62 protein-coding genes and 1 pseudogene (2 of these 63 running past the window's edge) are annotated in these 57671 nt (G+C 42.0%); 19 read left to right on the forward strand and 44 right to left on the reverse strand.

Features of this window, described 5'->3' with window-relative positions; all coding sequences use genetic code 11:
• The 5 genes from iscX to AC5JP1_RS06820 all read right to left on the reverse strand — a co-directional run.
• Positions 1-29: the 5' portion of a Fe-S cluster assembly protein IscX gene (gene iscX / locus AC5JP1_RS06800; RefSeq protein ID WP_201572234.1), read on the reverse strand. The gene continues 181 nt to the left of window position 1, outside the view; only the first 29 of its 210 coding nucleotides appear in the window; the start codon lies at positions 27-29; the stop codon falls past the left edge of the window.
• 174 nt (positions 30-203) lie between these two features.
• Positions 204-740, reverse strand: coding sequence for an acyl-CoA thioesterase (locus AC5JP1_RS06805; RefSeq protein ID WP_493843607.1), 537 nt, complete (start codon positions 738-740; stop codon positions 204-206).
• A gap of 202 nt (positions 741-942) precedes the next feature.
• Complete coding sequence (locus AC5JP1_RS06810; RefSeq protein WP_443526898.1) at positions 943-2343, reverse strand: NAD(P)(+) transhydrogenase (Re/Si-specific) subunit beta; 1401 nt, start codon at positions 2341-2343, stop codon at positions 943-945.
• Positions 2340-2678, reverse strand: coding sequence for a proton-translocating transhydrogenase family protein (locus AC5JP1_RS06815; protein ID WP_319052069.1), 339 nt, complete (start codon positions 2676-2678; stop codon positions 2340-2342). Before AC5JP1_RS06815 ends, AC5JP1_RS06810 begins: the two co-directional genes overlap by 4 nt.
• 115 nt (positions 2679-2793) lie before the next feature.
• The gene (locus AC5JP1_RS06820) at positions 2794-3948 is read right to left on the reverse strand and encodes a Re/Si-specific NAD(P)(+) transhydrogenase subunit alpha (RefSeq protein ID WP_319052034.1); all 1155 of its coding nucleotides are present in this window, start codon (positions 3946-3948) and stop codon (positions 2794-2796) included.
• 479 nt (positions 3949-4427) lie between these two features.
• On the opposite strand from AC5JP1_RS06820, the gene yaaA reads away from it, so the two are divergent.
• Entirely contained in the window at positions 4428-5249 is an 822-nt protein-coding gene (yaaA, locus tag AC5JP1_RS06825) for a peroxide stress protein YaaA (protein ID WP_493843608.1), read from the forward strand.
• Between the two features lie 115 nt (positions 5250-5364).
• Here the strand turns inward: yaaA and AC5JP1_RS06830 are convergent, their stop codons facing one another.
• Genes AC5JP1_RS06830 through AC5JP1_RS06840 form a run of 3 tightly spaced genes read right to left on the reverse strand, consistent with a single transcriptional unit; the run spans position 5365 to position 8173 of the window.
• A complete protein-coding gene (locus tag AC5JP1_RS06830) occupies positions 5365-6033 on the reverse strand; it encodes a glutathione S-transferase family protein (RefSeq protein ID WP_493843609.1) in 669 nt (222 codons plus the stop codon).
• Positions 6034-6058: 25 nt separating this feature from the next.
• Positions 6059-7237 (reverse strand): amino acid aminotransferase, encoded by a 1179-nt coding sequence (locus tag AC5JP1_RS06835; RefSeq protein ID WP_493843610.1) that lies wholly within the window; start codon positions 7235-7237, stop codon positions 6059-6061.
• 18 nt (positions 7238-7255) lie between these two features.
• On the reverse strand, positions 7256-8173 hold the full coding sequence (locus tag AC5JP1_RS06840; RefSeq protein WP_493843611.1) for a DMT family transporter: 918 nt from the start codon (positions 8171-8173) through the stop codon (positions 7256-7258).
• A gap of 147 nt (positions 8174-8320) precedes the next feature.
• Here AC5JP1_RS06840 and AC5JP1_RS06845 point away from each other — a divergent pair, with 147 nt between their 5' ends.
• Positions 8321-8776 (forward strand): Lrp/AsnC family transcriptional regulator, encoded by a 456-nt coding sequence (locus AC5JP1_RS06845; protein WP_319052040.1) that lies wholly within the window; start codon positions 8321-8323, stop codon positions 8774-8776.
• 286 nt (positions 8777-9062) lie between these two features.
• Here the strand turns inward: AC5JP1_RS06845 and groL are convergent, their stop codons facing one another.
• Entirely contained in the window at positions 9063-10715 is a 1653-nt protein-coding gene (gene groL / locus AC5JP1_RS06850) for a chaperonin GroEL (RefSeq protein ID WP_493843612.1), read from the reverse strand.
• Positions 10716-10822: 107 nt separating this feature from the next.
• On the reverse strand, positions 10823-11113 hold the full coding sequence (gene groES, locus AC5JP1_RS06855; protein WP_058024926.1) for a co-chaperone GroES: 291 nt from the start codon (positions 11111-11113) through the stop codon (positions 10823-10825).
• 481 nt (positions 11114-11594) lie between these two features.
• Between groES and AC5JP1_RS06860 the strand changes: the two genes are divergently transcribed.
• Positions 11595-12350, forward strand: coding sequence for a DUF3108 domain-containing protein (locus AC5JP1_RS06860; protein WP_493844448.1), 756 nt, complete (start codon positions 11595-11597; stop codon positions 12348-12350).
• A gap of 141 nt (positions 12351-12491) precedes the next feature.
• On the opposite strand, the gene AC5JP1_RS06865 is transcribed toward AC5JP1_RS06860, so the two are convergent.
• A complete protein-coding gene (locus AC5JP1_RS06865; RefSeq protein WP_493843613.1) occupies positions 12492-12944 on the reverse strand; it encodes a hypothetical protein in 453 nt (150 codons plus the stop codon).
• A 128-nt stretch (positions 12945-13072) separates the two neighbouring features.
• Positions 13073-13690: an NAD(P)H:quinone oxidoreductase gene (gene wrbA, locus AC5JP1_RS06870; protein WP_493843614.1), complete on the reverse strand. Its 618-nt coding sequence runs from the start codon at positions 13688-13690 to the stop codon at positions 13073-13075.
• 270 nt (positions 13691-13960) lie between these two features.
• Here wrbA and AC5JP1_RS06875 point away from each other — a divergent pair, with 270 nt between their 5' ends.
• The 3 genes from AC5JP1_RS06875 to AC5JP1_RS06885 all read left to right on the forward strand — a co-directional run bounded on the left by AC5JP1_RS06875 (position 13961) and on the right by AC5JP1_RS06885 (position 18699).
• A complete protein-coding gene (locus AC5JP1_RS06875; protein ID WP_493843615.1) occupies positions 13961-15538 on the forward strand; it encodes a YihY/virulence factor BrkB family protein in 1578 nt (525 codons plus the stop codon).
• Positions 15539-15669: 131 nt separating this feature from the next.
• Positions 15670-17289, forward strand: a complete 1620-nt coding sequence (locus AC5JP1_RS06880) for a DUF2254 domain-containing protein (RefSeq protein ID WP_493843616.1) — start codon at positions 15670-15672, stop codon at positions 17287-17289.
• Between the two features lie 135 nt (positions 17290-17424).
• Positions 17425-18699 carry a cation:proton antiporter gene (locus tag AC5JP1_RS06885; protein ID WP_493843617.1) on the forward strand — a complete coding sequence of 425 codons (1275 nt, stop codon included), beginning with the start codon at positions 17425-17427 and terminating at the stop codon, positions 18697-18699.
• A 77-nt stretch (positions 18700-18776) separates the two neighbouring features.
• On the opposite strand, the gene AC5JP1_RS06890 is transcribed toward AC5JP1_RS06885, so the two are convergent.
• From AC5JP1_RS06890 to AC5JP1_RS06900, 3 genes are read right to left on the reverse strand one after another with little or no spacing between them, the layout of a single operon-like run.
• Complete coding sequence (locus tag AC5JP1_RS06890) at positions 18777-19325, reverse strand: DUF2127 domain-containing protein (RefSeq protein WP_493843618.1); 549 nt, start codon at positions 19323-19325, stop codon at positions 18777-18779.
• Positions 19318-20529, reverse strand: coding sequence for a dihydroorotase (locus AC5JP1_RS06895; protein ID WP_493843619.1), 1212 nt, complete (start codon positions 20527-20529; stop codon positions 19318-19320). The genes AC5JP1_RS06890 and AC5JP1_RS06895 overlap by 8 nt, the downstream gene beginning before the upstream one ends.
• A gap of 58 nt (positions 20530-20587) precedes the next feature.
• Positions 20588-21661 carry an aspartate carbamoyltransferase catalytic subunit gene (locus AC5JP1_RS06900; RefSeq protein ID WP_493843620.1) on the reverse strand — a complete coding sequence of 358 codons (1074 nt, stop codon included), beginning with the start codon at positions 21659-21661 and terminating at the stop codon, positions 20588-20590.
• Positions 21662-22025: 364 nt separating this feature from the next.
• Between AC5JP1_RS06900 and AC5JP1_RS06905 the strand changes: the two genes are divergently transcribed.
• The gene (locus AC5JP1_RS06905) at positions 22026-23009 is read left to right on the forward strand and encodes a class 1 fructose-bisphosphatase (protein ID WP_493843621.1); all 984 of its coding nucleotides are present in this window, start codon (positions 22026-22028) and stop codon (positions 23007-23009) included.
• Between the two features lie 105 nt (positions 23010-23114).
• A complete protein-coding gene (locus AC5JP1_RS06910; protein WP_493843622.1) occupies positions 23115-23909 on the forward strand; it encodes a TrmH family RNA methyltransferase in 795 nt (264 codons plus the stop codon).
• A 104-nt stretch (positions 23910-24013) separates the two neighbouring features.
• Here the strand turns inward: AC5JP1_RS06910 and AC5JP1_RS06915 are convergent, their stop codons facing one another.
• The 8 genes from AC5JP1_RS06915 to AC5JP1_RS06950 all read right to left on the reverse strand — a co-directional run bounded on the left by AC5JP1_RS06915 (position 24014) and on the right by AC5JP1_RS06950 (position 31752).
• Positions 24014-24946, reverse strand: coding sequence for an electron transfer flavoprotein subunit alpha/FixB family protein (locus AC5JP1_RS06915; protein WP_493843623.1), 933 nt, complete (start codon positions 24944-24946; stop codon positions 24014-24016).
• A 147-nt stretch (positions 24947-25093) separates the two neighbouring features.
• Positions 25094-25843 carry an electron transfer flavoprotein subunit beta/FixA family protein gene (locus AC5JP1_RS06920; RefSeq protein WP_101204853.1) on the reverse strand — a complete coding sequence of 250 codons (750 nt, stop codon included), beginning with the start codon at positions 25841-25843 and terminating at the stop codon, positions 25094-25096.
• Positions 25844-26288: 445 nt separating this feature from the next.
• Positions 26289-26861, reverse strand: coding sequence for a DUF421 domain-containing protein (locus AC5JP1_RS06925; protein WP_493843624.1), 573 nt, complete (start codon positions 26859-26861; stop codon positions 26289-26291).
• Positions 26862-27113: 252 nt separating this feature from the next.
• Complete coding sequence (locus AC5JP1_RS06930) at positions 27114-27326, reverse strand: cold-shock protein (protein WP_057758834.1); 213 nt, start codon at positions 27324-27326, stop codon at positions 27114-27116.
• Positions 27327-27695: 369 nt separating this feature from the next.
• Positions 27696-28121, reverse strand: coding sequence for a hypothetical protein (locus tag AC5JP1_RS06935; protein WP_319052057.1), 426 nt, complete (start codon positions 28119-28121; stop codon positions 27696-27698).
• A 255-nt stretch (positions 28122-28376) separates the two neighbouring features.
• On the reverse strand, positions 28377-29393 hold the full coding sequence (gene ilvC, locus AC5JP1_RS06940) for a ketol-acid reductoisomerase (RefSeq protein ID WP_238038758.1): 1017 nt from the start codon (positions 29391-29393) through the stop codon (positions 28377-28379).
• Between the two features lie 149 nt (positions 29394-29542).
• A complete protein-coding gene (ilvN, locus tag AC5JP1_RS06945; RefSeq protein ID WP_319052058.1) occupies positions 29543-30040 on the reverse strand; it encodes an acetolactate synthase small subunit in 498 nt (165 codons plus the stop codon).
• Complete coding sequence (locus tag AC5JP1_RS06950) at positions 30040-31752, reverse strand: acetolactate synthase 3 large subunit (protein ID WP_443526909.1); 1713 nt, start codon at positions 31750-31752, stop codon at positions 30040-30042. The genes ilvN and AC5JP1_RS06950 overlap by 1 nt, the downstream gene beginning before the upstream one ends.
• A gap of 970 nt (positions 31753-32722) precedes the next feature.
• On the opposite strand from AC5JP1_RS06950, the gene AC5JP1_RS06955 reads away from it, so the two are divergent.
• Positions 32723-33220, forward strand: a complete 498-nt coding sequence (locus AC5JP1_RS06955) for a DUF4124 domain-containing protein (protein WP_443526875.1) — start codon at positions 32723-32725, stop codon at positions 33218-33220.
• Positions 33221-33235: 15 nt separating this feature from the next.
• Here the strand turns inward: AC5JP1_RS06955 and AC5JP1_RS06960 are convergent, their stop codons facing one another.
• Positions 33236-35059, reverse strand: a complete 1824-nt coding sequence (locus AC5JP1_RS06960; RefSeq protein ID WP_493843625.1) for an NAD(P)H-hydrate dehydratase — start codon at positions 35057-35059, stop codon at positions 33236-33238.
• Positions 35060-35256: 197 nt separating this feature from the next.
• Here AC5JP1_RS06960 and queG point away from each other — a divergent pair, with 197 nt between their 5' ends.
• On the forward strand, positions 35257-36429 hold the full coding sequence (gene queG / locus AC5JP1_RS06965; protein WP_493843626.1) for a tRNA epoxyqueuosine(34) reductase QueG: 1173 nt from the start codon (positions 35257-35259) through the stop codon (positions 36427-36429).
• Positions 36430-36552: 123 nt separating this feature from the next.
• Here queG and lysM read toward each other — a convergent pair whose 3' ends face one another.
• From lysM to fabD, 4 genes are all read right to left on the reverse strand, one after another.
• The gene (lysM, locus tag AC5JP1_RS06970; RefSeq protein WP_071003170.1) at positions 36553-37062 is read right to left on the reverse strand and encodes a peptidoglycan-binding protein LysM; all 510 of its coding nucleotides are present in this window, start codon (positions 37060-37062) and stop codon (positions 36553-36555) included.
• Positions 37063-37368: 306 nt separating this feature from the next.
• On the reverse strand, positions 37369-37605 hold the full coding sequence (acpP, locus tag AC5JP1_RS06975; RefSeq protein WP_057758815.1) for an acyl carrier protein: 237 nt from the start codon (positions 37603-37605) through the stop codon (positions 37369-37371).
• Between the two features lie 260 nt (positions 37606-37865).
• On the reverse strand, positions 37866-38594 hold the full coding sequence (gene fabG, locus AC5JP1_RS06980; protein ID WP_057758813.1) for a 3-oxoacyl-ACP reductase FabG: 729 nt from the start codon (positions 38592-38594) through the stop codon (positions 37866-37868).
• Positions 38591-39559, reverse strand: coding sequence for an ACP S-malonyltransferase (gene fabD / locus AC5JP1_RS06985; protein WP_493843627.1), 969 nt, complete (start codon positions 39557-39559; stop codon positions 38591-38593). Before fabD ends, fabG begins: the two co-directional genes overlap by 4 nt.
• Before the next feature lie 108 nt (positions 39560-39667).
• On the opposite strand from fabD, the gene AC5JP1_RS06990 reads away from it, so the two are divergent.
• Positions 39668-39817 carry a hypothetical protein gene (locus AC5JP1_RS06990; RefSeq protein WP_319052063.1) on the forward strand — a complete coding sequence of 50 codons (150 nt, stop codon included), beginning with the start codon at positions 39668-39670 and terminating at the stop codon, positions 39815-39817.
• Positions 39818-39981: 164 nt separating this feature from the next.
• Here the strand turns inward: AC5JP1_RS06990 and rpmF are convergent, their stop codons facing one another.
• On the reverse strand, positions 39982-40164 hold the full coding sequence (rpmF, locus tag AC5JP1_RS06995) for a 50S ribosomal protein L32 (RefSeq protein ID WP_057758809.1): 183 nt from the start codon (positions 40162-40164) through the stop codon (positions 39982-39984).
• Between the two features lie 318 nt (positions 40165-40482).
• Complete coding sequence (locus tag AC5JP1_RS07000) at positions 40483-41076, reverse strand: YceD family protein (protein WP_493843628.1); 594 nt, start codon at positions 41074-41076, stop codon at positions 40483-40485.
• A 199-nt stretch (positions 41077-41275) separates the two neighbouring features.
• Here AC5JP1_RS07000 and AC5JP1_RS07005 point away from each other — a divergent pair, with 199 nt between their 5' ends.
• Complete coding sequence (locus AC5JP1_RS07005; RefSeq protein WP_493843629.1) at positions 41276-41704, forward strand: elongation factor P hydroxylase; 429 nt, start codon at positions 41276-41278, stop codon at positions 41702-41704.
• Between the two features lie 751 nt (positions 41705-42455).
• Here the strand turns inward: AC5JP1_RS07005 and AC5JP1_RS07010 are convergent.
• From AC5JP1_RS07010 to AC5JP1_RS07020, 3 genes are all read right to left on the reverse strand, one after another.
• Positions 42456-42704: an antitoxin VbhA family protein gene (locus tag AC5JP1_RS07010; protein ID WP_057758803.1), complete on the reverse strand. Its 249-nt coding sequence runs from the start codon at positions 42702-42704 to the stop codon at positions 42456-42458.
• Positions 42705-42832: 128 nt separating this feature from the next.
• Positions 42833-43678 (reverse strand): hypothetical protein, encoded by an 846-nt coding sequence (locus AC5JP1_RS07015; protein ID WP_493843630.1) that lies wholly within the window; start codon positions 43676-43678, stop codon positions 42833-42835.
• A gap of 75 nt (positions 43679-43753) precedes the next feature.
• Positions 43754-44919 (reverse strand): IS3 family transposase gene (locus tag AC5JP1_RS07020; protein WP_493842780.1). Its coding sequence is split into 2 segments (ribosomal slippage): positions 43754-44661 and positions 44661-44919, totalling 1167 coding nucleotides; the frame shifts between segments, so codons are not numbered across the junction.
• A 262-nt stretch (positions 44920-45181) separates the two neighbouring features.
• Between AC5JP1_RS07020 and AC5JP1_RS07025 the strand changes: the two genes are divergently transcribed.
• Positions 45182-46144 carry a hypothetical protein gene (locus AC5JP1_RS07025; protein ID WP_493843631.1) on the forward strand — a complete coding sequence of 321 codons (963 nt, stop codon included), beginning with the start codon at positions 45182-45184 and terminating at the stop codon, positions 46142-46144.
• On the forward strand, positions 46141-47304 hold the full coding sequence (locus AC5JP1_RS07030; protein WP_493843632.1) for a hypothetical protein: 1164 nt from the start codon (positions 46141-46143) through the stop codon (positions 47302-47304). The genes AC5JP1_RS07025 and AC5JP1_RS07030 overlap by 4 nt, the downstream gene beginning before the upstream one ends.
• On the opposite strand, the gene AC5JP1_RS07035 is transcribed toward AC5JP1_RS07030, so the two are convergent.
• Positions 47305-48470 (reverse strand): IS3 family transposase gene (locus AC5JP1_RS07035; protein ID WP_493842780.1). Its coding sequence is split into 2 segments (ribosomal slippage): positions 47305-48212 and positions 48212-48470, totalling 1167 coding nucleotides; the frame shifts between segments, so codons are not numbered across the junction.
• A gap of 39 nt (positions 48471-48509) precedes the next feature.
• On the opposite strand from AC5JP1_RS07035, the gene AC5JP1_RS07040 reads away from it, so the two are divergent.
• From AC5JP1_RS07040 to AC5JP1_RS07060, 5 genes and pseudogenes are all read left to right on the forward strand, one after another.
• On the forward strand, positions 48510-49460 hold the full coding sequence (locus tag AC5JP1_RS07040; RefSeq protein ID WP_493843633.1) for a hypothetical protein: 951 nt from the start codon (positions 48510-48512) through the stop codon (positions 49458-49460).
• Position 49461: 1 nt separating this feature from the next.
• Positions 49462-49881, forward strand: coding sequence for a hypothetical protein (locus AC5JP1_RS07045; protein ID WP_057758729.1), 420 nt, complete (start codon positions 49462-49464; stop codon positions 49879-49881).
• Positions 49882-49984: 103 nt separating this feature from the next.
• Positions 49985-50482: an elongation factor P hydroxylase gene (locus tag AC5JP1_RS07050; protein ID WP_057758727.1), complete on the forward strand. Its 498-nt coding sequence runs from the start codon at positions 49985-49987 to the stop codon at positions 50480-50482.
• A 394-nt stretch (positions 50483-50876) separates the two neighbouring features.
• Positions 50877-51233, forward strand: a pseudogene (locus AC5JP1_RS07055) (elongation factor P hydroxylase); the annotation flags it as partial.
• 260 nt (positions 51234-51493) lie between these two features.
• Complete coding sequence (locus tag AC5JP1_RS07060) at positions 51494-52114, forward strand: L-threonylcarbamoyladenylate synthase (RefSeq protein WP_319052276.1); 621 nt, start codon at positions 51494-51496, stop codon at positions 52112-52114.
• 85 nt (positions 52115-52199) lie between these two features.
• Here AC5JP1_RS07060 and rplQ read toward each other — a convergent pair whose 3' ends face one another.
• From rplQ to rpsE, 10 genes are all read right to left on the reverse strand, one after another.
• Positions 52200-52559 (reverse strand): 50S ribosomal protein L17, encoded by a 360-nt coding sequence (rplQ, locus tag AC5JP1_RS07065; protein WP_021813387.1) that lies wholly within the window; start codon positions 52557-52559, stop codon positions 52200-52202.
• 19 nt (positions 52560-52578) lie between these two features.
• Positions 52579-53586 carry a DNA-directed RNA polymerase subunit alpha gene (locus AC5JP1_RS07070; RefSeq protein ID WP_493843634.1) on the reverse strand — a complete coding sequence of 336 codons (1008 nt, stop codon included), beginning with the start codon at positions 53584-53586 and terminating at the stop codon, positions 52579-52581.
• A gap of 80 nt (positions 53587-53666) precedes the next feature.
• Positions 53667-54308 carry a 30S ribosomal protein S4 gene (rpsD, locus tag AC5JP1_RS07075; protein ID WP_301449228.1) on the reverse strand — a complete coding sequence of 214 codons (642 nt, stop codon included), beginning with the start codon at positions 54306-54308 and terminating at the stop codon, positions 53667-53669.
• A 48-nt stretch (positions 54309-54356) separates the two neighbouring features.
• Entirely contained in the window at positions 54357-54746 is a 390-nt protein-coding gene (rpsK, locus tag AC5JP1_RS07080) for a 30S ribosomal protein S11 (RefSeq protein ID WP_045454458.1), read from the reverse strand.
• 20 nt (positions 54747-54766) lie between these two features.
• On the reverse strand, positions 54767-55123 hold the full coding sequence (gene rpsM / locus AC5JP1_RS07085) for a 30S ribosomal protein S13 (RefSeq protein ID WP_021813384.1): 357 nt from the start codon (positions 55121-55123) through the stop codon (positions 54767-54769).
• A gap of 250 nt (positions 55124-55373) precedes the next feature.
• Complete coding sequence (rpmJ, locus tag AC5JP1_RS07090) at positions 55374-55490, reverse strand: 50S ribosomal protein L36 (RefSeq protein ID WP_010196721.1); 117 nt, start codon at positions 55488-55490, stop codon at positions 55374-55376.
• A gap of 30 nt (positions 55491-55520) precedes the next feature.
• A complete protein-coding gene (gene secY, locus AC5JP1_RS07095; protein WP_443526908.1) occupies positions 55521-56852 on the reverse strand; it encodes a preprotein translocase subunit SecY in 1332 nt (443 codons plus the stop codon).
• 19 nt (positions 56853-56871) lie between these two features.
• Complete coding sequence (gene rplO / locus AC5JP1_RS07100; RefSeq protein WP_443526868.1) at positions 56872-57312, reverse strand: 50S ribosomal protein L15; 441 nt, start codon at positions 57310-57312, stop codon at positions 56872-56874.
• Complete coding sequence (gene rpmD, locus AC5JP1_RS07105; RefSeq protein WP_057758718.1) at positions 57312-57491, reverse strand: 50S ribosomal protein L30; 180 nt, start codon at positions 57489-57491, stop codon at positions 57312-57314. Before rpmD ends, rplO begins: the two co-directional genes overlap by 1 nt.
• A 20-nt stretch (positions 57492-57511) precedes the next feature.
• Positions 57512-57671: the final stretch of a 30S ribosomal protein S5 gene (gene rpsE, locus AC5JP1_RS07110; RefSeq protein ID WP_010196711.1), read on the reverse strand. It continues 356 nt past the right edge of the window; only the last 160 of its 516 coding nucleotides appear in the window; its start codon lies beyond the right edge, outside the window; the stop codon is at positions 57512-57514.

Here is a 57671-nt window from a genome sequence, read left to right on the forward strand (position 1 = left end):
TCTGTCCATTTTAATTTTTGCGGGATCATAACGGTACCTTATTCTTTGAGAGTTTTGAAATAATTATTTTAAACATAGTACAGTCGCCTTGATATCGACGACTTGATGGGCTCTATCCTACCAAAATTTATCAAATGATTATAGCCAAGTTGCTTTGCGACACTGTTTTCGGGGCGGTTTCTTGGTACTGTTTTTGGTGTCCTTTATGCTGACTTGGCTGATTTGACAGCGACTTGGTGCTCGTTCCATGTGTTAATGGTATCCGTCAACTGCTCACCTGTCATATCTAGCACTTCTGGCGTACGCATGCCGGTATCATCGGTGAATACAAATTTAGTCATACCAACGCCCATCAACTGGTTTTTTACAAAAAAGCGATGCTCGAAATAGACGTACTTATGATCCCAGCCTGCAACTGCACTGCTCAGCGTCATCTTGTCCAAAAATTTAATTTGTTTGAGATAAATCATCTCCTGCATGGCAATGACCCAGTTTAGAGGTTTGATGTCTTTTTGATGACAGCATGCCTTTACCCAACGTGTCACGTTTAGTTCAATAAACGACAGATAACGATAATTGGGTAGATGATCACGGAAACCCATGTCATGAGGCAATACGCGATAATGACGGACGGTCGGCGCGGTCAATGTCTCTAAGCTAATTGTTTCGCTCGTCGGTTGATGCTTGAGCTGTTGTTTGAGCAGACTGACCATAATAAAAAAACGCAGTAACATATTCATAAATCTTTCTCTTATTTCATTGTATTTATAATTGCTGATGATAGGCATTGACACCAGCTTATAACCCCGCCATAAACGCAGGCCACTTTAACGCAAAAAAAGCCACCTGAGTGACTTTCTTTGTTTGGCTTTATTTTGCTTTGTTTGGCTTTATCTAAAAACTTATGGGTAAATGCTTATGATCAAACACATGCCTTAGCGATTAGTGACCACCACCATTGATACTACGTACCATCTCTTCTACCATTTTCTTGGCATCGCCAAAGATCATCATGGTTTTGTCCATATAGAACAAGCTATTATCCAGACCGGCGTAACCCGTACTCATTGAGCGTTTGATAACCATGACCGTTTGGGCTTTGCTGGCTTCTAGAATAGGCATACCAAAAATAGGCGACGTCGGATCATCTTTTGCAGATGGGTTTACAACATCGTTTGCACCGATAACTAGGACCACGTCTGTGCTCGCGAAGTCTGAGTTGATCTCATCCATCTCTAGAATATCATCATAAGGCACGTCAGCTTCTGCCAATAGTACGTTCATATGACCTGGCATACGACCAGCGACAGGATGAATCGCAAAACGAACATTGACGCCTTCTTCTTTTAATAGCTCGTATAGCTCTTTTACTGCATTCTGTGCACGGCCCTGTGCCATACCATAACCCGGTACGATAACCACGTTGCTGGCATTAGACATAAGGAACCCTGCGTCTTCTGCTGATCCTGCTTTGTAGTTTTTGGGTGCACCATCATCACCACCTGCGGCAACAGCGCCTGTACCCATACCACCGAACAACACATTGAGTAATGAGCGGTTCATGGCTTTACACATGATGTAAGACAAAATCGCACCTGATGAACCGACCAGCGAACCTGCGATGATCAACATTGAGTTGCCAAGGGTAAAACCAATACCCGCTGCCGCCCAACCAGAAAACGAGTTCAATAGTGATACCACCACTGGCATATCACCGCCACCGATTGGCGCAATCCACATCCAACCAAAGATAACCGCAATCACTGCCATTGTATAAAACGCTGGTAATGAGTCTGTGACGAAATATACGCCACCAAAACCAATCATAGCAATAAACAATAGCGCTTGAACGGGTTTTACCCAGCCGCCGACCAGTGTCTTAGCCCAGCTTTTCGCTGCCAGTTTACCAAAGGCAAAAACAGACGCTGAGAATGTGATCGCACCAATAAAGCAACCGATAAATAGCTCAACACGGGCCACCGCGCCATGCTGCTGCTCAGTATGTAATACTGTGGCGAGAGCAATCGCTACCGCTGCCAAACCGACGAATGAATGCATCAACGCAACGGTTTCTGGCATCTGTGTCATCGCGACTGTTTTCGCTTTCCACATACCAACGAGGGCGCCTAAAATCATTGCCCCGATAATGAGCCAAAGAACAGGACCTTCTGCTAAAAAGAACGTCGTCACAACAGCGATAGCCATTGCTGCCATACCGAAACGATTACCACGGATAGCGGTTTTTGGGCTAGATAGACCACGTAGCGTTAATACAAAGAGAATGGCACCAACTAGGTAGAACCAATCAGCATTTGCCGCAATCATTGTTGAGAAATCATTCATGCGTCACCTCCAACATCAGTGGTTGCTACTGGTGCTTTTTTTACTTTGGGTTTAAACATTGCAAGCATACGCTCAGTCACGGCAAAGCCACCAAAAATATTAATACTGGCCAAAAATACAGCAAAGGCACCAAGCAAACTGGTTGGTGTGAACATCGAGCCGTCAATATGAACGGTCTGCAGCATCGCACCTACGATGACAATACTTGATAATGCATTGGTTACCGCCATCAAGGGCGTATGCAATGCAGGGGTAACGCCCCAAACGACGTAATATCCGACAAAAATAGCGAGTACAAATACGGTGAAAATCGCTACAAATGGTGTGCTACTCATGGCCGCACCAGCTGGCGCTGCAGCTAAAATAGTGGCAATCATCTTATCCTCCTAAAAATTTATTCATTACTGGCAAATGTATAGTGACAAAACATATCGTGATAGGCAGTCGAACCTAGCGCTTGGCTAGTCGTACCTGACTGTCATGTGTCACTGCCAGTGCGCCCTGAATTTCGTCTTCCATGTCTAAGTTAAGCGACAGATCGTTTGCTGGCGCGTCATCGCTAGCAGGCTTGATCAACGTCGTGATAAAGTTGACAAGGTTATTGGCATATAGATCTGATGACTGCGCTGCAAGCATCGATGGGATGTTGGCAGCACCAACAATACGTACGCCGTTATCTGTGGTGACGGTCTCGTTAGGTAGACTGCCTTCGACGTTACCACCAGTACCAGCAGCCATATCGATCAGGACTGAGCCTGCCTTCATTTTGGCAAGCGTTGTCCCGTGCACTAAACGCGGTGCTTGACGACCAGGAATCTGCGCGGTTGTGATGACGATGTCAGCATTGCTGAGTGCTTTATCAACGACAGCGGCTTGATCTTTGATGTATTGCTCTGATGGGGTCCACGCATAGCCGCCTGTTGCTTTGGCTTTTTGCGCTTCGTCTTCACTCATTGGTACATCAAGCCATTTTCCGCCAAGTGATTCGACCTGCTCTTTTGCCGCAGGACGCAAATCGCTGGCTTCTACGACGGCACCCAAACGTTTTGCGGTGGCGATCGCCTGTAGGCCCGCAACACCAACGCCCAAGATAACCACTTTGGCTGGCTTGACCGTACCCGCTGAGGTCATAAACATTGGAAATGGACGAGAGTATTCATTGGCTGCTAGCAGCACTGCTTTGTAGCCGGCGAGGTTGGCCTGTGATGACAAGACGTCCATGTTTTGGGCACGTGAAAGCGTACGTGGCAACAATTCCATAGCAAAAGCGGTTGTGCCTTTGGATGCATAGGTATCAAGCTGAGTATTGCGATAAGGATCCAACATGCCAATGACGATCTGACCCGATGATAGGCTTTGGGTAGCCTCCGTCGTCAAGTCATTAACGGTGGTAATAATTTGAGACTGGGTAATGACCTCGGTGCTGCTATTGGCAATATCGGCACCAGCAGCCTGATACATGTCGTCAGCATAGTATGCTGCTTGACCGGCACCTGACTGTATGACGACCTCAAACCCAAGTTTACGCAATTTTTTGACCGCGTCTGGGGTTAGTGCGACACGGCTTTCGCTCGCGATATCTGCACTGATTACACCGATTTTCATATCGTCTCCTTACTTATATATAATGACTTACCCTTAATACCCTCAACGCATTTTCAAAAAGCACAGGGGACAAAAAACCCTTATTCTATGACTTATTTACTATCAAGAATAAAGACTATCAATTTAATAAATGATGGATTGTTTACCATCATGTCTTTTTATTATAGAGACAACACCCAACAGTTTTCATTGTCTAATGATGACCCACAAGTAAAATAAAAATTTTGGGATTTATACCATTGGCATACTTTTTGTTGTTATATTGAACTTATTATTTTTTTTAGAATCCTTTAGACCTTGTACTATATGGCTTGCCATCGCTAGTGAGCCGACTTTGCACATGCTCATAACCTGATAGATAACATCAAGAAAACATAAAAAACCAAGGCTAAGTCAAGTTAGACTTCCACGTATCGTATAATAAGAAGGCTTGACACCCAGAGCGGTTGGTCATCGAATCACTATAATAAGGAATAATCATGTATTTTTTACTCTCCCCTGCCAAATCTTTGAATGAGACAGACGATATACCTGTGAATCTCGGTAACTACTATGGTCAGCCAGAGCTTATCGAGCACTCTCAGTCATTAATGAAAATACTAAAGTCAAAAGAGCCCGTTGATTTACAAGAATTGATGAGTATCTCTGACGATCTTGCCCAGCTCAATGCGGCGCGTAATCAGCGATGGAGCTGGAGCAAAGACAAGCCATTTACTGATGACAGCACTGACGACGCTAACAATGCAGCCAAGCCTGCAGGGTATTTATTCGACGGCGATGTCTATACTGGTCTTGATATGTATCATATGGATAAAGATACCGCCATCTATGTCAATGAGCATCTGGGGATTTTGTCTGGGTTATACGGTATGTTAAAGCCACTGGATCTTATCCAGCCTTATCGCTTGGAGATGGGTACCAAGCTTAAAAACGAACGTGGTGATAATCTATATGATTTTTGGGGCGAGGAAGTGACTGACGTTATCAATACTCGTATGGCAGATAGCGATGATCAGGTTTTGATCAATCTGGCGTCGAACGAATATTTTAAAGCAGTAAAAAAGAAAGCGCTGAATGCGGACATCATCACGCCACGATTTGAAGACGAGAAAAATGGTCAATACAAGGTCATTAGCTTTTATGCCAAAAAGGCACGCGGCTTGATGGTCAAGTACGCCGCAGACAATAAGCTCACTACTGCTGAGCAGCTAAAGCAGTTTGATTTGGCAGGTTATTACTATTGTGAAGAAGCGTCCGATAATAAGACGTGGACGTTCAGAAGAGATGCGGCGGATCAGTAACTTGATATAAAAATATATTTGCTGCAATCACTAGAAGTCACTAAAAGCATTCGTTCAGTGCTTCTAGTGACTTTATCAAATATCTTTTAATTGAATGTGTAAACATATGAACGGATTACAACAATCCTTCTTGTGCCATCATTTCCTGTACCGAGGCGCGGTTTAGCATGGCTTGATAGTGTGCATTTAGGTGTGTCCAGTCTTGTGCTCGACTTATATATCGCTGACTCCAGTGAGCAACCATAAATAAATGAAAATCAGCCCCACTTAGTTTATCACCCAACAACCATGGACCGTTATTAGCTAACTCCTTTTCAACAATATCCCAGCAGTGGGTTAGCGTGTCATTTGCGTTATCTTTTACTTGCTGCAAATTGTGCTCGCCACTGATGTACTGCTCAGGATGTGCCCAGCGATTAGCGGCTTCTTGTAGTGTAGAAGACATCCAAAATAAATACTGGTAATAGACACCGCGCCTAGCCGATCCTGTGTCAGGTGCTAGCCCAGACTCGGGATGTTGATCTAACACATACATCAAAATTGCCGCAGACTCATAAATAACCTGCCTCTGATGCACTAACGTAGGTACTTTACCATTTGGATTGATGGCTAGATACTCAGCTGATTTTTGCATGTTTTTAGACAGGTCTATTTCTATCATCTCATAAGACGCGCCTAGCTCTTCAAAGACAGCATGGGTCGCCATGTTAGCGCCGCCCTTATCCCAATATAAAGTATAAATAGTCGTGTCCTTCTTGCTGTAGCGATTATCGAATAAAACCATTGTACTAAGTTATAAAAATTATGCTCTAACGTGAAATAATCGACATGATAGCATCAGCCAATTGAGGAATTTCCGTCATTTTCAAACCGGCAATATTAATTCTCCCATTTGGCATGCCGTAAATCGCGAACTCATCTTGCAATACGAGCATTTGACTCTCTGTTAGCGGTAGTAGAGAAAACATACCTTTTTGATGCGAGATGTCCAAAAACTCTACAGGTGCATTCCTATCCTTCAAAGCTGCGCCTAACGCTTGGCGAATAGTATCGACCCTATCACGGTAGCTTGCCAGCTCGACTAGCCAAGCATCTGGGCTGTCTAACAAATGAGAAGCCACTGCGGCACCGTGATTAGGCGGCATAGAGTAATTGGCACGTGTAATGGTTTCTAAAAGTGTCTGTATGTCTGCGTGACGCTCATGGTGCGTCGTTACCACCGAGGCAATACCTGTACGCTCGTTGTATAGTCCCATGTTTTTTGAACAGCTGGCAGCGATAAATGCAAAATCAGCGTCTTTGATCATTAAACGAAGTCCTGCAGCATCGCTATCAGGATCATCTCCAAAACCTTGATATGCCATATCAATAAACGGGACAATATTTTTCTGTTTGCACTTATCAGAAAACAGTTGCCACTGCTCTAAAGAAGGATCTATACCCGTAGGATTGTGGCAGCACGCATGCAATAGCAGCACGTCTCCTTCTTTTGCTTTTTCTAGCGCGGTAAAACACGCATCAATGTCTAACTGACCATTTTTATTTTGCCACGGATACGTCTCAACCGTTAACCCAGCACCTTCCATCAGCGGACGATGATTGATATAGCCTGGGTCACTGATCCAAACGGTCGAATCTGGAGCAAGCGTGGCGATCAAGTCAGCAATGAGTCGTAGCGCCCCTGATGCCCCAACCGTCTGAATCGTGCATTGGTTTTTTAGACTTGGACTCTCACCCAGCACAAATTTTGCCATTTGCTGGTTAAAATTAGCGTTACCCGATAACATGCCATAAGCCTTTGAATTGGCTTGGTGCGCAAGATGTATTTCTGCGTCTTGCACGGTTTTCATCACAGGCGTATTACCATGCTCGTCTCGGTAGACACCAACCAATAGATCTATTTTATGTTTGCGTTGGTCAGCGCGAAACCTACCTAACAATGCCCACAATGGATCACCATTGATGATAGGCATATTGTTTAACATCATGATACTTCCTTAATTAATTTATTTTGCTCGATTAGACAAGATGACACCAATAGTACTGAGTACGATGCCGCCTATCATGATGACTGATAGAGACTCGTTCAGTATCAGCGCAGCGAGTATAGCGGTTAGTCCTGGAGACAAAGAGCCAAGTAATAACGTACGAATAGAGCCCAATTGTTTGACAGCATAAGAGAATGCAATAGTTGATACTACTCCTACACCAAGGCCTTGTACTAGGATAAATGGAAGCGCATCATCAAAAGATACAGACCCTATATTGGTCTCCACAATACCCGATAGAACCATTATTAATGTTAGAAAAAAAGAGGTATAAGAGAGCACGATAGCGATAGCTATTGGACTCAATTTGGTGCTTTTTAACCCTAAGGTAAAACCTGCCCAAATCAAGCTTGCCGTTAATAATAACCCCACGCCGTACAGCAGACTATTTGGTATTGCCTGTGCGTGTCCGCCAATCATAGTAGCGATACCAAAGAGAATAAGCATTAATGCGGTAAATTTCCGTAATGATATTCTTTGACGATAAAAAACAAAAGACAATAATGCGGCAAAGAAGACTGGCGTACCTGTCAAAATAGTACCCATGTAAGCTGCTGGCACCGTGCTGGCACCAAAAGCCGCCAACAAAAGAAAAGGCACGCCGCCAAGTAAAATAAATATGATATCTGGCAGTCTTATGTTTTTGATTTCATGCCAACTAGAGAGTACCCAAGGAGTCAATAAGACCAGCGGTACACTAAAGCGAATAAGCATGACATCGGCAATGCTCAGCGGCGATGCCCCAACCGCTCGCACAGTCAACGCAAATCCTGACCAAATCAATAATACGACGCTCATAGCCACATAGCCTTTGGTTAATGGCGACATAATGAACAAAGGATTTTTGCGCGAGGAGGGGTGAAATATCGTATTCATAGTCGTGTCTTATACTGGTATACAAAGACCAATTATCGATTAAAATACGCGCTTTTATCTCTATTTATTCATTGCAATTTTGCAAATATTTGGTGGATAATGCCAATTAAATCAAAATTATTGGCTTAAAGAACCAAAGGGTAAATTATGGACAAAATCGACCGTCATATTTTGGAAGTGCTCCAAAAAGAAGCACGCTTATCTACGGCGGAACTGTCCGAACGTGTAGGGCTGTCGCCGTCTCCTTGTGCACGGCGTTTAAAGCGTCTAGAGGACGAAGGTTATATAGAGAACTATCAAGCAAACATAAATAAAGCCAAAGCGGGCATTATGATGAGTTTCTTTGTGGAGGTCAGTCTCAACAACCACCAAGAAGACTCTATTGCAGCTTTTGAGCAAGCCCTATCCAATATGGACGAGGTCATTAACGGACATGTGGTATCGGGTTCTTATGATTATTTATTGGAAGTAGTTAGCCCCAATCTCGATGGTTATGAGCGCTTCACACGCAAGCTAAATAAGCTTGCTAGCGTAAAAGACATACATACTCATCTATCGGTAAGAAAGGTAATTAAGAAAACGACTTTACCTATTTTTGTGTGAGATTTTTAATAATAATGAGCAATGTCGAGCACGGCCTTCACATACGTTAAGTCTATTAAGATAAGTACAAATACCTAGTTAATTTTAATTATTACATTATTTTATTATCGAGCATAAAAAAGCCCTGCTATCTTTCGATAACAGAGCTTTTGATAGTCAAACAGACTTTATGACAAAATCATACTTTTAGCGAAAAGTGGTTTGTCGAGGAAGACGAGCGAAAATAGTACTTATTGTACATTGAGCAAGTCTGACAAAGACAAACCGCTTTGCAGCAGAAGTAGAATTACATCATACCGCCCATTCCACCCATACCGCCCATTCCACCAGCACCGCCGCCCATAGCAGCCATACCGTCATCGCTCTGCGGTAAATCAGTAATCATGGCTTCAGTAGTAAGCATAAGACCAGCAACAGACGCCGCGTTCTCTAGTGCTGAACGAGATACTTTGGCTGGATCAAGGATACCCATCTCAAGCATATCACCGTATTCACCAGAGGCAGCATTGTAGCCGTAGTTACCAGTGCCATTTTTTACTGCATTTACGACAACTGATGCTTCTTCGCCAGCGTTGGTGACGATTTGACGTAATGGTGCTTCCATCGCGCGGCGTAGGATATTGATACCAGCATCTTGGTCATCGTTGTCGCCTTTTAGCTCAGACAAGGCATTCATCGCACGAACTAATGCAACACCGCCGCCAGGTACAACGCCCTCTTCAACCGCAGCACGAGTGGCATGTAGTGCATCGTCAACACGGTCTTTCTTCTCTTTCATTTCGGTTTCAGTTGCTGCACCGACTTTGATTACTGCTACGCCGCCTGCTAGTTTAGCAACACGCTCTTGTAGCTTTTCTTTATCATAATCAGAAGTAGATTCAGCGATCTGACGGTTGATAGACTCAACACGGTTTTCGATATCAGCTTTGTTGCCAGCGCCATCAACAATCACAGTGTTTTCTTTGCCAACAGTGACTTTTTTCGCAGTACCAAGCTGCTCAAGCGTCGCAGTCTCTAAGCTCAAACCAATCTCTTCAGAGATTACCGTACCGCCCGTTAGCGTTGCGATGTCTTCTAGCATGGCTTTACGACGATCGCCAAAACCTGGTGCTTTAACAGCACAAGTTTTCAAACCGCCACGCATGTTGTTTACAACTAGGGTTGCCAATGCTTCGTTTTCTACGTCTTCAGCAATGATAAGCAATGGCTTGCTTTGCTGCATGACTTGCTCAAGTAATGGCACGATTTCACGAATGTTGCTGATTTTTTTATCAACCAATAGGATATATGGGTTTTCAAATTCAGCAGTTAGGCTGTCTTGCTTATTGGCAAAGTACGGGCTGATATAACCACGGTCAAACTGCATACCTTCGACAACTTCTAGGGTATCTTCAAAGCTTGAACCTTCTTCAACAGTGATAACGCCTTGCTTACCCACTTTTTGCATCGCTTGCGAGATCAGCTCACCGATTTTGGTGTCTGAGTTAGCAGAGATAGACCCTACTTGCGCGATAGCTTTTTCGTCATCAGCAGGCGTTGATAAGTTATGGATTTCTTGCACTGCAGCACGAACAGCTTTATCAATACCGCGCTTTAGATCCATTGGGTTCATGCCAGCAGCCACTGACTTCATGCCTTCTTGCAAGATTGACTGAGCCAATACTGTTGCAGTCGTTGTACCATCACCAGCCACGTCGTTTGTGCGGCTAGCCACTTCACGAACGAGCTGTGCGCCCATGTTTTCGAATTTGTTTTCAAGCTCGATTTCTTTGGCAACCGACACACCATCTTTTGTGATGGTAGGTGCGCCAAATGATTTGTCGATAACGACGTTACGACCTTTAGGGCCTAGAGTGACACGTACTGCATTTGCTAGAACGTTTACGCCGTCCATCATTTGTTTACGGGCATCAATGCCGAATTTTACGTCTTTTGCCATGTTAAGTTACTCCACTATTATAAGTATGAGAATACAATGAGATGATTTATTCTTATCGAGAGTCGATATTAGATATGTGCTGAATGTGAAACCACACTCAAAGGGAATTAACCTTCCAGCACACCCAATACATCAGACTCTTTCATGATCAATAGTTCTTCGCCGTCAACTTTTACCGTTTGACCAGCATACTGACCGAACAATACTTTGTCGCCAGCTTTTACGTCTAACGCACGAGTTTCGCCGTTGTCACGAACTTGACCATTACCAACAGCAATCACTTCACCTTGTGAAGGCTTTTCTTGTGCAGAACCAGGAAGTAAGATACCACCCGCAGTTTTTGTCTCTTCTTCTATGCGGCGGACGACGATACGGTCATGTAAAGGACGAATGTTCATCGATATGACTCCAAAAATTAGTTGTTTGAATAAAGGGTTTATTTGAATTAATAGTCTCAATACCAGTATCTATAAGAGTCGCCATTCAATAACAGCAATCTAAAGATACGCTTTGAGCTTGTAACAAAAAGTGGGGGCAAGATAGGTTGGCTTCAAGTGTAAAGCCCAAAAATTTACAAGATTATTCTGCTGATTGTTAATGGCACTCAAGAGAAATGGAGCCTAGTATAGACCATGTGTTTTATTTATCCTCTATTGCTGGCTTTACAGCACGTTACGCCTTATCAAATTATTCCTGTCTACAGCAACATTCGCTACAAGCACTACACGCTTCAGTCGACTGTAACTCTTGAAAATGTAACAGAGTATGACCATTATAAGCGGTGTGAGCATAATAAGAATGATCGATAAATGCTGCTATATCAGCATCATATTAGTTCAGTAATATATGACTAAAGAGGTATCTATGAGTTTGACATCAATGCACAAAAAATCACTGCACAACGAGTCTAATAGTACGAAACGCAAACCATCTACGTTTGTATCTGCCTTAATGACAGGTATCAGTATTTCTACCATTGGAGCCTTAAGTATGACCGCACCCACGCTTGCCATCGCAAAGACCGTTCAGCCATCGACTGCCGATTATAGCTTTACGGTTGAAGACAAATACAAAGGATCTGCGACTCGCACGCTAAGCAAGTCCGGTAGCACGTGGAAATACAACGTAAAAGCACGCGTCGCTGGGGTGGCTAGTGCTTCGCAAAACAGTACCTTTACGATCAATGGTAATAACGTCAGTCCTACGCAGGCGAGCACTACTTATAAGCTACTAGGTCTTGGTCGCACGCATAAGCTGGACTTCAATCCAAGTGCCAAAAAAGTCACTAGCAACTATAAAGGCAAAACCACGACCATGAATATGTCGCAGCAAGCCTTTGACGACCTAAGCCTTGAGGTACAGATTCGCCAAGACCTATTAAATGGTAAGTTCTCTGGTAATTACTACATGGCAAAGAAAAATAAAGTTGAAAAGACACCATTCAAAAAATCAGGCAATACCAAGATTACCGTACCAGCTGGAACGTTTGATACCGTGCGTGTCGACCGTGTCCATGATGACGACAGTCGTTCTACCAGTTTTTGGTTGGCCCCCAGCTTAGACTATTTGCCTATCAAGGTAAGCCAAATCAATGACGGTAAAAAAATGGATTTAGAATTGACTAAGGTCAACTAATACCAGTAGGCACAATAATTGATTGATCATACTAAAAAAGCGGCGTCCTATTTGGGACGCCGCTTTTTTGTATTCTGAGTTTTTATATTACTATTAAGCGCTATTAGGATTACGCATCGTCTGTTGGATAATATAAAAATGTTAGCGAGCACGCGGCTGCTTGACGACATTATTCATTGACGGTAGACGTTTTAGCAAAATGAACAACCAGACATTAGTAGCGAGTAACAGCACAAAGTCGCTCAAATATACGGCTATCTCAGACCAGCTACTGCCGTATATACGAGTGAACAGCACCACCCCACTTGCGCCCAGATAGACAAGCGTAAACATACTGCCTATCAATAGAGCATAAGGCGAGCGCCCACGCAGTATCCATGGTGTCAAGATAAATGCGGGCACAAGCCATAACGCTTGCCAAGCAATACCGCCAATGATGTCAGGACTACTTGGATTGAACACACTGATAAAGACAGGTAATCCAATCATTCTATAAACAAGCCATATCAACCAAGTAACCGTCAAGCGTTTTGCAATAGGTGCGATAGGCTTGGCAGCTTTTAGGGTCTTACTGTCAGAACGGTTTGTGGCCATTAGAGGTATGTATTTCCTAGATTAATATTTGGCTATCAGCGCCTAACAACAAGTCGCTAATCATGCAATTCCTGTATATGCGCTGCATGACGATAAATAAGTGACAATACAAACTATAAAAGAGTCGGTTAACGACCCCAGTTCGCTTGTGCTAGAGCCGTCGCTGTAATTGCCAAACGGTGACCCTGTGCAACCCCTAGCTCACGCTCATCAGCCGATATTGGCTGATCATGAGAGGCGCCGCTGACATGACTGGCACCATAAGGCGTACCACCGCGATCAGTACGATTTAGGGCAGGCTCAGCATAAGGGACGCCCACAATCATCATACCGTGATGCATCAATGGTAACATCATTGTCAGCAATGTGGTCTCTTGACCACCATGCATAGAGCCTGTCGCGGTAAATACGGACGCTGGCTTATTTTGCAGATTTCCTGCTAGCCAAAGCGTTACAGTATTGTCCCAAAAGTATTTCATGGGCGCTGCCATATTACCAAAATGCGTTGGGCTACCGAGTGCCAAACCGCTACAGTCTTTTAGGTCATCCATCGTACAGTATAGGTCGCCTTCATCAGGTATTGCAGGCTTGCTCGACGTCGTCTCAAGCGCAACTGTCGGTACGGTGCGGATACGAGCAGTCATGCCAGCATCCTCGATCCCTTGAGCGATAGCATATGCCAATGTCTTCGTCGTGCCATAGTTAGAATAATAGAGCACCAAAACATAAGGGGCGGTCTGACTCATTGGCAACACTTCCTTATAAAATTATCAACGTTATCACTTATAACCACTGTCAGTAGTTTGATACTACCGAAACGTCTGTGTTATAGCATTGTAGGATATGGGCACATTATGCCCGAGTCATTCACTGACAGCAAACAACCCTAGTTCTTATTATAGCGAATGCCGTGCTCTATTGGTGTGCTCTGTGCATTTTGACACAATTAAACCGCAGATGATGACCGCGCATGTTTGTTACACTATTGTCACTCTTACTTTTGCTAACTGGTCGACATGGAAAAACTATCACAGAAAATCCCATTTTTGCAGCAACGCTGGTTTCAGTTTTTGCGATTTTTGGTTCGACATTTTTTTGAAGACAACTGTCAGCAAAAAGCAGCATCGCTCACCTATACCACCATGCTGTCGATTGTGCCTGTATTAACGGTATTATTGATGATTCTATCGTCCGTACCAGCGCTCGCCTCAGTGAGAGCACAGATATATGAGGTGATTTATAGCAATCTATTGCCGCAGTCTAGCCTGCAAGTTAGTGAGTATATTAATGACTTCGCCGAAAAATCATCCAATCTAACCATCATCGGTGCCATGATTTTGTTTTTGACGACCATTCTGACACTGACCACTATTGAGCGCGCTTTTAACCAAATCTGGCGGGTAGAAAACCGTTCAGGTGGTCTCAAAAGTATGATGCGCTATTGGACGATCGTAACCTTAGGGCCGTTGGTATTAGGCACAGCTTTTATTGCCTCTAGTACCGTTCAAAGTCTTAGTTTTCTCAATCGACAAATCGCAGGTTATGGTATCGACTGGGGGTTTTGGGTACAGGCTGTATCGATTGGTATCACTGTTGCAGGCTTTATTGGTATGTATTGGTTCATACCGAAAGCACGCGTGCCCATAAAAAATGCAGCCATTGCTGGTGTATTTGTCGCCATCGTTTTTGAGCTGATGAAGCATCTGTTTGGTACTGTGATGGCCAACTTCACCAGCTACGAGGCGATTTATGGAGCATTTGCAGCGCTTCCTATATTCTTACTATGGATATTTCTGTCGTGGAACCTTATCTTGCTAGGCGTTGAGATCAGCTATACCTTGACTATTTTTGAGACAGAAGAGGTCTACCCTCGCCATCCGTTGCTTAGCTTGCTGGACATGTTGAACTTGGTATACACCCATCATCTAAAAGGCGAAGCGGTTAGCGAACAAGCGCTGCGCAATGTACTGGGGCGAAAAGAGCTACCCAAATGGTATACCTATATCAATTATCTACAAGATAGTAATCTCATCACCATGACAGAAGACGATGACTATGTACTTAAAAAAGACTTGAGCGCAATGACGTTATGGGATTTTTATCGTACGCTGCCCTATCCGCTGCCGATCAAAGACGAGCTGGATGAGATGAAGTTAGAGGACCAAAAACCTTGGCTCAGCTTGTTAGTAGATCGCTTTGAGCATACCGAAGCCTATGCCAAGCAGCAACTGCATCTACCGCTAAATGCTATTTTTGCCAATAGTGAACCGCGCAAAAAATCTACTTCTGGCAAAAAAGGAAGTCATGCTAAATTATTTAGAAAAACGGCAGCAGCGGACGCGTCTTTAACGCGAAACGACTTGGATAAAAACAATAAACATAGAGCCCATTCGACTAACATAAACGGTGCAGCGTCACCGCATTTCGACCCTATTGCCTATGACAAAGACAGCAATGTTGATTACGATGATCACAATAATGAAGCCGTTATTCCCATAGGCTCTACTGAGCACTCGGATAAGACGGAATCAAGTAGACGTAGCTATAAGCATGCTGTTATTACCGAGGCTGATAACCCAAAAGCAAACTCGTAACCCATCAACGAGCACTGAATTTAAGGGCACTTAAATCTAAGTGTACGTGAACCCAAAAGCTTGTAGCATGATGTTCTGACAACTCTGCGACAACAAGCCACTTTACTATTATTTTTGGATACTTTGAGTATATGGCAGCGCACAAAGACGATGACACAAGCATGTGGATCCGTACTATCAGTACAGGTCAAAGCAAACTCAAACAGTTTACTCAGTTATGGTCGCTACAGACACTTACCGACCTGCCTGATCGCTTAAGAAACTTGTGGCAGCAGCTTATTGGATCTTACTGGTTTATCCCAACGGCTTGTGTAATTGTCGGTATTTTGCTTGCGCCGTTGTTAGTGACAATAGATCAGCATTTTGATCGTGAAAGGGTTCGAGAGATCTCTTTTGCGTTTACAGGTGATGACGATGCAGCACGTGCCATCATGACCGCTATTGCTGGTGCGGTATTAGGCGTGGCTGGCACGACGTTTTCGATTACGATTGCTGTACTATCTATGGCTTCATCACAGTTTGGTCCTAGGTTATTACGTAACTTTTTGACAGATACGCCAAACCAGTTTGTCCTTGGCGCCTTTATCGGCACGTTTAGCTATAGCTTACTCGTCCTAAAATCCATTCATAAGTACGATGTGTCTTTTGGTGTACCGCAGTTAGCCGTCACCTTTGCCATTATCATGGCTATTGTTTGTGCGCTGTTGTTGGTTTATTTTGTACAGCATATGGTACATGCTATTCAGGCGTCTCACGTTATTCAAAACGCCAGTAATGATGCTTTGGCCAATATTTACTATTGGTACACCGATCAGTGTGATATCCAACATCAGCGTGATGCTGAACATCATGATGTCGAACAGTTTCACAATTGGCCTGCCATGCCTATCTACTCACCACGCTCAGGCTATTTGCAGCAGATCTATCTTGAGTCACTAATAGCACTGTCGCAAGATTATGGCGGTGTGGTACAGATGCATGTCAATCTTGGCGAGTATGTCACTGACAAAAATGTCATTGGGTACTTTTATCAGCGTCCAGCAGACCATCCGCATAATCAACAGAAGACCGACACCGCACATTTGGCTATGATACCGCGGTCGCCAGATGGCATGTTTTGGCAACGCTTTGCAGGTTGCGTGCGAATCGAGCAACGGCTGGCGCATTCTGATGACATCGCCTATAGTTTAGGTCAAATGACTGAAATTGCGGTACGGGCACTGTCTCCTGGTATCAATGATCCAAAGACAGCTGTCAACTGCGTGCAGTCTCTGACCAGTTGCTTGAGTATCATGATGCGGCGCCAACCGCCAAGTCCTTATCATTTTTATATACCACACCCAGAGAGTGATGGTTCTGAAAATGCAGTCAAACAAAAGCGACTGGCCATACTCGCGCTAGTCACTCATACACCCAAAATATCTGACTTTATCAATGTGTCGCTTGGTGAGATACGCCGTTATGCGGCGGCTGACTTAATGGTGTTAAAAGCACTATGTCGAGCCATGGTCAATCTGAACTATGCACGGGTGAACAGTGCACAGCAGCAGACGCTACTGCATGAGCTAAAGCTGGTGAAACGAGCTGGTGAAGAAAATTTGAGCTATCAAGAGTTGAAAGATGATCTAGTCGCTATGTGTAATCAGGCCGAGCAGTTTATTCTCAATGAAGACGCTCGGCATCAACACTTTGATTACGTCAGCGAGTTTGCTATCAATATCCGCCAAGCATTAGAATCGCAGTCAAGTTAAGGCTATAGCCAGTCAATCAAATAGAGTACTGGCTGACTTGGTGCGCCAATATTGATAGATGACAGAACAACAGTTACATAGCACTTATAAGTCTTTGGCTTAGGGTAAATTTTATATACATACGAGACCTACTTTATGGCATCTGCAACCAGCTTGACCATACTTGAAATCAGCGCCATATTTTTGTCAATTACTGCATCACTGACTTATATCAATCACCGTTTTATTGGCTTACCCACCACCATCGGTGTGATGGTCATCTCTATATTGTTGTCTATCGGCGCGATATTTTTGGGGTTCTTGGGGTTCGATCAGTTGATTGATTATGAAGTCAGTCTGTTAGAGCAGCTTGATTTTACCGAAGTACTATTAGACGGTATGCTCTCGATGCTGTTATTTGCAGGCGCATTACACGTCAACATTAATGATCTTAGACGCTACAAGTTACCTATCGGCATACTAGCTGGTATTGGCACTGTGGTATCAGCGATGCTCATTGCCACCGCAATCTACTTTATGCTGCCATTGTTTGGTTTCGGTTTACCGTTTCTGTGGTGCTTGCTATTTGGTGCGCTAATATCCCCTACCGACCCCATTGCCGTGATGGGTATTCTCTCATCAGCTGGTGCGCCAAAAAGCATCGAGACTGTCATCGCTGGTGAATCATTGTTCAACGATGGTATCGGCGTGGTCATTTTTGTCTTGCTGCTCGGTATCCTATCCAGTGGTGATATCCCAACTGCCAACTATGTGGCACATACGCTAGCTGTCGAGGCTGGCGGCGGTGTGGTCTTTGGCTTGGTCCTTGGCGCAATTTTATACTATTTGCTCAAGAGCATAGATAGCTATCAAGAAGAGGTGCTATTGACTTTAGCTGGTGTCATTGGCGGCTATGCGCTTGCCAGCCACTGGCATTTATCAGGACCGCTCGCTATGGTTATGATGGGATTGATGGTTGGTAATCGCGGGCGGGAGCTTGCAATGAGTGATCAGACGCGTCACTACATTGACCTATTTTGGGAATTAATCGATGAGATTTTAAACGCGATTTTATTTGTGCTCATCGGTCTAGAAGTAGTGATGATAGCTTATTCTGGCAATTTATTTATTGCGGCGGGCTTGACCATTTTGATTGCTCTGATTGCTCGGTTCATTGTGGTAGGTATGACAACCAAAACTTTTCATCGTCAATTGGACTTACCTACTGGTGCTTGGAAAGTGCTGACATGGGGCGGACTACGTGGTGGTATTTCTGTCGCGTTAGTCCTACAACTGCCCACTGGTACAGAGCGCGATATCTTATTGGCCCTTACTTATGCCGTCGTGATATTTTCTATCCTGGTACAAGGCCTCAGCGTCGGCAAAGTTGCAAAAAGCATTCGCACAGAAGACAAAATCATAGACGTATAATCGTTAAGTGCAGTAGACATAGAAAAGCCAGCGTAAGAGCTGCCTCTTGCGCTGGCTTTTTTACATGCGTACAAGGGTTATATCAGACCCTTTTGCTTCATACTACGGTATACCACCATAATAATGATTATATTAAAGATAAGTATGCCAAGCTTAAACCAATCAAATGGGCTAATAATCAGATAGTAGACTTCTATAGGAATAAATATGCCATAGCCTAGAACGCCAAACCAATACGCCCATGTCTTGTCACGCCATAAGCCATAAGCTTCAAGAAAACGTAGGCTGGCATATGCAAATATCAGTAATAGAAATAATGACCAGTTTTTGCTCGCCTGTTGAGCAATACGTACCGCGCTATCGATTTGCGGTGCAAGCAGTTGACCAAAGGTTTGCTCCCAAGAGGATGTGGCAGTCTGTAGCCAATGGTCAAGGTCCGTATGCCACGACCACAGTGCGCCCGCCCCCAATATCGCCCCAATGCCTTTAACCACTTCATAAACCGCTACCGCTTTGATGGACTCACTAGCAGTGCTACGTGGTTTGTCTAGATGGTCGTCAACGTCAACCTCTTTGTCCTTCGAGGATGGCGGCAAACTGTCATCCTGTCGGGACCAATTAGCCAAAGAACGTCTCCACGACTCGGCCTTGCAATTGCTGATTAAAGAATGGCGTGTTTTTGCCATTTGATAACATAGATTGCGCGGTCACTTGCCACTCGATAGTTGGATCAACCAATACAGCGCCACCAATGGCTTCGTACTGCTCACTGATACCAGCGATTTTGGCAGGATTGAGACAGATCTTATCGACCAATTGCGCGAGTGTTAAGACCTCATCATGTACCAACTGACACGCCAGCGCCATAAAAGTATCAAAGTTTGAGATACCAGGCGTACTCTCAGCAAACGGCGCTTTTTTTGCCGTACTGTTCAACGGCTCATGATGACTACAGATCGCATCGATAGTGCCATCTTTTAGTCCACGGCGAATGGCTTGTTGGTCGGTATTACTACGTAGTGGTGGCAACACATAAGCTTGCGCATTAAAGCCTTCAAGATTGTCATCGGTTAAGTACAGCTGATGCATTGCAACATCACACGTAACAGGTAGACCCTTGTCCTTTGCCCAGCGCATGAGCTCGATAGAGGACTTGCATGACAGCTGACTAAAGTGAGCGGCTATTCCAGTCTCTTCAACCATGAGCAGCTGCGTAGATAAGGCAACGGTTTCAGCAATCCAAGGAATCCCTTGTAGACCATGATAAGAAGCAATATAGCCCTCATGAGCAACCCCATCTCCAGACAGGCTTGCCTCATCAGGATAAAAGAATACCTTCATACCAAAGGTCGCTGCATATTCTAGGGTACGTAATAGCACCAAATCATTGCGAAACGGTCTGCGAGCATTAGACACAGCAATACAGCCACCTTTTTTTAGCCCTGCTATATTAGAAGGACGCTCGCCCTCTAGCCCTGCAGTCAGCGCACCCAAAATGTGTAAGTGAATGCCACCATCGCCAAGCGCACGCTCACGCAAACCTTTTAAGAGTGAACCGTTTTCTAAAATAGGATTGGTGTCTGGCGGGATAACGACATGCAAGAACCCATTACCACGAGCAGCGCTGCCTTCTGATTTTAGCGTGCCGTGTTGCTGCTGACCTGGCTCACGTAAACGAGCACATAAATCTACCAAAGGCGGTAGTAGCCATTTTTCTTGCCCAGCCTCGAGAGTAGATAGCTTTTTTATTGCAGATTGTGGTAGCGCATCTCTGAATGCTGCTGGTAAATGGTCAAGGATAGGTGCATCAGTATCAAGCATGGTAGACATAACGTTATTACCGTATCAATAAAATGAAATAAATGAGAATAAGTCGCGCGGCCGGCTGTTACTTACCAGCCGCTTGGTGAGCGCGCTGGCCTTCCATCGCAAGTGATAAGACTGCCATACGTATGGCAATACCATTGTTTACCTGCTTTAAGATGACAGATTGTGCGCCATCTGCCACGCTAGAAGCAATCTCAACGCCTCGGTTCATTGGACCTGGATGCATGACTAATGCATCAGGTTTGGCAAGAGCGACTCGCTCTGGCGTGATACCGTAATGCTTGTAATACTCATTGGATGATGCCAAAAGCGGTGAGCCGATACGCTCATTTTGTATTCTTAATCCCATAATAACGTCACAGTCCATGACGCACTCATCCATACTTTCATACACAGTTACACCAAAACGCTCGATACCTTTGGGCAGTAACGTACGCGGCGCACAAACACGGATGTCTGTCACGCCTAGCGTTTGCAGTGCACTGATATCAGAGCGTGCCACGCGTGAGTGCTTGATATCACCAACGATTGCGATAGATAGCTCTTCAAATGGACGCGGCGCCTCACGGTGGATGGTCAACATATCAAGCATACCTTGGGTAGGATGCGCGTGCCAGCCATCACCGCCATTGATGATCGCGATATCAGGGGTGACTTCTGTTGCCATAAAATGTGCGGCACCTGACGCTGAATGTCGCACCACAAAGATATCTGCGGTCATTGCCTGTAGATTCCACAGCGTATCGCGTAGACTCTCGCCCTTCTTCGTACTGGAGCGTTCGATATCGATATTGAGTACATTGGCGCCCAATCGCTTTTCTGCCACCTCAAACGTCGTTCGCGTACGAGTCGATGGCTCAAAGAACAAATTCATTACGGTATAACCATCCAACTCAGGACGGTTGATTAATTGACCATTATCATCAAAGAAAGTCTCTGCTTTTGCGATGATTGCTTTGAGCTGCACTTTATTGAGACCTTCCACACCTAAGAAATGCCGGATACTGCCATCAGTATTAAGCTGCGGACGGCTCAGCGAGGTATTGAGTCTATGGTGAATGGTATTAGGATCAAATTTTGCATAATCAGTTGGCGAAACTGCTTGTGTAGCGCTACTATCGATAGAATTTGACATAATGACAAGTCTTCATTGTGGGTTTATATGAGTCTATAGCAATCACTTATTTATCTTTGTTCGATCATTTATCACTGATAAGCATAGATACAAAGGACATTTTGATGCTTATTTGCTACAATTTACCATAATCAAATATGACCAAAACGGCATAAGCAGACACACTGCATTCTCATAGAGAATAAGTCTGACAAAACTATAAATGAATAACAATATATATAGTGTAGCCGATTTTGTAGTTGCGACAAAGATGCCATACAGGCTAATTAAAAATTTAACCCGTTAGAGTGTGCCAAATAGCACCTTCTTCTTTACTCCGATACCATCCATTTTTTACGTTCTATACCATTTATTAGGAAGCCTCATGACGACCCTAGCAGACTATCTCAACGAAAATGCTACCAACACTGCGCTCAATGATGTTATTACCACCGTCACTGATGTCGGTAAGACAATTTCGCAGCTACTCAGAAAAGGTGCTCTAGCAGATATTTTAGGCGAAGCTGGCAACCAAAACGTTCAAGGTGAAGACCAGAAAAAACTCGATGTACTGGCCAACGACTTATTACTAGAGGCATTAGCAAGTAATTCACATTGTGCTGGTGTTGCATCAGAAGAACTCGATGACGCTACCCCTGCCAATAATGATGGCAGCTTATTAGTACTCTTTGACCCATTAGATGGTTCATCAAATATCGATATCAATATGGCAGTGGGTACGATTTTTTCTGTTCTGCCCTATGAGCGTCAAGGTCAAACCAGCGAAAACAGCGATTACCTACAAGCAGGTAATAAGCAGCTAGCCGCAGGTTACCTATTGTATGGTACCTCTACCGTACTGGCGTTAACCATCGCAGACAAGGTTGTCATGTTCAGCCTAGATCCAGAAACGTCTGACTATGTGCTGATAGAAGACAACGTTCAAATTGATGCTGATACGAGCGAGTATGCTATTAATAGCTCAAACTATCGCTATTGGCGCGCGCCGATGCAACAGTATATTGATGAGCTAATCGCAGGCGAAACCGGCGTACGTGGACGCGATTTCAATACACGCTGGGTTGCTGCTATGGTTGGTGACGTTCATCGTATCTTATGTCGCGGTGGTCTCTTTACTTATCCGTTTGATACCAAATACGCTCATAAAGCAGGTAAGCTGCGTTTGATGTATGAAGCCAATCCAATGAGCCTATTAGTAGAGCGCGCAGGTGGCGGTGCGACAGACGCTGTCAATCGTATCCTGGACATTGAACCGACCGATATTCATCAGCGTGTCCCTGTGGTACTCGGCAGCAAAAACGAAGTCAATTATGTGAAAGACTTGCACCTAAACTACTCTGAAAAATAATTAGTTTGCGCCCATGCTAGAAACAGCCAGCAGAGTGCTAAATCAAAAATAGACCTTTTGCTGGTTGTCCAAACGACTCCTTTACTCTTCTCTAAGCGATCCACTATGGTACACAATCCCACCGAGCTGATTACCTCAGATAAGAACACAACCGTAAAGCTTGTAAAAGCGCTATTAGCACAAGCGCGCCAACGCAAAAAGAACGGTCAGACTGTTATAGAAGGCGTCCATTTGATAGATGCGGCACTGCGTAGTGACTACCCCTTTGTTCAAATCTTACTATCTGAATCAGCGCGTAGTCATCCCGAGGTTCAGCAAGTGCTCACTCGTCTGCCCACTTATACGCCTATTCTTGTTTTGTCAGACGCGCTTTATGAGAGCATACGTAGCTTAGGTACTGGCATCGATATTATGGCAATCATCAAGGTGCCAACGCCTAGCTTGCCGATAATCGATGAGGATTGCCTGATCTTAAACGATGTACAAGATAGCGGAAATGTCGGTACGCTACTGCGCACAGCGGCGGCTGTTGGTATTCGCAATATCCTATGTACCAGTGCGACAGCTCAAGCTTGGTCTCCTAAGACGTTACGAGCCGGTATGGGTGCACAGTTTGCACTGACTATTTTTGAGGGCTTAAGTACGCAAGATATTTTAGATTATGTACAGGTACCGCTATTGGCGACTAGCTCACATACAGATACTATTATTTATGACCATGATTTATCAGCACCTGTGGCTTGGATTATGGGTCACGAAGGTCAAGGTGTTAGTGACGATCTAATGCAGTGTGCGACGCCTATAGCGCTACCACAGCCAAATGGGCAAGAGAGTTTGAACGTAGCGATTGCTGGTTCTCTTTGTCTGTATGAGACTTTGCGTCAAAGACAGTACTCTTAGCCTCTATTTATAAATACTATTAAAACCCAATCTATCAAGCATGAAAAAACCCACTATCAATTGATAGTGGGTTTTTTTATTATACGTCTGCTACTGCTAATACATTAAACCTTGCTAGTTAGCTCAGGTAATGCTTCGAACAAATCAGCTTCTAAGAAGTAATCAGCAACGCTAGCGATAGGTGCTTCTGGGTCATTATTGATAGCAACAATGACTTTAGAATCTTTCATACCAGCCAAATGCTGAATCGCGCCTGAGATACCAGCTGCGATATAAAGCTGCGGTGCAACGATTTTACCCGTTTGACCGACCTGCATATCGTTTGGTACATATCCTGCATCAACAGCAGCACGTGATGCACCGACAGCTGCGCCTAGCTTGTCAGCCAATGGCTCAATGTACTTAGTGAAGTTTTCACCGTTCGCCAGTGCACGACCACCAGAAACAACGATACCAGCTGACGTCAATTCTGGGCGGTCAGACTTAGCCATCTCTTCATTGACGAAGCTTGCTTTACCAGTTTCTTGTACATTGTCGATAGTTTCAACAGTAGCTGAACCGCCTTCGCTTGCCACTGGGTCAAACGCAGTGGTACGTACGGTTAGTACGACTTTGTCTTCTGTCGTTTTTACTGTCGCTGTTGCATTACCTGCATAGATAGGACGCTCAAACGTTTGTGCGTCTACCACACCAGAGATCTCTGATAACATGCTGACATCAAGTAATGCTGCAGCACGTGGCATAAAGTTTTTGCCAGTAGTCGTTGCAGCAGCCAAGACATGGCTATAGTCACTAGCAATATCTGCAACCAGTAACGCAACGTTGCCTGCTAGTTGATGCTCATAAGCCGCGTTGTCAGCCAATAGTACTTTGGTCACGCCTTCTGCTTTAGCCGCTTCATCAGCCACCGCTTGAGCGCCACTACCTGCAACCAACACATGGATATCATCACCCATTTGCTTAGCAGCAGCGATAGTGTTCAAAGTTGCCTTTTTTAGACTGGCATTGTCATGTTCTGCATATACCAAAATTGCCATGGTTTTAATCCTTTATTTATTCGTGTTATCTATTCATGCGGTTGTTTGTGTACAACGCTATTTGAGAAGCTATTAGTTCATATAGAACAGCTCAATCCATAGCCCTGTACAAGATATGCCGTAACAAAGCATCCAATCATTGAAATATTAAATGACTTTTGCTTCGTTTTTCAGCTTATCGACCAACTCATCAACTGACCCTACTGTAATACCAGCTTTACGTTCAGCAGGTGGCACGACTTTAATAATTTCTTGCTTAGATGCCATATCAACACCGAAATCCGCTGGCGTTTTTTCATCAAGTGGCTTTTTCTTAGCTTTCATGATGTTAGGCAATTTAGCATAACGTGGCTCATTCAAACGTAAATCAGTCGTGATGACCGCTGGTAAATCAAGTGCGACTGTTTGCAGGCCACCATCGATTTCACGTGTTACATTTACTTTATCGCCTTCAACCTTCACTTCTGATGCAAACGTACCCTGACCGATGCCCATCAATGCCGCTAGCATTTGACCAGTTTGGTTGTTGTCATCATCAATCGCCTGTTTACCTAGCAAGATAATATCAGTGCTTTCAGTTTCAGCGATGTTCTTTAAGATCTTAGCAACTTGTAATGGATATGGTTTTTCGTCACTTACTACTAATACACCACGGTCAGCACCTAGTGCTAAAGCTGCACGAATCTGCTCTTGTGATTCTTTTGGACCGATTGAAGCAACAATGATCTCATCAATGACGCCAGCTTCTTTTAGGCGAACCGCTTCTTCTACTGCGATTTCATCAAAAGGGTTGATTGACATTTTAGTGTTTGATAAGTCAACGCCAGAGTTGTCGGCTTTTACACGAACTTTTACGTTATAATCAATGACACGCTTGACCGCTACTAATGCTTTCATACGTTCCTCGTTTATTAATGTTATGAATTAAAAATATCAGTTAAGAACCAAATTTTCGTTGTGGTTCAAATTGTCGTTCAAAATACTACTCAAGGTTATTACTACATCAACAGAATATGATTACTCAAGAAATACAAGCCAATATCAACAATCATATTAGCAATGTGTACTTTATCGATAAATCTGCTAAAGCTAAGCCAACCGTTATTATCAGACCTATGTATCTTGCGTCAGCATGCAGATAAGGTCAAGACAACGCCGTGAATAATGCGTCATAAATTTGTCACCATTCTAAAATAATTGGTCTATAAGCACGTTATTCCACGATTTTTTTAATTGACAGTCGTAATTACTGATACCTTTATAGCATTCTCAGACCTAGCCTTACTTAACATTTTGTTATTATTTATCTCTTTAGCGTTAATAGATAGGGACTCAGCACTTGTTACTGGTTATTTTCGTTAGAGCTGACATTAGAACCAATCAGCAATTCACTATCACGTATATCATCAAATAATGACCGATCAGGAGTTACTTCATTATTTTTGACAACACTCATATCCCCTGTCGTTTCCATTATGACAGCAAATACCTCAGTTTTAGATTTGATACCGTTTTTACGCAGCACTTCTTGGACATCGCTCGTACTTAGGTTAGCTTCTTGCAAATTATCTGGAAAATACTCACCATGTGCCATCAATATGATAGCTTGATTGTCTATTAGCGCTTTGAGTGGCTTTATTTTACGCCTTACCACTGAGACCACGCCTTGAATCACGAACAGCACCGCAACAGCGCACAACCCTTGTAGTAGAGAGGGCTCATCAGACAATACGGTAGAGGCCAATATACTACCAATACCGACAGTCATAGCAAAATCATGACTTGATAGCTTAGAAAAGCTACGTAAACCCATGAGGCGTGTAAACAGCATCAGACCCAAATAAAAACCTACTGCGGATATAGAAATACCTAGTATCTGTTGCCAGTCAATTGAAAGCCAAGTTTCCCATTTCATCATAGAACCCTATTTTTAGTTTAGTCAGTATCTATTACGAACTGATGATACTTGTGAAAATATCAACGATATTTCTTACAAATCTTTCTGCTATAAATATGATGATACAAAAAAAGCAACCTGATAAGAGGTTGCTTTTCTTTAAAGTCGATACAGTATTTTTATTGTTTTAACAAACAAAGTAATCAATGCATATTAGTCATATTACTGTTATCAAGTCTGCTTAAGAAGCCAACTTAATAATAAATAAAATTAGATAGCTTCGATTTGCTCAGCTTGTGGGCCTTTTTTGCCATCACCTAAGATGAAAGACACTTTTTGGCCTTCGGCTAGAGTTTTGAAACCGTTACCTTGGATAGCGCTGTAGTGAGCAAATACGTCTTGTCCGCCGTTGTCTTGAGCGATAAAACCAAAACCTTTAGCTTCATTAAACCACTTTACAGTGCCTTCAACTTTATCTGACATAAATTTTCCTGACTCTTTAACTGTTGGCGAGACTTGTGTCATCACCGATTAATTGATATATACCTGCGTATTTTTTGCTTGATGCAATCATAAAAACCTTAAATAATCTGAAAGAAAATTCAAAATTTTTACCTAAAATATTTCGGGTACAGCCTGATTATAACAGTTTTCGATGTGGGTAACAGTCTAAATTAATAATTTTTGTAAATAAATTTTAGCTATTATTTCGACTTAGGATAAAACATATTTATAAACATATCATGCTGATATTAAATGATTTTTAATCTTTATTATACTAACTGACGTGTTAGTGGATCTATCAACAACTCAAACAATCAAACCATTCTAGGACTTTATACTAATCATTACTTATTGCGATATAGGTAGCCATGGTGCACTTAATACTAACAAGCATAACGCAAAAAAGATTAATGAGAACGATTGGCTATAGGCAATATATTTGGCTGGTATCACAAGGTCTTTCGGAGAGTCTGGAATTCCTTTGCGCTTTAGTAACCGTGTGCCATATATCCAACCGAAGGTAGTATAGATACCATAAGCAGCAGGAACCGCAATCGCTAACGGTGCCAAATCAATCACATATAGAGCGACTACAGAGATGAAGAACCATATCGTATCTAAAAGCGAGCTGAATTGAAAAAATTTAGATTTGGGCAATTTGCCATCTGTTTTTTTGAGCATCTCCCCTTCTATCCAAATTAAAACTGCTACCACAGCGCTGAGAGTCACATACACGAATTGCGGCGTTAGCCAGTCTGGATAAGATATTTGCACAACATACAACCTGTAATCTGTAGAAAATAAGAATGAGACACCCATCTGCATCTGTTATTCAAAGACAAATAAGCGTAGTAAAAGCACTTTGGACAGTGCAGAGATGACTGCTTATATTGGGCAGTTATTACTACTTTTCAACCAGCACATATAATAACTTGTGTCTCTACCAAGCATGACTTAAAAAACCCGTGCTATCGAGTGATAACACGGGTTGTAGGACTATCTAGCAGTATACTTTAGAGTGATATCGATTTAGTTTTTGTCTTTATCGATAATTTTGTTACCACCGATCCAAGGCATCATACCGCGTAGCTTGGCACCAGTTGTCTCGATTTGATGCTCAGCGTTGTTGCGACGACGTGCTGTCATTGATGGATAGTTGGTTGCACCTTCAGAGATGAACATCTTCGCGTATTCGCCCGATTGGATGCGTTTTAGCGCATTACGCATAGCTTCACGTGACTGCTCATTGATAACTTCAGGACCCGTAACGTATTCACCATACTCAGCGTTATTACTGATTGAATAGTTCATGTCAGCGATACCGCCTTCATACATCAAATCAACAATTAGCTTTAGCTCATGTAGACACTCAAAGTAAGCCATTTCTGGTGCGTAGCCTGCTTCTGTTAGTGTCTCAAAGCCCATTTTTACTAGCTCTACTGCACCGCCACAAAGCACTGCTTGCTCGCCAAATAGATCCGTTTCTGTCTCATCTTTGAACGTAGTTTCGATGATACCTGAACGACCGCCACCGACACCAGCAGCATACGATAGTGCTAGTTGTTTGGCTTGACCAGAAGCATCTTGATAGATAGCGATAAGATCTGGGATACCGCCGCCTTTAGTAAATTCTGAACGTACGGTATGACCTGGTGCTTTTGGCGCAACCATGATGACATCTAGATCACCGCGCGGTACCACTTGATTGTAATGAATAGCAAAACCATGAGCGAAAGCTAATGTCGCGCCTTCTTTGATGTTTGGCTCGATGACGTCGTTATAGAGCTCTTTTTGAAACTCATCAGGTGTCAAAATCATGATAACGTCAGCAGCTTTTACCGCTTCTTCTACTTCAGCAACTTTTAGACCGGCATTTTCAGCTTTTTTCCATGAGCCTGAGTTGGCACGTAGACCAACCGTCACATCAACGTCAGAATCTTGTAGGTTAAGCGCGTGCGCATGGCCTTGTGAACCGTAACCGATAATGGCAACTTTTTTACCTTGGATAATTGATAAATCACAATCTTTGTCATAAAAAACGTTCATAAATAGAGTCCTTGTCTCAATCATGGCTTGCCATGGATAGTAAACGCTTATGCTGTAATTAATATAGTCACTGGCATAAGCGTCTTGTTGATTTAGATAAATAGTTTTTGATTAAAGTAGAGCTTGATTAAAATAGGTCGTAATGAGTATTAAATACTCAGCGTCTTTTCACCGCGAGCAATACCAATCACACCCGAGCGAACCACTTCCATAATGCGCTCACGTCCGAGCACATCGATAAAGCCGTCAAGCTTTGCCTTGTCGCCAACGATTTGAATCGTATATAAATTGGCATTGACGTCGACGATCTGCGCACGGAAAATATCTGCACTACGTTTGATCTCTTCGCGCACACTACCAGTCGCTCGTACTTTGATCAGCATCAATTCACGCTCGACGTGTACATTCTCTGTTAGATTGTGCACTTTAACCACTTCAATCAATTTATGCAATTGTTTGGTGATCTGCTCGATTCTCTCTGGTGACGTAATAGTTGTCAATGTTAGGCGAGAGATGCTTGGGTCATCAGTAGGTGCGACGTTTAGCGTTTCGATATTGTAGCCACGCTGTGAGAACAAGCCGACTAGACGCGACAACGAACCCGCTTCGTTTTCCATCAATACCGAAATCAGATGTTGTTGTTGCATTAGGTACGCTCCCCTTTTGTTAACCACATATCACGCATAGCTTGCCCAGCGATTTGCATTGGATATACATGCTCGTTACGATCGACATAAACATCGATAAATACCAGTTTGTCTTTCATTGCCATGGCTTCTGCCAATTGCGCTTCCATGGTCGCAGGGTCAGTGATCTTGATACCAACGTGACCATAACTTTCAGCCAATTTGACAAAGTCTGGTAATGAATTCATGTAAGACTGGGCGTGGCGACCTTCATACAACATGTCCTGCCACTGCTTCACCATACCTAACTGGGCGTTATTTAGGTTTAGGATTTTTACTGGCAAGTTGTACTGTAGGCAAGTTGATAGCTCTTGGATATTCATCTGAATAGAGCCTTCACCTGTGATACAAACGACGTCACGCTCAGGGTTAGCAAGCTTTGCTGCCATCGCATATGGTAAGCCCACACCCATGGTACCTAGACCACCTGAGTTCAACCACTGACGAGGCTCATTGTACGTGTAGTAAAGTGCTGCAAACATCTGATGCTGACCGACGTCACTGGTGATAATAGCGTTACTATTAGTCACTTTATCTAGAGCCTGTACTGCGCTTTGTGGCTTGATACCATTGTCTGTACTGGTGTCATAACGCAGACCATGGCGCTTACGCCACTCATTGATCTGTGACCACCAATCTAGTAGGGCATGCTGCTCTAGCTGCTTGTCTTGACCAACAATCTCTAGCATGTCCGTTAAGACCGACTTCACATCGCCTACGATAGGAATATGCGCCAGAATGGTTTTTGAAATCGAAGCGGGATCGATATCGATATGAATAATAGTCGCATTAGGACAGAATTTTTTGACGTTATTGGTCACACGATCATCAAAACGCGCACCGACTGCCAAAATAACATCAGCATGATGCATACTCATGTTGGCTTCATAGGTACCGTGCATACCGAGCATGCCTAAGAACTGCTCATCTGAGCCCGGGAAAGTACCCAGACCCATCAATGTATTGGTCACTGGCAGATTTAGACGATGCGCAAGGTCAGTCAACTCTTCGTGCGCCTTACTCCAGATCACACCGCCGCCTGCATACACTACTGGACGCTGCGCCGCGAGTAACGTCTCAACCGCCTTTTTAATCTGACCACTATGGCCTTTGAGCGAAGGCTGGTACGAACGTATAAATACCTCTTCTGGGTACTCATAGGCATGTTTTTCGCTAGGGGCGGTCATGTCTTTTGGCACATCAATAACCACAGGACCTGGACGTCCAGACTGCGCGATATGGAATGCCTTTTTGACAATCATAGGAATTTCGCTAGCATGGCGTACTTGGAAGCTATGCTTAACGATAGGGCGTGACACCCCAACCATATCTGTTTCTTGGAAAGCATCTTCGCCGATTAGGCTACTTGGTACCTGACCTGAAATCACTACCATCGGTACTGAGTCCATAAAGGCAGTAGCAATTGCAGTAACGGTATTGGTTGCACCAGGACCTGATGTTGCGAGCACCACACCAGTATTGCCAGTCACTCGTGAATAAGCATCTGCCATGTGACCCGCAGCCTGCTCGTGGCGTACTAGAATGTGTTCAACGGCTTCTTGCTGAAACAGCGCATCATAAATGTGTAGAACAGCACCACCTGGGTAACCAAAGATGTATTCGACACCTTCGTCAGTCAGCGCTTGTACCAGCATTTCAGCGCCCGATAGCATTACAGGCTCTGCACTGCCCTCTGCAAGACGTTGTTGCTTTTCTTCAAAATTTTTGGCGGCATTACCCGTTTGGGTATGTCCCGTCATATTCGGACTTTGCGTGGTTTGCGTCACTGTCATCACCTTTTTTTGCGGCGAGAATTTGCAGTATTTTATGATGAGAGATAATCCATGTGGGCATTACTTCTAAAGTCGTAAAATGGTTGCCAATTCTTGTCCATATCAAGAATATTTGCCTAATGTATTGAGTTACGTTGTTTTTGAAGACAACAAATCACTCAAACACAGCAATGTATTTAAGGTCAGCTTTGTGATGGACATTTATCGATATACAGTGACAAGATACGAGTGCATCTAAAAAAGAGGCTTATTATTGCAAGTGAATACAAGCAAGCACTGATGACAAATTCATTGGTACAGCCGTATAGATATAAACAAATAAGATAAATTCTATAGCCAATAATTTGGCTGTCTCGCAAGCGTATTGACCCTTACGATAGATTTTTAAAAAACCTTATACTTACCTTATGTTTAACACAACTGATAGAATCACATGTAGTACATTTTAAATAATAAGTTTATCTTAGTCATTGTAGACAGATAAGTCCGGAGACGATGATTAGCGGTTAGTAGTCGCTTGACCACTACGTCTGCTAATCATGATCACAAAGGAAATAAAACTGCGTAAGCTACCGATAAGTAACCCGTAGTTTGCATTCACAAGTGCCACGGCAATATCATAAAAGCCGCTCACTGACCAATCAACTGCTCTTATATTCGATGGTTTAGACCCTATTGTCAAGAAAAACTTCTAAACCCTATACCTAACTATTAGTTATTAAGTAATATACATTGATAAGTATTTTTTGCTAAAATCAAAAGTCGGCAGGTTATTACTATCAATAACAGGCTTAAATGTTATATTTAACCTTATACCTATCTGCTTCTACCAAACAAGAGGATTGCCACTATGGCATATGCATCTATAATCACTACTGCTGCCAAACTGCTAACGAGCACTGCGTGTATGCTAATGCTGTCTATGAATGCCAGTCAGGCTATTCAGGTATATAAATCCATTGGTGCACATGGTGAAGTCAAGTACAGTCAACATGCTCCGCAGAATGGCAAAAACATCGAATTGATTGAGTTTCGTAGTGACGGCAGACAAAACAACGCTGGAGAAATGGCAGGCAAAACAGATGCCAGCCAAAGCAATAATACCCAAACGGCAGAAGAGCAGCGTGTAGCCGCTCTTGAAGCACGTATTAAAGAACAAGAAGCACAGGCCAATGCCCAGCGCTGTCAATCGCTGCGCAATAACCTAACCAACCTAAATGTTGGCGGACGTATCTATGAGATGGATGCAGATGGCAAACGTCAATACTTAGATGGACGTGAAATTGAGCTAAAACGTGAGCGCGTACAACAAGCAATCAATCAGTACTGTGGTAGCGCTACGACCTAGTTTTTGTAGCGATGATTACTCAACAATCATTAGCTGCATAACATGGCGAATGGCTGCTGGCATATCTTGAGCTTGTAGCCCTCGCTGTCCGACCAATAGCATATTGTTACTATAACAATCGCCCGTTTGGTTGACCAACACATCCCCTGCAAACCCATGTATAAGTACTGCTTGATGCAAGCTGCGCGACGCTGATACTAAGTTCTGCTGCGCCAACAATCCAGCAGTCACACCAGATAATACATCACCCATGCCAGCCGTTGCCATACCAGCGTTTCCAGCATTGCAGACGTATACCTGCTTTCGCCCTGATTTTTGCTCCAACACTAATGACCCTGCTCCCTTTAGTACCCAGTCACCACCATAAACCTTAGCGCATTGGGTTATAGCTTGCAGTCTATCACGCTCTACCTCGCTGATTTTTTGATCAAGTAACCTAGCCGCTTCCCCACTATGCGGTGTCATACAAACTTGATGATACAAGCTGTATTCTTGTAGCTCTTTTACCAGTTCATGACTGTCCATATGCAGCGATGCTAAATGATAAAGCCCATCAGCATCAATCACTATTGATTTTTCATACTCTATAGCTGCCTTTATATAATCGATGAATAGTGCTTTTGCTTTTTCGTCACGGCCTAATCCCATACCGATAGCAACAACGCTGGCTTGTTTTATTAAGGTCTTCACACTATCTGTATCGTGCAGATTAATGGTCATGGCATCTGGCAACGAGGTTAACAATGCACCATGAAAAGCCTCATGGCAGGCAACCGTTATCTTTCCAGTACCAGTAGCCATCGTACTAGACGCAGCGAGTATCGCGGCACCGCCCATACCTTGTGAGCCATCAATACGATTTCCGCCAATAACAAGCGCATGACCATAGCTGCCTTTATAACTGTTTTGACGGCGTGCCTGCATACTATGTGCAGCCTTCAGCAGCATAGCAATGGGTTCAGATGCTGGGCTCGTGCCTTCACTGGCTATGGTATGGTTGCTAGCTTTTTGTGGTTGCTGTAGTTGATAAGGTATGAGCGGTATATCAGTGACTTCTCCGCTATAATCTGTACCATCTTTGTTATGCAGACCGAACTTGCGTGCTATCAGACACAAAGTCACATCAGCTTGTATCGCAACGCGGTCAAATACCTCACCAGTAGAGGCCACCAACCCACTTGGAATATCGACTGCTACTGCTAGTGCTTTATGTCGTTGCGTACTATCATTAAAAGTATTAATCGCTTTTTTGTAGATACCTTCTGGCGCACGATCAAGTCCAATACCAAAGAGAGCATCAATATGCACATCCGTAGATAAGATGCTCTCATTTGAACTATCTTGACGATTATGGATCTCTTCAAAACGTTGATAGTTGCAATTGGCAGATAAGGCTATCTGTAGCGCTTTGGTAGCATCAGTCATGTTGCTGCTATCACTATTTTTATGATTAGCAATTACTGCCTGATTGTTTATGGCAAGATCACTTTTATCAAATCCTACAGTGATTACTTCGACTTGCCAGCCTGCTTGCTGCAAGTAATGAGCAATGAGCCACCCGTCCCCACCATTGTTGCCCTTTCCTACCCAGATGCATGCCCGATGCGGACAAGTATCATGATGATAAACATGAATATTGGGATGACTGTTTTCAAAGTATTTTTGCTCGTAAAGCTGTTCTATCCGTTGCGTCATCTGCCAAGCGGCTTGTTTCATTAGCCCAAAGCTATCGTACCCTTCTGCAAACCATGCTTGCTCCATCGCATATACTTGCTTGCTACTATACAGTGCCACAGGTTTTGTGTTTTTTATGGGTAATATAATGGTTTGTTTTTTCATTTTATGTCCTCTACTCGTCTTTTCTTATATTTCGTACTAGCTTAGCAAAAGCTAATATCGACTTATGTATCGATATGACTGTAGGTTTATTTTCTTTTATACTTGCGCTCGTCACTCACTGGCTTATCATATCGCTATACCCATCACTCATGATCAAACACAAAACCTTCAATCGAACCGAATAAGCATCTATATTTATGCATACTGATAAAAAAAAGATCGCCATTAGCGACGCCTATGTATTTTCAACCACAGCAGAGGTTAAGCAATGGATCAAAGCGCAAGCACAAGCACTAGGGTTTGCTGACTGTGGATTTCTATCTGTCCACCACCCTTTGTTTGCTCAGCAAATTGAACAGTTACAGCAGTGGCTGAGTAAAGGCTACGAGGGTCAGTTACAGTTCATGCATAATAACCACCATCTGCGTGCTCATCCCGAGGAGTTAGTAGATGGTGCAAAGACCATTATCAGTGTACGAATGGATTATCTCACTCAGGCACCGACGCCGCGTGCTGTTACGGATAACGATCACCCCAATCAAGGTATCATCGCGCGGTACGCTAGAGGTCGCGACTATCATAAGACAATGCGTAGCCGTTTGAAGCAATTGGCCTTAAATATCGAAGCCATGCTTCCTGAATGGCAACATCTAGGTATCGGTGCAGAAAAAGAATTTATCTTCAGACCTTTCAGCGATTCTGCGCCTATATTTGAGCGGCCTATCGCAGATGCTGCAGGTCTTGGCTGGACAGGCAAGCATACGTTATTGATCAACAAACAAGCGGGCTCATTCTTTGTGCTGGGTGAGTTGTTTTTGAGCCTTGAATTACCCGATGATGAGCCTGTTAAGGAACACTGTGGTAGTTGCAGCGCTTGTATTGATATATGTCCTACTCAAGCGATTGTAGCGCCTTATGAGCTCAATGCATCTGCCTGTATCTCTTATTTAACAATTGAGCACGATGGTATTATTGATATCAAATACCGACGCGCGATTGGCAATCGGGTGTTCGGCTGTGATGATTGTCAGCTGATATGTCCATGGAATCGATACGCCAACCTTACTACCGTCGAGGACTTCGCGCCAAGACATGGTCTTGATAACAGCAGTTTGCTTGAATTGTGGCAATGGCAGGAAGCGGACTTTTTAAGAAATACACAAGGTAGTCCCCTTAGACGCACAGGCTATATCAATTTTTTGCGTAATATCGCGATTGGTTTGGGCAACGCCAATGCCAGTTTGGAAGTGGTTGAGCAACTGAAATCTAAGTTGACTATACATAATGCTATGCTCGACGAACATATCGAATGGGCATTGGATGAGCAGTATAAAAAATTAAATCCTAATAGCGAGCTAACCAATTCATAGATACGAATAAATATATGAACTCATTATTTGATCTGATAGAAACCCACAAAAAAAGCCTCTTAAACATAAGAGGCTTTTTTATATTTAGTCGACTCTACTCAATCTCTAAGCACTTTTTGAGAATTATGGCTTAGGAATGCGTAGTACTTGACCTGGATAAATTTTGTCTGGATCAGACAGCATTGGCTTGTTGGCTTCGAATATTTTCATATAATCACCAGATTCGCCATAAACATCTTTAGCAATTTTAGATAAACTATCGCCAGATTTTACGGTATACATAGTTGATTCAGGTGCATCTTCTTCGATGTCGATATTGTCAATAACTTTTGCGACGTTCTGCACATTACCAATAGCGATGATGGCTTTTTCGCGATCAGCTTGAGTCTTAGCATTACCACTGATCTCTGCAGTATCTGTAGAACCATTATATTTGATTTTGAGATTGCTGATATTTAGGTTTTGCTGCTGAATACGACGTAGCAAGATGTTAGCGACTGACTGTGCTGAAGGCTCACTGCTTTGTACTGGTGTATTAGCATCTGCTTTGGTTTCAGATTTTGCGTCATGCTTTTCGTCATCACGGTTAAAAATCTTGTCACCGATATCCTTTGCGAAACTGAACATACCCATATAACTACTCCTTAAATTTTTATTATTCATCGTTGTTTTTTTGATGATATGTAATAAAGCACTGTCTTGCTCTATTCCTAATTACCATGATGAGTATAGACAAAGGAGAATAAAGTAAATAGTAAGAGTATGTTGAGTAATGTTGGATTGACGTAGCTTATGTTAATACAACTCAGTAGTCCAAAGTTCATACATATGAAAACCAGTATATCTAGCATAGTCAGCATATAAAGAAGAACAGACGTATAAAAAAACCGCCTATCTATAAAATAAGCGGCATCACAAAACTGTCAACTGTATAGCAAATTATAGCTGAGCTTGTACGTAATCGATTGCTTTTTGAACAGTAGTCAATTCTGCAGAGTCTTCATCAGGAATAGTGATACCAAAATCACTTTCAAAAGACATAACCAGTTCAACTAGGTCCAATGAATCTGCACCTAAGTCTTCCATGAATGAAGCATCATTGTTGATGTCTTCAACATTCATACCTAATTGCTCAGCTACTGCTGCTTTTACTCTTAGTTCGATATCATTACTCATATAGATCACTCCGTTATCATCTATTATTTTTGATAAACTGCTATAGCGCTTAATCTAAGCTTTATAGCATGGTATATAAAATGTATTTGCCAGATCAGCATTGCTGTCTGAGTACTCTATGACATAGTGTACAATCTGTCTGATGTCTAATAAAGCCCTGCTATCATACAGGGCTTTGACTCAAAAGTATCCGTCATTATAGCACCCTTTATTATAGTTTACACTCGTTCACACAGTTTTTTATTATAACTGTGTAACGCCTACATATACATGCCACCATTGACAGGAATAACAGCACCTGTGATATAGCTGGCCTCATCGCTGGCTAAGAAATGTACGGCTGCTGCAATGTCTTCTGGCTGGCCAAGACGGCTGATAGGAACAGCATCTAGCATAGAGTTCAATAGGCGCTCATCAAGCTCATCTGTCATATCCGTTTCGATCAAACCTGGTGCGACGCAATTGATAGTCACTTGGCGTGAACCGATTTCACGTGCAAGCGTACGGCTGAACCCTTCTACACCGGCTTTGGTCGCAGCATAGTTAGATTGACCTGCGTTACCCATTTGAGCGACGACGGAGGTTATATTGATAATGCGACCACGACGTGCTTTCATCATGCCACGTACTGCACGCTTACTCATGCGGTATACTGATGTCAAATTGGTATCGATGACGTTTTCCCAGTCTTCATCTTTCATACGCATCAATAGACCATCTTGGGTGATACCTGCGTTGTTGACGAGTACCTGTACCGCACCATAGACACTTTCGATTTCTTCGAACAGTTTATCAATTTGGGCAGTATCACGTACATCTAACACACGACCGATACCGCCAGTATCGTGAAGATAATCATCAATCAGCTCAGCACCTTTCTCTGTAGTGGCTGTGCCAATGACGAAATGTCCTTCTTTCGCAAAGCGTTTAGCAACTGCCTTTCCAATACCGCGGCTAGCACCAGTCACTAATGTAATCGTACGGCTCATAATAACACCTCTAATAATTTTTCTAGACGGGCAGGCTTGTCAGTCGGATAGCTTGCGATCGGCTGTGCTTGACGCTTCGCCAAATTGCTGAGGACATTACCACTGCCACACTCGATTAATATATTAATTTGTTTGTCAGCCAACTCTTGCATGGTTTTTGACCACAATACAGGTTCACTTAGCTGTTCAGTTAAGGCTTGCTTGACGCCCGCTGCACTGGTCTCAACACGCGCATGGCGATTTTGAATCACAGGGATAGTAGCCTGATCAAATTTGATCTCTGCTAATATCTCAGCTAAGGCATTACTTGCAGGTTCCATCAGTGCGCAATGAGATGGCACACTTACCTTTAGGGGCACAGATTTTTTGCCAGTATTTTTTACTTTGTCGATAACAGCGTTGACGCCCGCAGCATTACCCGAAATAACCACTTGCCCTGGACTATTAAAATTAGCAGCACCAACTACAGCAGCTTCAACATGTTCTGTTGCTTGTTCACATAGGTTTTCGACTCTATTGTCTTCAAGTCCTAATACGGCAGCCATAGCAGTATCAACCCCTACAACAGCCTCTTGCATCAACTGGCCACGCTTATATACCAAGGTCACGGCATCACCAAGCGATATCACATTGGCAGCACATAACGCGCTATATTCGCCAAGAGAATGACCCGCTAAATAACAAGGCGTTTCTTTTAGTTGTTGTTGCAAGACACGCCAAATAGCAATGCTAGCTGTCAATAGCGCTGGCTGAGTGTATTGAGTTTGATTAAGTTTATCTTCATCTTGACAGATTGCCCACAAATCCTCACCAAGCGCCTCACTCGCTTCGGTAAACGTATCACGTATCTCTGGGTAAGTTTCAGCAAGCTCACTTGTCATTGCGACGGCTTGAGATCCTTGACCAGGAAAAATAACCGCGATACGAGCGGGTTGCTTTTTTACCATATCGGGTACAGAAGCCATAACCAATATTCCTTATCTGATTAGAATATCCCTAAAAACAATGGGGTTTATTATATTATTAGATGTTATACAAAGCCGCTACTTCGACTACCTGTCTACGACAACGGATTGTCAGTAAACTATACACTGACGCAAGCCATTATCATAGCGGATGCGTATCAAGCGATGATAGTGAAGCGCTGTGCGAACCAAAAGACTAATGACATTATCATGCTCTATTATCTACTAGGAACAGAAGCTCGTTTAGGTAATGATTAGAGTCATAAATAACAAAAAGCCAAGTTATCCAGCCACATAATATATGATAGCGAAATAACTTGGCTTTTTTAGCTCGAAGCTTATTGACTAATAATAATCAGGCAAAACAATGACAGTCACCAGTACTATCACTGCTTTGCTCGAATTATCATAGAGTCAATGTCTTAGGCGTCTTGACTTACTTTAAATAGCTGACGGCCACGATAGAAACCATCTTTAGTCATGTGATGACGACGATGTTTTTCACCAGTAGTAGCGTCTACGCTTAGTTCAGCAATTTCCATACGGTGATGTGAACGGCGCATGTCACGACGAGAACGGCTTTTACGACTTTTTTGAACAGCCATGATATAGCTCCTATACTTAAAAGGGATAAGCTTAAAATTCAGCTTTAGTCGATACTGACAGAGGCTATATAATCATAACAACCTAAGTCTTAAGCATCATTAGTTAAATAAATTGTCACTTACATAAAGCGCTAACTATGTCTGAAATTTATGAAAAATTTACCTAGTCAGCTTCTATCAGCACGCAACAGGTTGCTCGAATGCAATAAACCGGACATTATACGCATGTTTATTGAATTAATAAAGCCCTGCCTTGCACTCTTCTGTGCAAAGCCGACAAAAGGCTCAATAAATACATCTAGCAAGTCAATTCTGTATTTATAATTTGCCTTTTAATGAAGCCAAAGCTGCAAAAGGGTTTTCGGTTTCTTCTTCTTCTGGTAGCTCGCCGAACTGCTCAACTGACATTTCACAGTCGTCATGTTTTGGCGCCATTGGTGTTTTGAGCAAAATCTCATCTTCTACCAGTTTTTTGAATGGCAATAATCGCTCAGGAGATTGCTCAGTGACGATTTCATCGAGCAACAAGTAATCTTGCTCATCATTGACCAAGCGTACTTGGCTATCGTTTTCAAGTAGCGCAATATCGTAGTCATCAGACAAGTCTATCGCAATTGGCTGTAGACAACGTTGACACGTCAACCAGACATCACCTACCAAAGTGAATGCCAGATGCAAAACATTATTGCGGCGATAAAGCGTCGCATTCAACTGAATATGTGATTGTTCATGCTCTGTACTTAGTGTAGTAGCAAGACGATCAAATAGTTTTGGATCAACCTCTCCTGACCACTCATAACCCGTGTCAGCCCACTTATCTAATGAAATGTGCTCAGGCATGCTAGTAGATACGGACGCTTTTTTATTGTCAGCGTAAGGTGCTGACGGCTTAGTTTCTGAAGTGCTTGACATGCGAGGCCTCATTCATAAAAACGGTGTATAATATTGCCTGCCATACTAACGGAAAGTATCAGGCTACGCTAGCGGTAGTATGTTAATATTTTTTGACAGAAAACCTATCTAAACCTCTATACTTGCTCCTTTTTCATTCAGATAACCTTTCTGTTTTTGGTGCCTATTTTTTAGTGTTTATTGAGTCAATATTTTATTTATGGATCTGTCTAACAACAAAACTGATTTTTCTAACTTACTTTCTTCTATTGACGTTAATGTACTTGTCGAGCGCATTACTCAGCAAAACAGCGACCTAGCAAAAACATCTACTAAGTCAGAATGTTCTGACAGTAATAAATGCTTAAAAGAATGGAAACGTCAGTGGCAAAAACTGTCTAGTATCAATCTTGAGGACAGTCGTCAAGCAGTAGAAGCGACTGATAGCGAGCGTGCAGCTACCGATTGGCTGATAAACCTTTTCAATACGTTATTCAGCGAGCAGCAGGTTATGTTGGTCCGTAGTAATAGTGAGCCTGAATACTTTCCTATTCAAGGTAATCAACCTGCCAGAATCGAATTCGCCCATGGTTTTTTTGCAAGTGCTTTGCATGAAATCCACACATCTCCTTATAGGTTGACATGCTAGAAACCTCTTATTCTAATAGTGTACATCGCTATATTATTTGTAGGCATCTAAATTAAAACTATCACTTCGGTGATTATTACAACCTATCAGAACAAATCACTTTTACCTATCCAAAAGATAATGGTCGTTCTATCAATTAGGTATCATAACAATTAAGTTTTTCAGGTATCTTTCACATCTTCAGAAGCATTCTTTCTAATATCATCCTATCTAAGCTATAAACGCGGACATGATGCGCTTCGCTACGTCTATCTATTAATGGTTACTTTTGATCAATCGTACCATCCTCTAATCCAGTAGATTTTATCTATGTCAGATAGGTAGAAGTAAAAGTAGTTTTCTGCTATTCATGTTTATCATTAACGTCTTTGCACATAGTATTGTCAGTTGCAAGATATCGAATCATATGAACACGGATATAATGATGGTAATATTAAAGCACGCGAGTGTAGATAGAAGCAGACCCAAGGATGTAATTCACCACGGTGATATTAGGTCTTAATGCTTATCTATTCACTAAGCGAATAAGCTGACTAGCTATAGCATTATTATGTTTGTGGGCAGAATAGTTATTCTTTATTTCGGAGATGGCTGGACGAGAGTTAGTGATACTGGACTAGTAATCTTACATAGGTGAAATGATTTGATAAATATGATTGAATAGCACAATTAATTATGTTTCATCTTTCGATACTGGCTGTGAAAAGCAATACTATAATAGCTTAGCAACGTCGGGCTCAAACTATAAGAGCTAATTATCTTCGAGCGCTATCTTAGTATAGTGAGCATGTAGCAAAGCTTTTACTTCCTTGCTAGTTGCAATTTTACCTTCCTCAAAGTCTTGAAAGATGTGCTGAGTATCTGGGTTAATAGGAATATTATCGACTGCGAAGCTGCCCAAAGTATCAAAGTTAATGCGGCGGCGCTTTTCTATTTCTTGTTTGCTAACGAGGATAGGACGATCATCGGTAATCGATGCTTCAAATTTAGAATCTTCCATACTAGCTCCTATCAGTAGTAATAAAATTGTTCAGCAAGTCAGATAGTCTTCTATCTAGACAATCTTTCTCTCATTGCTATGTCTTATTCGGCTGATTTAATTGTATTAGTGATTTAGACATCGGTAAATCATGATTGTTTAATATCAAGAGCTATTGTGACTGAATAATTCGTACTTCTAGCATCTCCTAGAGTTGCGTAACTTACTTGCTCTAAAGTTTTTTGGGACCTATATGGGCTGAATAGCTCATCAAGAGTATGGTGAAAACCACCATCATCTACTGCAAATACATAATCAAAAAATATTTTGGCCATTGCAGACTGAGGGTGGCTAGCATCGCGAAAAGATTTATTGTGACTCCAACTACCACTGTATATTTTATTGAATACTCTCTCTATATTACCAGAAACAGAATTTGAAGCATGTTTTCGAGTAATACCTGGTTTTTGCACGTATGCAGCAGCATTTTCCACAGACTTCCAAATGATATAATGCATGGTTGATACAGAGCATTCAGCTAAACATGATCTGAGAATACTAATTAGCTTTTCGCCAATAGGCGGTGCTAGATAGTTCAATCTTGACCTAGTAATCAGGTAGCTTAAACACTCTCCTAGCTGTAACTTTTCACACCAGTTCTTAAATTGATCATTCGCTACTAGAGCACTGGTATTTTTCTGAGATTTAGCGTTTATCAAGATTTTAGTAAGATTCTCAATACTATAAGCAAACTCAAAGATCGCTTGATAGAAATCTATCTCTAGCTCTTTTTCTTCGTTGATAGTTACGTATTCGTAGCTATTTTCAGAAGCGAGTATGAGCAGATTTCGGTTAAAAAGATGCTGTAGTATCTCTTCATCTAATTTAGAGAACGGTGATAAAGGTAATGATAAATTGTCACGTAGAGAGACTGTATTCCTTATATTATCTGCCCCTAGGCTCTCTACAGTCGCTGCGAGTAGAAGTTTATCCACATCGTTAAGCTCAGTGACTGAAGGAATACTGACCCCTGCCGTCAATCCCGTATATATAAACTTGGGAGATTTTGATTACGCAGCCTGACGATAATAATCAAACCACACCTGTCTTGGCGATTTATAGCCTAAACCCTTTTGAATCCTAGTCTGATTATAATATAACTCAATATATCCAATGATATCTCTGATAGCTGCAAACCTTGTTTTATAGTCTTGGTGATATACTAGCTCGTTCTTCAATATGCCCCAGAAGCTTTCTATGGGTGCGTTGTCAAAGCAGTTGCCTTTACCGCTCATTGAACCTGTAAACTGATGCTGCTTGATGATCTTGTGGTAAGCATGGCTACAGTACTGACTGCCTCTGTCAGAGTGAACGACTAGCCCTTTGCTTGGTTGTTTATTCTTGATGGCCATGTTCAATGCTTTGCATACTAGATCTGCGGTCATTCGCTTATTGATCGCATAGCCGACCAGCTCTTTGGTATATAAATCTTTGACTCCCGCTAAATACAACCAGCCCTCAAGCGTCCAAATATAGGTGATGTCACTGGCCCACGCTTGGTTAGGGCGACTGGCATCAAACTCTTGATCCAACACGTTTGGATAGACCAGTTTGTTGTGATTGGAGTCGGTGGTGACTTTAAAGTGTTTGTGGCGACGGCATTTGATGCTGTATTCCTCTTTGATGCTTCTGACCATGTAGGGACTGATGTTATGACCTTGCTCACTTAGATGCGCATGCAGACGCTCAACACCATAGCGCTCATGAGTTTCACTGTGAGCGGCTTTAACGAGTAGCTCACAATGGTTGCGATGTATCTGCTGCTCGCTGATATCGCGACTCAGCCAGTCGTAGTAACTTGAATGCTTAACCCTTAGCACGCGGCACATAGTGGTGATGGTAAAGAAGTGCTGGTTATCTTTGATGAAGGCGTACCTGACTAGCTGTTTTTCGCGAAGTACGCCGTCGCCTTTTTTAATATCTCTCGCTCCTCTTCGGCTACTTTAAGCTGCCGCTTGAGCTGCTTTATTTCTTGAAGAGCACTCATGAGATCAGGATCATATTGCTCTGTGCCAATCAGCTTGCCTTGATTGGCTTTGTTGTTCCAGTTCGATAAGGTTTGCATGGCGATGCCAAGCTGCTTTGCAGTCGCTGAGATATTGCCATTATTGTCTGATATCTTCTTAACGGCTTCAGCTTTAAATTCTGTGCTATAGGTTCTTATTTTCTTGACCATGATAAACTCCGATTAATATGCTTAGTTTACCAAGTTTACTTGTACGGTTTCTTCAGCATAGCTCAAAAATGCTTTATCAAATTATTATAATTGTGAGCATACTAAGAAAGATTTCTATAAAAACACATTAATAAACAACAGAAATACATGGATCAATGAGAATTTAGACTCTAGAAAAATTTATGCTTATAACCTATGTACATATTGCTTTTATTACATTTACCTTTCTTTCACTGCTGCTAATATACAACCCACACTTGATTTGAAAATATCTGATTTAAATTTGGAAAACCTTGGCTTATCAACTTTTGCTAAAAAACATAAATATCGAGCAGGTAGACAGATTGAATTTTCCGCTCCTTCTCACTTAAAACGTTATCTCATACAGTATTTGAAACTTAGAGAGTGGGTTGATAACCTTCATCTTCCTGGAGACTGTCAAGAATACTTGTTTATGCGTATTGGAGAACATCGTCAATTAAAGCGTTTTGCACGTAGCTCTGTCAGTTCTATTGACGACAATACTCCACTTTTTAAAGGGGTTAAAAGGGTTACTGCTAGAGACATTAGAAACCTATGTGCGGAATACTACATAAAACATTCTAAAGGAAATTTGTCATTAGTAGCTAGGAAGTTGAATAACTCTTTAACTACAGTAGCTAAATCTTACACTTCGATCGATATTGAGTCTCAAGCAATAGAGATGAATCATTATCACGAAAAAATGATTACCGCAGTTCTTAGGTCTAATCGAACTAATGAACAAACTATATCTATCAAGACTTCAACTAACTATGATACGGAGAAAATACCAGCAGGATCTTGTTCTAACCTATCAGATAATGATCCTGTTAAGGCATTGGGCTTTAATAATGAAGCCCCCAACCCTTCCTGTGCTACATTTGAAAGTTGTTTGTTCTGTGAATTTTTTGCAATTCATATAGATTTTGAAGATATACATAAACTATTAAGTTTGAAGGAGGCTCTACTAAAGTCTTCTATGATTCGTGATGATCCTGAATATCATCTTCTCTCTATAGAACCATCACTATTTAGAATTGACGAGATTATCAATATTCTTAAAGGAAAAGATAATAGAGTAATTGAACTCGTTGATGATGCTGAACAAAAAATAAAAATGCAAATTTATAATGAGTATTGGGATGAGCATATAAATTTTCTCACTGTAGCCTCAGAATCTAACAGAAAAAGCTTAAGTTTATGACCAAGACAATGATGCGTGAACCCCTCGTTAAAGAGATACAACCAATATCTAAAGACCTAATCGAAAACCCATCATCTGGTTTGATTGTAACGCTTTCCAAGAGTGGAGATGCTTTATCATTATTCTCTGATGATATTTGGGACTATAGTGCTACTAGCAATTCACATAGAACTATTAATTTTAGAACTAAAATTCGGAACCTATCCTCATCTATTAATACCGACGGCAAAAAATTCAAATCAGCAGTTAAGTTTTTGAAGGTATTTACTCTCAATTGGAATTGTGAGATGAATGGATGTTCTATGTCAAAATTGAATAGTGATATAGTCGCTATATCCTTCCTAATTAGTTACTGTGTAAACAATAATATTGACTTTAATAATATATTTACTGACAGTAGTGCAATCGACTTCCTAGTAACTAATAGTTCGACGGAGAAACAAATAGGTTTGCATTTAGGCAAGATACAAAGATTTATTGATACAGCATCTGTTTTAAATCAAAGTAATTTTTGGTGTAACATGCAACCTTCAAAAGAATTTTCAAGCAAACTAAGAAAGACTAGAAAATCTTTCCCTGAGACTTCTCAAAGTCTTCAAACCATGATCATTCCTTCACGTATTTATCAGAACCTGCTAAAAGATACCATTGAAAGTTTGCAGGTTTTTAATAAGCACGCTGAGCAGATCTCATATGTTTTTTCTGCACGTACTAAAGTAAGAGATGAAGCATTAAGATTAGATCAGAGTGTACCTATGAGTAAGCTTACTAAATCACAAAAAAGCTTAATCAGATTTTATTGGCAAACTGCTTTGAAGACAGATACAAAGCTAACTAAGATTTTAGCAGAATTAACAGATTTAAACATCATCAAGAATGCTAATTGGTTAAGTTTAACAATCAGCTTAGGTCAAATACAGATGAAAAGCGCTTTTGTTATAGCTGCGTTTACAGGTATGCGTAAAAATGAATTACTATCTATCCCTTTCAACGGGCTAAGACATATTCATTCCGATACTGGGAATATACCTGTAGTATGGTCAACTACAACAAAATTGGAAAGTAATGGAGTACCAAGATTTACAAAATGGGTAACAGGTTCAATTGTTGAAGATGACCCCTGCCGTCAATCCCGTATATATAAACTTGGGAGATTTTGATTACGCAGCCTGACGATAATAATCAAACCACACCTGTCTTGGCGATTTATAGCCTAAACCCTTTTGAATCCTAGTCTGATTATAATATAACTCAATATATCCAATGATATCTCTGATAGCTGCAAACCTTGTTTTATAGTCTTGGTGATATACTAGCTCGTTCTTCAATATGCCCCAGAAGCTTTCTATGGGTGCGTTGTCAAAGCAGTTGCCTTTACCGCTCATTGAACCTGTAAACTGATGCTGCTTGATGATCTTGTGGTAAGCATGGCTACAGTACTGACTGCCTCTGTCAGAGTGAACGACTAGCCCTTTGCTTGGTTGTTTATTCTTGATGGCCATGTTCAATGCTTTGCATACTAGATCTGCGGTCATTCGCTTATTGATCGCATAGCCGACCAGCTCTTTGGTATATAAATCTTTGACTCCCGCTAAATACAACCAGCCCTCAAGCGTCCAAATATAGGTGATGTCACTGGCCCACGCTTGGTTAGGGCGACTGGCATCAAACTCTTGATCCAACACGTTTGGATAGACCAGTTTGTTGTGATTGGAGTCGGTGGTGACTTTAAAGTGTTTGTGGCGACGGCATTTGATGCTGTATTCCTCTTTGATGCTTCTGACCATGTAGGGACTGATGTTATGACCTTGCTCACTTAGATGCGCATGCAGACGCTCAACACCATAGCGCTCATGAGTTTCACTGTGAGCGGCTTTAACGAGTAGCTCACAATGGTTGCGATGTATCTGCTGCTCGCTGATATCGCGACTCAGCCAGTCGTAGTAACTTGAATGCTTAACCCTTAGCACGCGGCACATAGTGGTGATGGTAAAGAAGTGCTGGTTATCTTTGATGAAGGCGTACCTGACTAGCTGTTTTTCGCGAAGTACGCCGTCGCCTTTTTTAATATCTCTCGCTCCTCTTCGGCTACTTTAAGCTGCCGCTTGAGCTGCTTTATTTCTTGAAGAGCACTCATGAGATCAGGATCATATTGCTCTGTGCCAATCAGCTTGCCTTGATTGGCTTTGTTGTTCCAGTTCGATAAGGTTTGCATGGCGATGCCAAGCTGCTTTGCAGTCGCTGAGATATTGCCATTATTGTCTGATATCTTCTTAACGGCTTCAGCTTTAAATTCTGTGCTATAGGTTCTTATTTTCTTGACCATGATAAACTCCGATTAATATGCTTAGTTTACCAAGTTTACTTGTACGGTTTCTTCAGCATAGCTCAAGAAGCTTTTGAAGCAGCTAAATTTATCACTCAAGGAGCTTTGAACTGGTCTGCTAATAAGAGTCAGGTGGCAGAAGATGAGAGTAAGTTACCGTTGTTTTTTTCAATTGAAAATGGGAAATCTGGAAAGCCTCATCCGCATTTTGATTATGCAACAACTGCCTTAAATAGCAACCTCATTCAAAAAATAATGTCATCAGAGCACTTATTAATTTCAGAACAAGACTTAAAGGAAGTCAGTCAATTTTTATACGGCGATGAAATATCTAATAATATTAAATTAGGTAAGCCTTGGCCTTTAGGCTTTCATCAGTTTAGACGCTCCTTAGCCGTGTATGCTGCTTCTAGTGGTTATGTTTCATATCCTACTCTTAAATCCCAGCTAAAACATATAAGCATGATGATGACAGTCTATTACACGGACTCAAACTCTAGAGCGATAAATATTTTAGGCAACGGCCCTGAAGTCAAAGCTATGCAAAAGGAATGGCAGGAGGCCCAAGCAAGAGTAGAGTCAGATAATTTGCATGAATTGTTAGATAGCAGGGTGACACTAACTGGTGCAGCTGGTAAAAATCTACAAAAAAGAAAAGTAGAGAATAAGCTTCCTAAGTTCTTAGATAATAGAAATAGTACTAAGAAAGCAGTCAAAAATGGCAAAATTCGTTATCGATCTACTTTAGTTGGCGGATGTATGTCTATTAAACCTTGTGATAAAGGTGCTGGTGTATTGGCATCTGCTTGTATTAGCTGTGAAAATGCGGTGTTTTCACCAGAATCCAAAAGTATTTTGCTACAAACTAAAGATTTTTATAAGTCTCAACTCACTTTAGATATTCCAAAGCGTGTTCATCATGAATACGAAGTGAGTATTAAAAAAATAGACAGTCTTCTTTCAGTATTAGAAGTAAATCAAGAGAAATAACATGAAAACTAGCCAGGCAGAACAGGCTTATTGGGATGCTTTGAATCGTCTACAAGATGGTACAGCCAAAATTGTCAATACAAAGTCATCACGGTTTAAGTTTACTAGAGACGCTGTAGGTAGAGAGGCAGGTAAAGGAAAAGGGTATGTCCGTAATGAGAGATATCCAGAACTTTGCGAAGCAATAACAAAAGCGGAAGAAGAACGCAAAAATCGTGCTCAAGAAAAACCTAATACTTCTACTAAGTTAAAACATGAAAAAGAGCTCAAAATCAAAGCTAATTTGAAATACGACATGATAAAAGAAGAATATGACATTATAATGCAAGATTATCTTAACATTCTAAGACAGAATTTTGAACTTCAAAGAGAGTTAGCAGATTCTCCACATATAAGATTAGTGAAAAGATCTAATAAATAGCTTAATCTTGTTCCTGTTTAGCTCAAATACAATCTATGAATAAAGCCTCTCTAAAGCTTTATTTCTCATATTACGGCTATTAAGATGCCTTAAAAGTATTCCTATGAATGACGATCATTTGTGTAACAAACTAAAAATTTTATTTGAACATCTTTTTCCTACTCTAACCATAATTGGTGGAGTAGATGAACCCTACTATGAAGCGCCAAAAGCAGATACAAATGCGAAGATCTTTTTTAAAGAAAACTACCCAAGAAGCCTATTACATGAAATTGCTCATTACTGTTTGGCAGGGCAAAAACGACGCAAATTAGATGACTATGGTTACTGGTATACTGAATGTGGTAGAACAAGTGAAGAGCAAGAGCTATTTCAATTGGTTGAAGCAAGACCTCAAGGCTTAGAAAAGGCTATGTGTGAAGCTATAGGTATACATTTTTCACCTAGCTTTGATGATTTTTCAGGTCGACCGATATCAGAGGTGTTTCTAAAAAACTTAGAAGTTAATTATCAAGAGATGATTACGAATCCTCCTCCTACGGCTAGAATAGCTTTAGAAACATTAATGCATACAGATTTTTCTACGTTAAGGGATAATTAGTTTATTAACTACATATTGCAAATTCATACTTACTTAATTTTAAAATTTCAAAGCAGTCATGTGAAGTATATTCATCAGGCTACTATTCAGCCGATGATAACTATAGTAAATATTCTAGCCTTCCCAATTTTATTGAAAAAACAAAGAATATCTACTAAGAGAAGAACCAACAAAAAGTCCCGATCTATTCATCAAAAATAAAATATTGATATGTCTCGATTGTATATACACGGCTAATATAAGCTTCTTAGTGCTTTGAAAAGTGATAATTCCAATGACTCACTTAATGTACAATATCTCCTTTTATGAGGAATATTGTACATTTTTTTATCAAGAAGCTGATTTTACATCATTACAATTACTTCTTTATCAATCAATAACTTAGTAATGTACATTTATAGTTAAGAGTTTACTAGAAATCAGTCATTGGTGTGTGGCTGGTGAGGCTCGTAGGCGACTACCTGATTTTGGCTACTGGTATGCCCCAGACGGTCGAACAGCAGCTCAGCAGCAAGCATTTGAGCGTGTAGAAATCAAGCCGCAAGCACTAGAGTGTCTATTTACTCTCGCATGTGGGCGACATTTTCAAGTCTCACAAGATAACTTGTTTGCTGACTTTGACACTAGCGAGAGTGCATTTGCTAATGACGTCTATCAACAAGTAGAAACCTATCTTGAAAATCCAAAAATTTTACCACGTGATGCTAAAACATTACTCAGCACCCTACTCCGTGCTTGCCAAGATAAATAATATCAAACGCCAATAAGGCTTTTATTTGAGCTACTCATTTTTTTGGTGTTAACGATTTTCTACGATTGGTAACGCCTTACCACTAAAGCTCTATTGGCTTTGAGCTATACTGATAATTGAAATAGCATTTTTGAATAGATTGCATTAGCAACATACGAAGTAGTGTTCAGCGACACTACTTCTGATTAAATTAGCTTTAACCAGCTGACAAATTATTTGTATTAATAAAAAAACCAATAACTATAAAATAAGGAATTATTATGGAAGTACTCTATATTCATCCAGAAAATCCGCAGCCACGTCTCATCGAACAAGCTGCCAATATGCTACGCAAGGATCAACTGATCATTTATCCAACAGATACCAGTTATGCTTTTGGTTGTCGGTTGGGCGCAAAGGACGCCTTGACTAAGCTAAAGCAAATTCGCGAGCTTGATGACAAGCATCAATTTACTTTGTTATGCCGTGATCTTAGTGAGATTGCCAATTACGCTACAGTCGACAATGTACAATTTAAACAGCTTAAAGCGCATACGCCAGCGCCAATTACTTTTATTCTCAATGCTACAAAAGATGTGCCTAAGAAACTCGCCCACGCAAAAAAGAAAACGATTGGTATTCGTGTGCCTAGCAATCCTATTGCCCAGGCGCTATTAGAAGCGATGGATGAACCTATTTTGACCAGTTCTTTGATTCTTCCTGATAGAGACGATATTTTAGATGATCCGTTTGAAATTGAAGACTTGTTAGGTAATCAAATAGACGGTCTTATCAATGCAGGCATAAAGACAACCAAACTTACCACCATTGTAGACATGACCAATAGTCAGCCTGAAGTGATCAGACAAGGTGCTGCTGACGTTGATTCGTTATTACTATGAACGGATAATAAATAATTAAATTTCAAACAAAAAAAAGCTCCAATTCAATTGGAGCTTTTTTTTGAAATATATCTACGGTGCAAAATTAGTCGCGATCAACCAATTCTACATAAGCCATTGGCGCGTTGTCACCATCACGGTAACCACACTTTACGATACGCAAATAACCACCTGGACGCGTCTGGTAACGAGGACCTAACGTGCCAAATAATTTGCCTACCATAGCTTTGCTACGCATACGGCTGAATGCTAAACGACGGTTAGCAACGCTGTCTTCTTTAGCCATAGTGATCAATGGCTCGGCAACGCGACGTAGTTCTTTAGCTTTTGGTAAAGTTGTTTTGATCAGTTCATGCTCAAATAATGAGTTGGTCATGTTCTGAAACATTGCCTTACGATGACTGCCGGTACGACCCAGCTTGACTCCACTCTTACGATGGCGCATAGTCAAAAATCCTTAAAGTTTAACGGCTACGATAAGAAAAGCGATCATCAACACGTAAATCAGCTGGTGGCCAGTTATCTAGGCGCATACCGAGCTCTAAATCTTTAGACGCTAATACGTCTTTGATTTCTGTTAATGATTTCTTACCAAGATTTGGGGTTTTTAGAAGTTCAGTCTCTGAACGCTGTACCAAATCACCGATATAGTAAATGTTTTCAGCTTTCAAGCAGTTGGCTGAGCGAACCGTTAGTTCAAGATCGTCCACAGGGCGTAATAGCACCGGATCAACCTCTTCTTTTTCTTTCACAGGCTCAGGCGCTTCTTCAGCTTCTAGGTCAACAAAGATAGAAATCTGTTGCTGTAAAATAGTTGCTGCTTTACGAATTGCTTCTTCTGGATCTATAGTGCCATTAGTTTCAAGCTCAACGATAAGACGATCAAGATCAGTACGCTGCTCAACGCGAGCGTTCTCAACCTGATAAGCAACACGAAGCACAGGACTAAAACTTGCATCAAGTTTCAAACGTCCAATTGCTCTAGTATCACCATCTTCACGGCGCTGGTTTGCTGGCTCATATCCACGACCCATCACTACACGCAAACGCATCTTAAGATGACCACGTTCGCTCAATGTACCCAAGACCAATTCTGGATTGATGATGTCAACATTGTGCGGTAACGCGATGTCTGCAGCAGTAATAGTGCCTGGACCTTGTTTATCCAAGGTCAAAAATACTTCATTTTGGTCATGAAGCGTAATTGCCAAACCTTTTAAGTTCAAAAGCAAGTCAAGTACATCTTCTTGTAGCCCTTCAAGCGTAGAGTATTCATGGTCAACACCATCAATCTCAGCTTCAATGACTGCAGCACCAGGTAATGAAGATAACAAGATGCGACGCAGAGCATTACCTAGGGTATGCCCAAAGCCGCGTTCTAACGGTTCGAGCGTGACTTTCGCAATCGTTTCATTAACCGTATCCACATTAATGGCATTCGGCGTTAGAAACTCAGTTGCATTTAGCATCATGATGTCACCTCGATTTATTAAACTGGTTTAATTAACGTTGAGTGCTCAATGTTATTTTCATAACATTGAGCATTACGTTATTACTTAGAGTATAGCTCAACGATCAAGCTTTCGTTGATTTCAGCAGGTAGATCAATACGATCAGGCGCTTTTTTGAACGTGCCCTGTAATTTGCTGTGATCAACATCAAGCCATTCTGGAATGCCACGTTGTGACGCTAGTTCAATAGCGTTTTTAATACGTAGCTGTTCGCGAGACTTCTCTTGGATAGCGATGACATCACCATCTTGAAGCTGAATTGATGGAATGTTCACACGAACAAACTCATCACGGCCAGCTTTCTTTACCATTACGGTACGATGGCTAACTAGTTGACGTGCTTCAGCGCGAGTTGAGCCAAAGCCCATGCGATATACAACGTTATCTAGACGGCTCTCAAGCATAGCTAAAAGGTTTTCACCAGTAGCACCGCGCTTACGAGCAGCTTCTTTGTAGTAGTTAGCGAACTGACGCTCTAGTACACCGTAAATACGCTTAACTTTCTGCTTTTCGCGCAGCTGTAGAGCATATTCTGAGGTCTTGTTACGGCTTACACCGTGCTGACCTGGTGGACGACCAGCTTTTTTCGTTTTTACGTCATATGGTTTAACGCCAGACTTAAGACCTAAGTCTGTACCTTCGCGACGTGATAATTTCAGTTTTGGTCCAATATAGCGGGCCATTGTTATGTCTCCTATAAGCTTTTGGGATAAAAAGCTTCGTCTTTAATATTAGACGCGGCGCTTTTTCGGCGCACGGCAACCATTGTGTGGGATTGGGGTTACATCAGAGATGCTGTTAACTTTATAACCCAATGCACCTAGTGCTCTTACCGCAGACTCACGACCCGGTCCTGGTCCTTTGACCAAAACGTCGATATTCTTAACACCGTATTCTTGAGCCGCTTTACCAGCGACTTCAGCTGCAACCTGAGCTGCAAATGGTGTAGATTTACGTGAACCACGGAAGCCTTGTCCACCTGAAGTGGCCCAAGCCAATGCATTACCTTGACGATCGGTAATCGTAACAATGGTGTTATTAAAAGACGCATGGATATGGGCAATGCCCTCCGATACTGAACGACGAGTCACCTTTTTGCGACTGCGAGTGTCTTTTGCCATCTTTTAGCTTCCTAAGTTAATTATCTTTTGAGAGGGCGTGTCGGACCCTTACGAGTACGAGCGTTGTTCTTGGTGTTCTGACCTCTAACTGGTAGGTTACGACGATGGCGGATGCCACGGTAACAACCAAGATCAACTAAACGCTTGATATTCATTGAAACTTCACGACGAAGGTCACCTTCAGTCATGTAGTTTGCAACTTGTGCACGGATAGCATCTAACTGTGTATCATCTAACTGGCTAACTTTAGTAGTAGGGGCAATGCCAACTGCTTCTAAGATTTTCTGAGCAGTGGTACGACCTACACCAAAGATGTAAGTTAGTGAAATAACAGCATGCTTATTATCCGGAATGTTTACGCCGGCAATACGAGCCATTGATTTCTCTCCATTAAAGAAAAATAAGCGTTATTTATCAATAAGGCATTATTTTTCAGAATTGTTGCTGTTGATACTACACACTCTATAATAACTTTTGATACTAGGATTTAGTAAATTCTGTACCTAAAAACCATTATAAAACATTCTGTATAAACACGGCAAGTGGCGGATGATATCCCATCCGCCGTTATTTTTCAAGTATTAATTTATATAGTAATAAAAGTTTAAAACTTTATGATACTAGATATTAACCTTGACGTTGCTTGTGGCGCGGTTCTGCCGTACAAATGATATGTACACGGCCTTTACGGCGCACAACTTTACAGCTACCACAAATCTTCTTAACTGATGCTTGAACTTTCATAGCATGCTCCTTGAAATATCGTACCGCTCATTAAGGTTGAGTGGGCGATTGAATTAACGTCTGATCATGATATTGATGGGTCATCAAATGCGCTTGAATCTGCGAGATGAAGTCCATTACCACAACCACCATAATCAGTAGCGACGTACCACCAAGTTGAAACGGTACACCAAACGATGACTGGACGACCATTGGCATTAAACAAATAACCGTCATATACATCGCGCCAATAAAGGTCAGTCGGTTTAATACATGATCGAGGTAACGCTGAGTTTGTTGTCCTGGGCGAATACCTGGGATATAAGCACCACTACGTTTAAGGTTTTCTGCTACTTCACGAGGACTAAATACTAATGCCGTATAAAAATAACAGAAGAAAATAATCATTGCACCGAACAATACTAAATACAGCGGCTGTCCTGGAGACAACACCAATGCCATATTTTGCAGTATTTTTTGTACAAAGGTAGGGTCAGTTGATTGACCTACCCACTGCCCTAAACTTGCAGGGAACAACAATAAAGAGCTTGCAAAAATAGCTGGGATAACCCCTGCCATATTAAGCTTCAACGGCAAATGTGACTGCTGCTGAGCGTAAATTTTACGGCCTTGCTGTTGTTTCTGAGCATAGTTAACAGGGACACGGCGCTGAGCACGTTCAATATAAACAATACCTGCAGTTACCGCGATTCCCAGTAGTACAAAAATAAATAGTACAATCAAGTTCATTTGACCTTGATTGACCTGTTCGATAGATTGCGAAATCATACCTGGTGTACCAGCCACAATACTCGCAAAAATGAGCATTGAAATACCGTTACCAACGCCACGTTCTGTAATCTGCTCACCGAGCCACATCAAGAACATTGCGCCCGCTACTAATGAAGTAACGGCTGGAATATAAAAGGTCAAACCAGATGATAAAGTAAGGTTTTGGCTGATCAAACCAGCACACATTCCTAATGACTGTACTAGTGCTAAAGCAAGCGTTCCCTGACGGGTGTACTTGTTTAGCTTACGTCGTCCTGCTTCACCCTCTTTTTTGAGAGCCTCAAGCGATGGCAATACTGCAGACATCATCTGTACAATAATCGATGCTGAGATATATGGCATAATGCCAAGTGCCATGATAGACATACGCTCTAGCGCACCACCTGAGAACATATTGAACATGCTCAAAATGGTGTTTTCGTTGCGCGAAAACAGATCAGCCAAGTTGACCGGGTTAATACCCGGCACTGGAATATGTGACCCTAAACGATAAACAATCAATGCGCCGATTAAGAATAATAAACGCGACCATAACTCATCATACTTGCGTATAAATGCGAATGGATTAAGCGGTATACCAGTCGATGACATTGATTGTTTTGACACGTTACTACTCCTCGATGCTACCACCAGCAGCTTCGATCGCTTGCTTAGCACCTTTAGTCACTTTGATACCTTTAAAGGTATAAGCTTTGGTGACTTCGCCTGATAGCATAACACGGGCACGCTTCATGTCGTGACGGACAAGGTTAGCAGCTTTAAGTGTCTCAAGGCTAACCACATCGCCATCAATTTTATTCAGTTCAGAAAGACGTACTTCAGCAGTCTTCATAGCCAGTTTACTGGTAAAACCAAATTTTGGTAGACGACGATATAAAGGCATTTGGCCACCTTCAAATCCTGAGCGAACGCTAGAACCTGAACGAGACTTCTGACCTTTTACACCACGACCACCAGTCTTACCAAGACCTGAACCGATACCACGACCACGACGTTGGGCAGTTTTCTTTGCGCCAACACCTGGTGATAATTCATTTAATCTAAGACCCATTACGCTTCCTCCACTTTTACCATGTAGTTAACGCGATTAACCATACCACGTGTTGAAGGAGTATCTTCTACTACAACAGTGTGATTAATGCGGCGTAAACCCAATCCTTTCAAGCTCGCTTTGTGGCTCTTTAGGCGATGGGCACCCGATTTAAATTGAGTGACTTTCATTTTTTTCATCGTAACTCACCTAGTCTAAGTTAACCCAAGATTTCGTCTACAGATTTACCACGTTTAGCTGCCATCTTCTCTGGAGTTGACATATCACGTAAACCGTTAAACGTTGCGCGAACAACATTAGCAGTATTGGTAGAACCATAACATTTAGTCAAAACATCTTTGACACCAGCAACTTCTAAT

It is taken from the genome of Psychrobacter sp. H29 (genome assembly GCF_059073055.1).

What these genes read in the sequence shown, in the direction of transcription:
- AC5JP1_RS07010 (WP_057758803.1), bottom strand. Translation starts at nt 42,704, where the DNA reads ATGGAAGATTCTAAATTTGAAGCATCGATTACCGATGATCGTCCTATC.
- wrbA (WP_493843614.1), bottom strand. Translation starts at nt 13,690, where the DNA reads ATGAGTCAGACCGCCCCTTATGTTTTGGTGCTCTATTATTCTAACTAT.
- AC5JP1_RS06820 (WP_319052034.1), bottom strand. Translation starts at nt 3,948, where the DNA reads ATGAAAATCGGTGTAATCAGTGCAGATATCGCGAGCGAAAGCCGTGTC.
- AC5JP1_RS06915 (WP_493843623.1), bottom strand. Translation starts at nt 24,946, where the DNA reads ATGGCAATTTTGGTATATGCAGAACATGACAATGCCAGTCTAAAAAAG.
- AC5JP1_RS06955 (WP_443526875.1), top strand. Translation starts at nt 32,723, where the DNA reads ATGGCATATGCATCTATAATCACTACTGCTGCCAAACTGCTAACGAGC.
- AC5JP1_RS06810 (WP_443526898.1), bottom strand. Translation starts at nt 2,343, where the DNA reads ATGAATGATTTCTCAACAATGATTGCGGCAAATGCTGATTGGTTCTAC.
- ilvC (WP_238038758.1), bottom strand. Translation starts at nt 29,393, where the DNA reads ATGAACGTTTTTTATGACAAAGATTGTGATTTATCAATTATCCAAGGT.
- rpsK (WP_045454458.1), bottom strand. Translation starts at nt 54,746, where the DNA reads ATGGCAAAAGACACTCGCAGTCGCAAAAAGGTGACTCGTCGTTCAGTA.
- AC5JP1_RS07030 (WP_493843632.1), top strand. Translation starts at nt 46,141, where the DNA reads ATGACCAAGACAATGATGCGTGAACCCCTCGTTAAAGAGATACAACCA.
- acpP (WP_057758815.1), bottom strand. Translation starts at nt 37,605, where the DNA reads ATGAGTAATGATATCGAACTAAGAGTAAAAGCAGCAGTAGCTGAGCAA.
- AC5JP1_RS06845 (WP_319052040.1), top strand. Translation starts at nt 8,321, where the DNA reads ATGGACAAAATCGACCGTCATATTTTGGAAGTGCTCCAAAAAGAAGCA.
- AC5JP1_RS06860 (WP_493844448.1), top strand. Translation starts at nt 11,595, where the DNA reads ATGCACAAAAAATCACTGCACAACGAGTCTAATAGTACGAAACGCAAA.
- AC5JP1_RS06920 (WP_101204853.1), bottom strand. Translation starts at nt 25,843, where the DNA reads ATGAAAGCATTAGTAGCGGTCAAGCGTGTCATTGATTATAACGTAAAA.
- AC5JP1_RS06905 (WP_493843621.1), top strand. Translation starts at nt 22,026, where the DNA reads ATGACGACCCTAGCAGACTATCTCAACGAAAATGCTACCAACACTGCG.
- groES (WP_058024926.1), bottom strand. Translation starts at nt 11,113, where the DNA reads ATGAACATTCGTCCTTTACATGACCGTATCGTCGTCCGCCGCATAGAA.
- AC5JP1_RS06950 (WP_443526909.1), bottom strand. Translation starts at nt 31,752, where the DNA reads ATGCTATCGGGCGCTGAAATGCTGGTACAAGCGCTGACTGACGAAGGT.
- AC5JP1_RS06925 (WP_493843624.1), bottom strand. Translation starts at nt 26,861, where the DNA reads ATGAAATGGGAAACTTGGCTTTCAATTGACTGGCAACAGATACTAGGT.
- AC5JP1_RS07070 (WP_493843634.1), bottom strand. Translation starts at nt 53,586, where the DNA reads ATGATGCTAAATGCAACTGAGTTTCTAACGCCGAATGCCATTAATGTG.
- AC5JP1_RS06815 (WP_319052069.1), bottom strand. Translation starts at nt 2,678, where the DNA reads ATGAGTAGCACACCATTTGTAGCGATTTTCACCGTATTTGTACTCGCT.
- secY (WP_443526908.1), bottom strand. Translation starts at nt 56,852, where the DNA reads ATGTCATCGACTGGTATACCGCTTAATCCATTCGCATTTATACGCAAG.
- AC5JP1_RS06805 (WP_493843607.1), bottom strand. Translation starts at nt 740, where the DNA reads ATGAATATGTTACTGCGTTTTTTTATTATGGTCAGTCTGCTCAAACAA.
- rplO (WP_443526868.1), bottom strand. Translation starts at nt 57,312, where the DNA reads ATGGGTCTTAGATTAAATGAATTATCACCAGGTGTTGGCGCAAAGAAA.
- AC5JP1_RS06880 (WP_493843616.1), top strand. Translation starts at nt 15,670, where the DNA reads ATGGCAGCGCACAAAGACGATGACACAAGCATGTGGATCCGTACTATC.
- AC5JP1_RS07060 (WP_319052276.1), top strand. Translation starts at nt 51,494, where the DNA reads ATGGAAGTACTCTATATTCATCCAGAAAATCCGCAGCCACGTCTCATC.
- queG (WP_493843626.1), top strand. Translation starts at nt 35,257, where the DNA reads ATGCATACTGATAAAAAAAAGATCGCCATTAGCGACGCCTATGTATTT.
- AC5JP1_RS06840 (WP_493843611.1), bottom strand. Translation starts at nt 8,173, where the DNA reads ATGAATACGATATTTCACCCCTCCTCGCGCAAAAATCCTTTGTTCATT.
- AC5JP1_RS06930 (WP_057758834.1), bottom strand. Translation starts at nt 27,326, where the DNA reads ATGTCAGATAAAGTTGAAGGCACTGTAAAGTGGTTTAATGAAGCTAAA.
- AC5JP1_RS06875 (WP_493843615.1), top strand. Translation starts at nt 13,961, where the DNA reads ATGGAAAAACTATCACAGAAAATCCCATTTTTGCAGCAACGCTGGTTT.
- yaaA (WP_493843608.1), top strand. Translation starts at nt 4,428, where the DNA reads ATGTATTTTTTACTCTCCCCTGCCAAATCTTTGAATGAGACAGACGAT.
- AC5JP1_RS06910 (WP_493843622.1), top strand. Translation starts at nt 23,115, where the DNA reads ATGGTACACAATCCCACCGAGCTGATTACCTCAGATAAGAACACAACC.
- AC5JP1_RS07005 (WP_493843629.1), top strand. Translation starts at nt 41,276, where the DNA reads ATGGATCTGTCTAACAACAAAACTGATTTTTCTAACTTACTTTCTTCT.
- rpmD (WP_057758718.1), bottom strand. Translation starts at nt 57,491, where the DNA reads ATGAAAAAAATGAAAGTCACTCAATTTAAATCGGGTGCCCATCGCCTA.
- AC5JP1_RS06895 (WP_493843619.1), bottom strand. Translation starts at nt 20,529, where the DNA reads ATGTCTACCATGCTTGATACTGATGCACCTATCCTTGACCATTTACCA.
- rpsM (WP_021813384.1), bottom strand. Translation starts at nt 55,123, where the DNA reads ATGGCTCGTATTGCCGGCGTAAACATTCCGGATAATAAGCATGCTGTT.
- AC5JP1_RS07000 (WP_493843628.1), bottom strand. Translation starts at nt 41,076, where the DNA reads ATGTCAAGCACTTCAGAAACTAAGCCGTCAGCACCTTACGCTGACAAT.
- AC5JP1_RS06900 (WP_493843620.1), bottom strand. Translation starts at nt 21,661, where the DNA reads ATGTCAAATTCTATCGATAGTAGCGCTACACAAGCAGTTTCGCCAACT.
- AC5JP1_RS06835 (WP_493843610.1), bottom strand. Translation starts at nt 7,237, where the DNA reads ATGATGTTAAACAATATGCCTATCATCAATGGTGATCCATTGTGGGCA.
- AC5JP1_RS06885 (WP_493843617.1), top strand. Translation starts at nt 17,425, where the DNA reads ATGGCATCTGCAACCAGCTTGACCATACTTGAAATCAGCGCCATATTT.
- rpmF (WP_057758809.1), bottom strand. Translation starts at nt 40,164, where the DNA reads ATGGCTGTTCAAAAAAGTCGTAAAAGCCGTTCTCGTCGTGACATGCGC.
- ilvN (WP_319052058.1), bottom strand. Translation starts at nt 30,040, where the DNA reads ATGCAACAACAACATCTGATTTCGGTATTGATGGAAAACGAAGCGGGT.
- AC5JP1_RS06830 (WP_493843609.1), bottom strand. Translation starts at nt 6,033, where the DNA reads ATGGTTTTATTCGATAATCGCTACAGCAAGAAGGACACGACTATTTAT.
- rpmJ (WP_010196721.1), bottom strand. Translation starts at nt 55,490, where the DNA reads ATGAAAGTTCAAGCATCAGTTAAGAAGATTTGTGGTAGCTGTAAAGTT.
- AC5JP1_RS06865 (WP_493843613.1), bottom strand. Translation starts at nt 12,944, where the DNA reads ATGGCCACAAACCGTTCTGACAGTAAGACCCTAAAAGCTGCCAAGCCT.
- AC5JP1_RS06960 (WP_493843625.1), bottom strand. Translation starts at nt 35,059, where the DNA reads ATGAAAAAACAAACCATTATATTACCCATAAAAAACACAAAACCTGTG.
- lysM (WP_071003170.1), bottom strand. Translation starts at nt 37,062, where the DNA reads ATGGGTATGTTCAGTTTCGCAAAGGATATCGGTGACAAGATTTTTAAC.
- AC5JP1_RS07050 (WP_057758727.1), top strand. Translation starts at nt 49,985, where the DNA reads ATGAATGACGATCATTTGTGTAACAAACTAAAAATTTTATTTGAACAT.
- groL (WP_493843612.1), bottom strand. Translation starts at nt 10,715, where the DNA reads ATGGCAAAAGACGTAAAATTCGGCATTGATGCCCGTAAACAAATGATG.
- AC5JP1_RS07045 (WP_057758729.1), top strand. Translation starts at nt 49,462, where the DNA reads ATGAAAACTAGCCAGGCAGAACAGGCTTATTGGGATGCTTTGAATCGT.
- rpsD (WP_301449228.1), bottom strand. Translation starts at nt 54,308, where the DNA reads ATGGCCCGCTATATTGGACCAAAACTGAAATTATCACGTCGCGAAGGT.
- rplQ (WP_021813387.1), bottom strand. Translation starts at nt 52,559, where the DNA reads ATGCGCCATCGTAAGAGTGGAGTCAAGCTGGGTCGTACCGGCAGTCAT.
- fabD (WP_493843627.1), bottom strand. Translation starts at nt 39,559, where the DNA reads ATGGCTTCTGTACCCGATATGGTAAAAAAGCAACCCGCTCGTATCGCG.
- fabG (WP_057758813.1), bottom strand. Translation starts at nt 38,594, where the DNA reads ATGAGCCGTACGATTACATTAGTGACTGGTGCTAGCCGCGGTATTGGA.